At 71.3% G+C, this 57,051-nt stretch carries 51 protein-coding genes (2 of these 51 only partly in view); 20 read left to right on the top strand and 31 right to left on the bottom strand.

Going from position 1 to position 57,051, the window contains the following annotated elements; translation table 11 throughout:
• The 5 genes in view from DA075_RS19320 to DA075_RS19300 are tightly spaced (at most 40 nt apart) and all read left to right on the top strand, a layout consistent with a single transcriptional unit that may run on beyond the window.
• On the top strand, positions 1-173 hold the final stretch of the coding sequence (locus DA075_RS19320; RefSeq protein WP_174800102.1) for a glycosyltransferase family 2 protein. The gene continues 706 nt to the left of window position 1, outside the view; 173 of the gene's 879 nt are visible here — the last part of the coding sequence; its start codon lies off the left edge, out of view; its stop codon occupies positions 171-173.
• Positions 174-181: 8 nt separating this feature from the next.
• On the top strand, positions 182-1,312 hold the full coding sequence (locus DA075_RS19315) for a glycosyltransferase (RefSeq protein WP_099954593.1): 1,131 nt from the start codon (positions 182-184) through the stop codon (positions 1,310-1,312).
• A 40-nt stretch (positions 1,313-1,352) separates the two neighbouring features.
• Positions 1,353-2,315, top strand: coding sequence for a galactosyltransferase-related protein (locus tag DA075_RS19310; protein WP_099954592.1), 963 nt, complete (start codon positions 1,353-1,355; stop codon positions 2,313-2,315).
• A complete protein-coding gene (locus tag DA075_RS19305; protein ID WP_099954591.1) occupies positions 2,312-3,388 on the top strand; it encodes a glycosyltransferase in 1,077 nt (358 codons plus the stop codon). Before DA075_RS19310 ends, DA075_RS19305 begins: the two co-directional genes overlap by 4 nt.
• Positions 3,385-4,062 (top strand): class I SAM-dependent methyltransferase, encoded by a 678-nt coding sequence (locus tag DA075_RS19300; protein WP_099954590.1) that lies wholly within the window; start codon positions 3,385-3,387, stop codon positions 4,060-4,062. Before DA075_RS19305 ends, DA075_RS19300 begins: the two co-directional genes overlap by 4 nt.
• Before the next feature lie 413 nt (positions 4,063-4,475).
• Here DA075_RS19300 and DA075_RS19295 read toward each other — a convergent pair whose 3' ends face one another.
• The 25 genes from DA075_RS19295 to DA075_RS19175 form a co-directional block, all read right to left on the bottom strand.
• Complete coding sequence (locus tag DA075_RS19295) at positions 4,476-5,204, bottom strand: hypothetical protein (RefSeq protein WP_099954589.1); 729 nt, start codon at positions 5,202-5,204, stop codon at positions 4,476-4,478.
• Positions 5,201-8,236: an eCIS core domain-containing protein gene (locus tag DA075_RS19290; protein ID WP_099954588.1), complete on the bottom strand. Its 3,036-nt coding sequence runs from the start codon at positions 8,234-8,236 to the stop codon at positions 5,201-5,203. Before DA075_RS19290 ends, DA075_RS19295 begins: the two co-directional genes overlap by 4 nt.
• Positions 8,237-8,248: 12 nt before the next feature.
• Positions 8,249-9,931, bottom strand: coding sequence for an eCIS core domain-containing protein (locus tag DA075_RS19285; RefSeq protein WP_210206991.1), 1,683 nt, complete (start codon positions 9,929-9,931; stop codon positions 8,249-8,251).
• Between the two features lie 264 nt (positions 9,932-10,195).
• Complete coding sequence (locus DA075_RS19280) at positions 10,196-10,936, bottom strand: hypothetical protein (protein ID WP_099954586.1); 741 nt, start codon at positions 10,934-10,936, stop codon at positions 10,196-10,198.
• An 11-nt stretch (positions 10,937-10,947) separates the two neighbouring features.
• Positions 10,948-11,733, bottom strand: a complete 786-nt coding sequence (locus DA075_RS19275) for a hypothetical protein (protein ID WP_099954585.1) — start codon at positions 11,731-11,733, stop codon at positions 10,948-10,950.
• Positions 11,734-11,752: 19 nt separating this feature from the next.
• Entirely contained in the window at positions 11,753-13,909 is a 2,157-nt protein-coding gene (locus tag DA075_RS19270; RefSeq protein WP_099954584.1) for a phage tail protein, read from the bottom strand.
• Positions 13,909-14,826, bottom strand: a complete 918-nt coding sequence (locus tag DA075_RS19265; RefSeq protein ID WP_099954583.1) for a hypothetical protein — start codon at positions 14,824-14,826, stop codon at positions 13,909-13,911. Before DA075_RS19265 ends, DA075_RS19270 begins: the two co-directional genes overlap by 1 nt.
• A gap of 2 nt (positions 14,827-14,828) precedes the next feature.
• Entirely contained in the window at positions 14,829-17,474 is a 2,646-nt protein-coding gene (locus DA075_RS19260) for a hypothetical protein (protein ID WP_099954582.1), read from the bottom strand.
• The gene (locus DA075_RS19255; RefSeq protein ID WP_099954581.1) at positions 17,471-19,636 is read right to left on the bottom strand and encodes a putative baseplate assembly protein; all 2,166 of its coding nucleotides are present in this window, start codon (positions 19,634-19,636) and stop codon (positions 17,471-17,473) included. The genes DA075_RS19260 and DA075_RS19255 overlap by 4 nt, the downstream gene beginning before the upstream one ends.
• Before the next feature lies 1 nt (position 19,637).
• Positions 19,638-23,084: a putative baseplate assembly protein gene (locus DA075_RS19250; protein WP_099954580.1), complete on the bottom strand. Its 3,447-nt coding sequence runs from the start codon at positions 23,082-23,084 to the stop codon at positions 19,638-19,640.
• A gap of 1 nt (position 23,085) precedes the next feature.
• Entirely contained in the window at positions 23,086-23,532 is a 447-nt protein-coding gene (locus tag DA075_RS19245; protein WP_099954579.1) for a GPW/gp25 family protein, read from the bottom strand.
• A gap of 1 nt (position 23,533) precedes the next feature.
• On the bottom strand, positions 23,534-23,815 hold the full coding sequence (locus tag DA075_RS19240; RefSeq protein WP_099954578.1) for a PAAR domain-containing protein: 282 nt from the start codon (positions 23,813-23,815) through the stop codon (positions 23,534-23,536).
• A gap of 10 nt (positions 23,816-23,825) precedes the next feature.
• Positions 23,826-24,488 (bottom strand): phage baseplate assembly protein V, encoded by a 663-nt coding sequence (locus DA075_RS19235; protein ID WP_099954577.1) that lies wholly within the window; start codon positions 24,486-24,488, stop codon positions 23,826-23,828.
• A 13-nt stretch (positions 24,489-24,501) separates the two neighbouring features.
• Positions 24,502-25,722 carry a phage late control D family protein gene (locus DA075_RS19230; protein WP_099954576.1) on the bottom strand — a complete coding sequence of 407 codons (1,221 nt, stop codon included), beginning with the start codon at positions 25,720-25,722 and terminating at the stop codon, positions 24,502-24,504.
• Positions 25,722-26,375, bottom strand: a complete 654-nt coding sequence (locus DA075_RS19225) for a CIS tube protein (RefSeq protein ID WP_099954575.1) — start codon at positions 26,373-26,375, stop codon at positions 25,722-25,724. Before DA075_RS19225 ends, DA075_RS19230 begins: the two co-directional genes overlap by 1 nt.
• Positions 26,376-26,377: 2 nt before the next feature.
• Positions 26,378-27,151 (bottom strand): hypothetical protein, encoded by a 774-nt coding sequence (locus tag DA075_RS19220; protein ID WP_099954574.1) that lies wholly within the window; start codon positions 27,149-27,151, stop codon positions 26,378-26,380.
• A complete protein-coding gene (locus tag DA075_RS38410; protein ID WP_331254773.1) occupies positions 27,148-27,378 on the bottom strand; it encodes a DUF6760 family protein in 231 nt (76 codons plus the stop codon). The genes DA075_RS19220 and DA075_RS38410 overlap by 4 nt, the downstream gene beginning before the upstream one ends.
• Complete coding sequence (locus DA075_RS19210) at positions 27,291-27,683, bottom strand: hypothetical protein (protein WP_099954573.1); 393 nt, start codon at positions 27,681-27,683, stop codon at positions 27,291-27,293. Before DA075_RS19210 ends, DA075_RS38410 begins: the two co-directional genes overlap by 88 nt.
• A gap of 10 nt (positions 27,684-27,693) precedes the next feature.
• On the bottom strand, positions 27,694-28,137 hold the full coding sequence (locus tag DA075_RS19205) for a phage tail protein (protein ID WP_099954572.1): 444 nt from the start codon (positions 28,135-28,137) through the stop codon (positions 27,694-27,696).
• Positions 28,138-28,165: 28 nt separating this feature from the next.
• On the bottom strand, positions 28,166-29,341 hold the full coding sequence (locus DA075_RS19200; protein WP_099954571.1) for a phage tail sheath family protein: 1,176 nt from the start codon (positions 29,339-29,341) through the stop codon (positions 28,166-28,168).
• Between the two features lie 10 nt (positions 29,342-29,351).
• On the bottom strand, positions 29,352-30,218 hold the full coding sequence (locus DA075_RS19195) for a Pvc16 family protein (RefSeq protein WP_099954570.1): 867 nt from the start codon (positions 30,216-30,218) through the stop codon (positions 29,352-29,354).
• Positions 30,218-32,317, bottom strand: coding sequence for an ATP-binding protein (locus DA075_RS19190; protein ID WP_099954569.1), 2,100 nt, complete (start codon positions 32,315-32,317; stop codon positions 30,218-30,220). The genes DA075_RS19195 and DA075_RS19190 overlap by 1 nt, the downstream gene beginning before the upstream one ends.
• The gene (locus DA075_RS19185) at positions 32,314-32,592 is read right to left on the bottom strand and encodes a hypothetical protein (RefSeq protein ID WP_099954568.1); all 279 of its coding nucleotides are present in this window, start codon (positions 32,590-32,592) and stop codon (positions 32,314-32,316) included. Before DA075_RS19185 ends, DA075_RS19190 begins: the two co-directional genes overlap by 4 nt.
• A 440-nt stretch (positions 32,593-33,032) precedes the next feature.
• Positions 33,033-33,809, bottom strand: a complete 777-nt coding sequence (locus DA075_RS19180) for an AfsR/SARP family transcriptional regulator (protein ID WP_099954567.1) — start codon at positions 33,807-33,809, stop codon at positions 33,033-33,035.
• 394 nt (positions 33,810-34,203) lie between these two features.
• Positions 34,204-34,893: an FAD-dependent oxidoreductase gene (locus DA075_RS19175; RefSeq protein ID WP_167456058.1), complete on the bottom strand. Its 690-nt coding sequence runs from the start codon at positions 34,891-34,893 to the stop codon at positions 34,204-34,206.
• A gap of 28 nt (positions 34,894-34,921) precedes the next feature.
• Here DA075_RS19175 and DA075_RS19170 point away from each other — a divergent pair, with 28 nt between their 5' ends.
• The 3 genes from DA075_RS19170 to DA075_RS19160 all read left to right on the top strand — a co-directional run bounded on the left by DA075_RS19170 (position 34,922) and on the right by DA075_RS19160 (position 36,801).
• Positions 34,922-35,209, top strand: coding sequence for a response regulator (locus DA075_RS19170; protein WP_099954565.1), 288 nt, complete (start codon positions 34,922-34,924; stop codon positions 35,207-35,209).
• Between the two features lie 395 nt (positions 35,210-35,604).
• Entirely contained in the window at positions 35,605-36,429 is an 825-nt protein-coding gene (locus DA075_RS19165; RefSeq protein WP_232387784.1) for a sensor histidine kinase, read from the top strand.
• 108 nt (positions 36,430-36,537) lie between these two features.
• On the top strand, positions 36,538-36,801 hold the full coding sequence (locus DA075_RS19160; protein WP_099954563.1) for a hypothetical protein: 264 nt from the start codon (positions 36,538-36,540) through the stop codon (positions 36,799-36,801).
• 699 nt (positions 36,802-37,500) lie between these two features.
• Here the strand turns inward: DA075_RS19160 and DA075_RS19150 are convergent.
• Genes DA075_RS19150 through DA075_RS19130 form a run of 5 tightly spaced genes read right to left on the bottom strand, consistent with a single transcriptional unit; the run spans position 37,501 to position 43,465 of the window.
• Positions 37,501-38,970, bottom strand: coding sequence for an aldehyde dehydrogenase family protein (locus DA075_RS19150; protein ID WP_099954561.1), 1,470 nt, complete (start codon positions 38,968-38,970; stop codon positions 37,501-37,503).
• Positions 38,967-39,827 carry an alpha/beta fold hydrolase gene (locus DA075_RS19145; protein WP_099954560.1) on the bottom strand — a complete coding sequence of 287 codons (861 nt, stop codon included), beginning with the start codon at positions 39,825-39,827 and terminating at the stop codon, positions 38,967-38,969. The genes DA075_RS19150 and DA075_RS19145 overlap by 4 nt, the downstream gene beginning before the upstream one ends.
• Positions 39,824-40,183 (bottom strand): hypothetical protein, encoded by a 360-nt coding sequence (locus tag DA075_RS19140; protein ID WP_099954559.1) that lies wholly within the window; start codon positions 40,181-40,183, stop codon positions 39,824-39,826. The genes DA075_RS19145 and DA075_RS19140 overlap by 4 nt, the downstream gene beginning before the upstream one ends.
• Positions 40,180-42,276 (bottom strand): acetate--CoA ligase family protein, encoded by a 2,097-nt coding sequence (locus DA075_RS19135; RefSeq protein ID WP_099954558.1) that lies wholly within the window; start codon positions 42,274-42,276, stop codon positions 40,180-40,182. The genes DA075_RS19140 and DA075_RS19135 overlap by 4 nt, the downstream gene beginning before the upstream one ends.
• Positions 42,277-42,286: 10 nt before the next feature.
• On the bottom strand, positions 42,287-43,465 hold the full coding sequence (locus tag DA075_RS19130; RefSeq protein WP_099954557.1) for an acyl-CoA dehydrogenase family protein: 1,179 nt from the start codon (positions 43,463-43,465) through the stop codon (positions 42,287-42,289).
• Positions 43,466-43,648: 183 nt separating this feature from the next.
• On the opposite strand from DA075_RS19130, the gene DA075_RS19125 reads away from it, so the two are divergent.
• On the top strand, positions 43,649-44,554 hold the full coding sequence (locus DA075_RS19125; RefSeq protein ID WP_164712399.1) for a LysR substrate-binding domain-containing protein: 906 nt from the start codon (positions 43,649-43,651) through the stop codon (positions 44,552-44,554).
• A 33-nt stretch (positions 44,555-44,587) separates the two neighbouring features.
• Here DA075_RS19125 and DA075_RS19120 read toward each other — a convergent pair whose 3' ends face one another.
• A complete protein-coding gene (locus tag DA075_RS19120; protein WP_099956672.1) occupies positions 44,588-45,796 on the bottom strand; it encodes an ABC transporter substrate-binding protein in 1,209 nt (402 codons plus the stop codon).
• A 550-nt stretch (positions 45,797-46,346) separates the two neighbouring features.
• Here DA075_RS19120 and DA075_RS19115 point away from each other — a divergent pair.
• The 11 genes from DA075_RS19115 to DA075_RS19065 all read left to right on the top strand — a co-directional run.
• Positions 46,347-47,537, top strand: coding sequence for an acyl-CoA dehydrogenase family protein (locus DA075_RS19115; RefSeq protein ID WP_244936216.1), 1,191 nt, complete (start codon positions 46,347-46,349; stop codon positions 47,535-47,537).
• Positions 47,534-48,658, top strand: a complete 1,125-nt coding sequence (locus DA075_RS19110) for an acyl-CoA dehydrogenase family protein (RefSeq protein WP_099954554.1) — start codon at positions 47,534-47,536, stop codon at positions 48,656-48,658. Before DA075_RS19115 ends, DA075_RS19110 begins: the two co-directional genes overlap by 4 nt.
• A 156-nt stretch (positions 48,659-48,814) precedes the next feature.
• Positions 48,815-49,612: an enoyl-CoA hydratase/isomerase family protein gene (locus DA075_RS19105; RefSeq protein ID WP_099954553.1), complete on the top strand. Its 798-nt coding sequence runs from the start codon at positions 48,815-48,817 to the stop codon at positions 49,610-49,612.
• A gap of 76 nt (positions 49,613-49,688) precedes the next feature.
• Complete coding sequence (locus DA075_RS19100) at positions 49,689-50,939, top strand: ABC transporter substrate-binding protein (protein ID WP_099954552.1); 1,251 nt, start codon at positions 49,689-49,691, stop codon at positions 50,937-50,939.
• A 54-nt stretch (positions 50,940-50,993) separates the two neighbouring features.
• A complete protein-coding gene (locus DA075_RS19095) occupies positions 50,994-51,878 on the top strand; it encodes a branched-chain amino acid ABC transporter permease (protein ID WP_099954551.1) in 885 nt (294 codons plus the stop codon).
• Entirely contained in the window at positions 51,875-52,924 is a 1,050-nt protein-coding gene (locus DA075_RS19090; RefSeq protein WP_099954550.1) for a branched-chain amino acid ABC transporter permease, read from the top strand. Before DA075_RS19095 ends, DA075_RS19090 begins: the two co-directional genes overlap by 4 nt.
• A complete protein-coding gene (locus tag DA075_RS19085) occupies positions 52,921-53,688 on the top strand; it encodes an ABC transporter ATP-binding protein (protein WP_099954549.1) in 768 nt (255 codons plus the stop codon). The genes DA075_RS19090 and DA075_RS19085 overlap by 4 nt, the downstream gene beginning before the upstream one ends.
• The gene (locus DA075_RS19080; RefSeq protein WP_244936215.1) at positions 53,681-54,421 is read left to right on the top strand and encodes an ABC transporter ATP-binding protein; all 741 of its coding nucleotides are present in this window, start codon (positions 53,681-53,683) and stop codon (positions 54,419-54,421) included. Before DA075_RS19085 ends, DA075_RS19080 begins: the two co-directional genes overlap by 8 nt.
• Before the next feature lie 28 nt (positions 54,422-54,449).
• Positions 54,450-56,096, top strand: coding sequence for an AMP-binding protein (locus DA075_RS19075; protein WP_099954547.1), 1,647 nt, complete (start codon positions 54,450-54,452; stop codon positions 56,094-56,096).
• On the top strand, positions 56,093-56,812 hold the full coding sequence (locus DA075_RS19070) for a TetR/AcrR family transcriptional regulator (RefSeq protein WP_099954546.1): 720 nt from the start codon (positions 56,093-56,095) through the stop codon (positions 56,810-56,812). The genes DA075_RS19075 and DA075_RS19070 overlap by 4 nt, the downstream gene beginning before the upstream one ends.
• Before the next feature lie 18 nt (positions 56,813-56,830).
• Positions 56,831-57,051, top strand: the 5' end (the start) of a protein-coding gene (locus tag DA075_RS19065; protein WP_164712397.1) for a lipocalin-like domain-containing protein. 289 nt of this gene lie beyond the right edge of the window; only the first 221 of its 510 coding nucleotides appear in the window; the start codon lies at positions 56,831-56,833; the stop codon falls past the right edge of the window.

Genomic DNA, 57,051 nt, shown 5'->3' with positions numbered 1-57,051 from the left:
CGGCGCGCTTCCGGGCCCGGCACGGGCGCTGGTGCATGACCTACTGGCTCGGCCAGTTCCGCGACGCCGGCCTGATCGCCTGGGACGAGGGGTCGGACGCGATCCGCCTCCTGCGCCGCCCGACCGGGCCCGAGATCGCCGCCTCCTTACGGCCCGACGCCCTGTTCTCCTGAGAGATTTCATGAAGAAGCCGATCGCGTTCTTCGTCCACCACCAGGGCCGGGGCCACGCCAACCGCACGATGGCGGTGGCGGCCGAGTTCGCCCGCGACCGCCCGGTCTCGGTGCTGACCGCCGGGCCGCAGCTGTTCGACGGCTTCTCCCGCGATGTCGAGATCGTGACGCTGCCCAACATGATCGGCGCCGCCGTGCCGACCCCGCGCCTCCACGCCGAGCCGACGCCGCAGGTGATGCATTGCGTGCCCCTCGGGCTTCCCGAGATGCGCCGGACGATGCGCCAGATCCTCGACCACCTCGACGAGCGCGGGATCGGCCTCTTCGTCGTCGACGTCTCGGCGGAGATCGCGATGCTGTCGCGCATCGCCAGCGTGCCGGCGGTGCAGATCCGCATGCATGGCGACCGCCAGGATATCGGCCATATCGGGTCCTACGAGGCCTGCGTCGGCATGCTGGCGCCGTTCGATCCCCGGCTCGAGCAGGACGACTATCCCGCGCGTCTGCGCGCCAGGACCTTCTACAGCGGCGGGCTGTGCACCAGCATCGACCGGGTGCCGGACCGGGCCGAGGTGCGGGCGCGGCTCGGCCTCGACCCGGACCGCGAGATCGTCGTCGCTGTCACCGGCGGCGGGGGCAGCGGCACGCCCTACGCGCCGCTCACCGTCGCGGCCCGCGCCGCACCCGACGCCCTGTGGCTGACCCTCGGGCCGACCCACCGCGAGGGCCACGAGACCGACTTTTCCAACCTGCGCGAGCTCGGCTGGGTGCCCTCGGTCACCGATTACCTGGCGGCGGCCGACATCGTGGTGGCCTCGGCCGGCGACAACACGGTGCACGAGGTCGCCCGGGTCGGCGGCCGCCTGATCGTGATGCCGGAATGGCGCTACTTCGGCGAGCAGACCCGCAAGGCCGAGGCGCTGGTGCGCCTCGGCGCCGCCGTCCAGGCGCCGGTCTGGCCGGGCGACCTGCAGGGCTGGCGCGACCTCCTCGCCCGCGCCCGCGCCCTCGACGGCGAGACCTTGCGCGGCCTCTACGCGCCGGATGCCGCCGCCCGCGCCGCCGGCTGGCTCGAAGGGCTGACCGACGAGCTCTGGCACGGCGCCGCCGCCCCGCTGCGCGTCGCCGCCGCGGGCTGAACCCTCCCTGACCCCCCACTTGCCGGAGCCGAGAGCCCGCATGCCCACCGTTTCCGTCGTGACCCTGGCCAAGGGCCGGCCGGCCCATCTGGCGAATGTCCTGCGCGGCCTGGAGCACCAGACGAAACCGCCCGTCGAGTTCATCGTGGCGGTGATGCAGGACGACCTCTACGACCTGCCCGAGGCGTCGTTCCCGGTGCGTCAGATCCGGGTGACGGGCGAGGCGCTGCCGCTCGCCGCCGCGCGCAACCGCGGCGTCGCCGCCGCGTGCGGGGACGCGGTCGTGTTCCTCGACGTCGACTGCATCCCGGCGCCCGACCTCGTCGCCGACTACGCGCAGGGGCTCGCCGCCCTCGACGGCCTGCTGATGGGCGAGGTCCTGCACCTGCCCGAGAACGCCACGCTCGGGAACTGGACCTACGAGGGCTTGGGCCGGCTCGCGGAAAGGCATTCCGACCGCCGCGGCCCCCCGGTTTCCGGCCTCGAGATCTGCCACGATTACCGCTGCTTCTGGTCGCTCAACTTCGCGATCCGGCGCGCCACCTTCCTGGCCGCGGGCGGCTTCGACGAGCGCTACACCGGCTATGGCGGCGAGGACACCGACTTCGGCAAGCTCCTCGACCGGCGCGGCCTGCCGATCGCCTGGATGAAGGGCGGGCTCGCCTACCACCAGTACCACCCCCACCACATGCCGCCGGTCCACCACCTCGACAGCGTGGTGCGCAATTCCGAATTGTTCGAGGCCAAGTGGGGCTACCGCACCATGGGGCACTGGCTCCACGCGTTCCGGGTGATGGGGCTGATCGACGACACGCCGGGCCGGCCGATCCGCATCCTGCGCCGCCCCGATGCCGGCGACCTCGCGCTGACCGGGCAGCAGGGCCACCAGCCCTATACCAACTCGGCCTCCGTCATCCGCGCCATCGAAGCCCGCGAGACCGAAGCCCGGGCTCCGGAGATCCAGGAGACTCTGGTCCAGGAACCGGCTGCGGTGCCGGCGTGAGGATCGCGCTCCTCGCCCATCTGCGCCACCCGATCGCGCCGCCCTTCGCGGGCGGCCTCGAAGCGTATTGCTGGCATCTGGCGGATGGGCTGACCGCCCGAGGCCACGAGGTGGTTCTGTTCGCCTCCGGCGACAGCGACCCGCGCTTCACCCTCGACGCGATGATCCCGGTCCACCACGAGCGGAGCTTTCCCGGCCTCGAGCACCGGGGCGATCCCGGCCTCAAGGCCCATGTCGATGCCGGTTACGCTGCGGCTTGCGACCGGATCGCGGCCGGGGGCTTCGACATCGTCCACAACAACAGCCTCAGCCGCCTGCCGCTGGAGCGGCGGCGCACGGAGATCGTCCCCACCGTCACCTCGCTGCACGCGCCGCCCTACGACGCGCTGCGCTGGTTCGTGCACGACAGCCCGTCGCCCGGGCACCGCATCACCGCGACCTCGGCGGCGCATCTGCGGGCGTGGTGGCCCGACGGCGCCCCGCCGGAGGCGTGCGTCCTGCACAACGGCATCGACCCCGAGGCCTGGCCCTGCCGGGAGGACGGCAACGGCAGCGGCGTGTGGAGCGGGCGCATCGCCCGCGTGAAGGGTGCGCACCACGCGATCGCAGCAGCTCGCCGCGCCGGCCTGCCCCTGACCCTGTTCGGCCCGATCGAGGAGCCGGATCACTGGAGGGACGACATCGTTCCGCTTCTCGGCGGCACGATCCGCTACGGCGGCCACCTCGCCGGACCGGCGCTCGCCGCGGAGATGGCCCGCGCCTCCGTCTTCCTGTTCACCCCATGCTGGGACGAGCCGTTCGGGCTCGCGGCGATCGAGGCGATGGCCTGCGGCCTGCCCGTCGCGGGCTTTGACCGGGGCGCGGCGGCGGAGGTCGTCGGGGAGGCCGGATGCCTGGTCCCGTCCGGGGATGAGGCGGCCCTGGCCGGCGCCATCCCCGAGGCGCTCGCGATCCCGCGCGGAATCCCGCGCGAGCGGGTTCTGCGACTGTTCACCCGCGACCGCTGGCTCGATCGCTGCGAGGCGCTCTACGCGCAGCTCTCCCCGTCCCCCGCTCCCCGAGCCGAACCATGACCCGCCAGACGATCATCGATGCGCTGTGGCACGGCCGCGACCCTTTCGCGGATCCACCCGAGACCCTGCGCCCCCTCGACCTCCAGGGCTGGCGCAGCGTGCATCCCTACCTCGAGGAGGCGGTGCGCGAGTGGCGGCCGGGCGTCGTCGTCGAGGTCGGCACCTGGAAGGGCGCGAGCGCCCTGTACCTCGCGAGGACGATGGCCGAGTGCCGGGTTCCCGGTACGGTGATCGCCGTCGATACCTGGCTCGGCGCCGTCGACCACTGGGCCGACCCGGCCCTCTTCGCGGAGCTGGACCCCGAGAACGGCTATCCGAGCCTCTACCGCACCTTCCTCGCCAACGTCCTGCGCGAGGGCATGGCCGACCGGATCGTGCCGCTGCCCCTCGACTCGGTGAATGCCGCCGAGCTGATGCGCCTGCGCGGCGTCGTCGCCGACGTGATCCACCTCGATGCCGGCCACGAGGAGGCCTCGGTGGCGGCCGACCTGCGGGCGTGGTGGCCGGTGCTGCGCCCCGGGGGGCTGTTCATCGCCGACGATTACGACCGTCTGGGAGGCAAGTTTCCCGGCGTCGGCCGGGCCGTCGACGCGTTCTGCGCGGAGCGCGGCCTGCAAGGGCCCTGGTCCTCCAGGGGCAAGTGCAAGTTCATCAAGCCGCCCGCCGACGGATGAACACGATCGCGCCGAGAGGGACGGCTTCGTGGGCGGGATCGTCGCCGCTCGTTATCGTACGGCGCGACGGATGAATACGACGCCCGCGCGCGGCGGGTCCCCTCTCGCCGCGGGAGCGGACGAACGATCGCATTGTATTCAAAGTCGGCTCTTATACCGCCGCGCCTTCGAACGGACCCGTTCGAAGGCGCTGGCTAAGCCCGAACGGGCGTCGGCGCTGATGCGCCGGACGCCTTGGCATCGACGTGTCGATGCCAAGGCGCGAGGGTATCAGACCCTGATAGCGCGGCGCGACATGCGGGTGGAGAGATGCGGCGCCAGCGAAGTCCCTTTGCCTCCGTATCGCAAGCTGCGGTGCGGCGCAGAGCGTTCCATATCGAGGGCCTCGTCTAACCGAGGCGCCGCGCTCTCGGTCAATCCGATGTTGCCGCTGCGCGAAGTTGGTCGGTCAATGCGATAACTCGCTCCTCGCCCTTCGACGTGTAGGCCGAAGCGATATCCTCTGTTACGATGATCGCTACGCCCCGGTCGCCGAACCAGCGCCGCCGCGCGACCTTGAGGCCGTCGATGGCCTTGGCATCGAACTCCTCGATAGTTCCAGGCCCTAGAAAGTTCGCCCAGAACAGGCCGGCGAACATCGGCGCGATCGTGAGCGGCGGCGTGTAGGCGCGCATGCGAAGCTCCTCGGCTTGCAGGCGCGGGTGGATCGAGGCGTATTCGCAACGGTCCGGACGGCAGAGTTCCTCGAACACCTTCAGCAGCGCGGCGGGGTTCCTTTCGCACTCGCCGCGAGGCAGGTTGAGGTTGACGATGGAATAACCCTGGGTACGGCCGCCTTGCGTATCGAAGGCGGCGAGGATGAAGGAGAGGCCCCACCGCTTCGGCTGATCGCCGCGCATGCGGCCGCTGACGCCACCGGCCTTGTTCTTCGGAACGCGCAAGACCGCTTCGGCGAGCGTTTCCCCGTCCTCGACGGTCCACGGCTCGTCGTCGTCGCCGACCTCGAATTCGTCGGGACGCCCGATCAGGCCGTATTTCTCCCAGCCTTCGAGCAGCGCCCGCAACGCGTCTCCGCCGAGCCAGTCGTGGACATGCGTGGCGACGCGCCACTGCACCGCGTCGGGGAGGTCGATGTCGATCATAGCGCAGCCATGCCCTTGCCGAGAAGGTAGCGGACGCCGAAGCCTGCGTCCTTGAGGTGCTTGTTGGCCTCGGCGGCAGCCTTGTCCGGGAACAGATAGTTCACGCCCCTCACTTTGGTTCCGTCCGGCGCCACTTGGCCTATGATCTTCTGATAGTCGCGCATCTGGTCCGCCGGAACCTTGTCCCAGGTATGCTTGATTTCCCAGATCTCGCCCGTCGCGGCAACGAAGTTGTCGGCGGTGCGCTGGGTCTTCTCAAGCGCAAGCGTCGCGGTCTGCTTGAAGGTGACCCGCGCGAAGTCCTTGCCGCCGAGTTCCGGAATGTTGAGCTTGGCGAATCCCTCGAACATCGAGCCCTTTATGGCCGAACCCTGGCGAATGATCGCGGTCTTGACCTTCTCCGACATCTTCGCATCGGTCTTCATCATGGCGGCGATGATCTTGTTGAGCTTGGTGATGTCCCCATCGGCCTTCGCCGGCACGACGGCCGTGAGGTACCTCACGAAGGTGCGGTACGACTGCGCCTCGCTGGCGAGATCGCCCGCCGTCGTGAAATGCGCGATCTTTCCGAAATCGTCGGCAGTGAGCTCGGCGGATTCAATCAGTTTCGCAAGCGCTGGTCTGGACTTCAATTTCTTTCGGATCATCTTGAGATTGAGCTTGTCGGCCGGCAGCGCTGCGATGATCTTCTCGATGTCACCGCCGAGCTTGGCGCCGACCTTGACGCCCTTGGCAGCGAGGTTCTTCAGAAACTCCTCGATCTCGTGGATGTTGACCTTGCAGGGCGAGGCACAGCCGAGCGCGAGCTTCATCGCGAAGGGGTTCAGGAAGCGGAACTTCTCCTTGGCCCAGGCGGACAGGCCCTTGAGGCGTTCCAGGACCGCGGCGGACGTGTCCTTGATGATCTCCAGCGGGATGCGCAGCGCCGTCTGCGCCCAGTGATGTACCTTCGACAGCGCCTTGGAGCCGAGCCGCAGGGCGTCGGCGGCGGCGCCGGTCACCTTTTCGGCCTTCTTGATCATCTTGGCGATGGTCGGCAGCTTCTCGAGCAGCTTGGCGAACTTGGCGGTCTTCCCGACCCATTTGACCGCCGTCGCGATACCGTCGCTGAAGATCAGCAGCAGGATCTCGACGATGATGTAGCCGATCATCCAGCCGCGATTGTACCAGCGCGACCACGTGCCGTCGGCGAACCACTTCGACTTGAACCATTCGAGGCCGGCATTGACGATGTCGTCCAGCGTCAGCTTGGAGAGGTCGTCCCAGAGCTTCTTGATGTCCGAGATGATCTCGCCGGTGACGATGCTCTTGATGACGTCCCAGGCGATCTTGATCATGTCCCAGATGCCGACGAAGACGTCGACGACGGACTCGAGCGCCCCCACCAGCAGGCCGGATATGAAACCCGCGGTGCCGACGAAGATGTTCTTGATGGTCTGCCAGGTCTCGTAGGTGAACGAGCCGGAGGGCACGATCCCCTTCAGGCCGAGCGCGTAGTCGACCCCCGGAATCCAGATCTTGTGGTCGGCCTTGACGACCGTCGCGTCCCAGTCGTCCTCCTTGCCGGGCGGGCGGGTGATACCTTGGTCCTTCTGGGCGGAGAACAGGCTGTTGACGTGGAACAGCACGTTGACGAAGTAGCGCTCGTCCTGGCCCCATTCGGTGGAGTGCTTGCCGTAGAAGCGGCGTGCGATGGTCTGCGCCGTGTCGCCCGCCTTGACGGTGTAGAGCCGTGCATCCGGGTCGGGAAGCTTGGTTTCGACGCGGCTCGAGCTGATCCAGCCTTTGCGGCCGTCCTCCAGCGTCACCTGGCTCCATCCGTTGCGTGCGGTGACGACGACCAGCCGGGTGTTGATCGGGATGTCCTCGAACGGGCCCGTCTCGCTCGGAGCGGGCCTCAGTCGCGCCGGATCCACGCGTGTGATGCCCGGAACGGGCTCCGGCGCGGCCCAGTCCTCGGCGTCGACGTCGAACTCCTTCTCCTCGAACGGGACGTCGGTCTCTTCGGGCGGCTGCGGCTTCAGGTCGTCGGGTATCCTCGTCGAGTTGTCCCGGACGAAGCGTTCGGCGTGCAGGATCTCGAGATTGGCCTGGATCACGAGCGTGTACGCGTTGCTCTCGATTTCGGCGTCGAGGGCCTGCTGGGCCGTGAGGGTCGCGGCCTCGAGCTCCATGTCGGTCAGGGATCGCGCGTAAGTCACGTCGATCGGCCTTTTGACCGGGAGGCTGGTATCCGCGTAGCGCTGGACGGCGCCTTCCGCCGCCGGCGAGGCCGCAGCGCCCTCCATCCCCAGCGCCGGCGCGTGGCCTTGCTGCGCCACGTGGGTCAGTTCGTGCGCGAGCAGCCAGCCGCCGGTCTCCGACGCCGGCGAGTATTCGCCGGAGCGGAACACGACGTGGGAGCCCTTCGTGTAGGCGAGCGCGCCGAGCGAGCGTGCCGAGGCGTCGGCCTGGGAGCCGGTATGGACGCGCACGGCGCCGAGGTCGCGGCCGAAGCGCGGTTCGAGGAAGGCGCGCTGCTGCGCCGGCAGCGGATGGCCGCCCCCGCCGCCGACCACGAACGGCGCGGGGCCGCCGCCCTCCTCGGCGCCCTTGGCCTGGATGCCGAACTCGGCGTCGACCGCCTGGCCCTCGGCCTCCTCGGCCTGCTCGTCCTCGGTCGCCCTCTGGATCGCCGCGACGGCCGACGGGCCGACGGGCTGGATCGACGGGGCCGCGACGGGCGGAGCCGGGCGCATGACGAGGTCGGCGGTGCGGTCCGCCTCGATCTCGAACCGGTCCGAGGTCTGCCGCCGGATCGCCCGCCGCTGCACCGCCGCGGCGAGCTGCAGGCACCCCGGATGACGGCACATGGCCTGCACCAGCGGCGCGTCCTCGCCGGACGACGTCATGGCAAACAGCGCGCGGTTGCCGACGCGCGGCGCCCTGTCGGCGACACCGGAACCCGCCGGGCGGTCCGGCGTCCGGCTCGCCGGCGCCCTGGCGGGAGTGCGGGCCGCGGGTTGCGCCCCCTGAGGGGTGACGGAGGCCATGGCCCAGCTCCCTCACTTTCCCGGAATGCGCACGACGTCCGTGTCTTTCAGGCCGAGCTGAAAGCGGAAGTCGTTCTGGATGAGCGCGGCCATCGACTCCGCTTCGGCGGGGGAGAACGCTCCGGATTGGCGCGCGGCGCGCATGAGCACCTTCTCGGCCTCGGCGACGGTCGTGTGCGTTCCGGACATCGCCTTGAATTCCCGTTGCCAGAACTGGTCGAACAGCGTGTGGGAATGCCCTTTTCCGGTCGGCAGCAGCCGCGTGACCATCTTGCTCGGGTCGTAGCCGTGCAGCAGCTTCCCGTTGCGGGTGATGAAGAGCGATTGCGGCGCCAGATGCGCCGACTGGTAGCCGGGGCTCGGGTTGACGGCCTCACCCTTCGGCGTCTTGCCGGGCAGCCCTTTGAGCGTCGGATCTCCCTTGAGCCGGCGCAGCTCGCTGAGCGCCTCGGCCTGCTGCTCGTGCACGAGGAGATCGCTGATATGCTCGCCGGCCGGCTTCAATTCGGCCCAGGCCTTCTCGAACTCTGCGTCCGTCATCCCGGCCAGCGGTCCGGTTTCCCGAGGCGCGCCTCCGCCGCCGGACGATCCGCCGCCACTGGACCCCGTCGGGCCGTGAGCCGTCATGGCCAAAGCCTGACTGCCGATGACCGCTCCCTCGGCGGCGAGGCGGGGAGCGATCGTCGGAACCGCCGCCGTCGCCACGCCCAGCTGAACCGATCCGTCGGCGAGCGCGGCGAGTCTGGGAACCGGGACCGTCAGCTTCAGGCCGCCGGCCTTCGCGCCCGAGACGGAGAAGGTCGCGATGAAGGCCGCGATCTGGCCGACGAGTTCGCCCCCCATGACCACCTGCTCATCGGGCGTCGCCTTTCGCCATTTCTCCAGCCACGCGTCGATCGCGGCCTTCAAGGCCCCCGGCAGGGCTCGCAACGCCCTGACGAGGCCGTCGACGTCCTTCCGGAAGGCGTCGGGCCTGCCGGCGAGCGCCAGCATGAAGTCCGCGGCCATCGCGAGCGCCTTGTAGGCAAGCGTGATGAGGCCGGCGATCATGCCGGCGATGCCCTCGACGAAGCCGACGACCATGCCGATCACCGCGAGCAGGAGCGCGATGACCATGTCGAGAACGAAATCGAGCACGTCGACGAGGGTCCCGGCGACAGGCCGCATCTCCGCGGAGACGTCGGCGAGGAGAGCCCGGACCTGGCCGATCCCGGTCCCCTTCGCGCCCCTGAGCGCAGCGATCATGGCGCGGTAGACGTCCCATTTCTCGCGGTCGTACCACTCGGAGGCCTGGGCCTTTTTCTCGGCGGCCCATTCCTCCGCTGCATCGCGCCAGGACGAGGCGAGGGCGGGCGCGGGCGCTCCCGCGGGCAGCCGCCGCGCCTGCACGACGTGCGCCGCCTCGTGGGCGATCAGGGCGAGACCCTGCGGTGCGTCCGGCATGTACTGCCCCTCCGCGAAATAGATGTCCGAGCCGACCGTCACAGCCCGGGCCTCGTGAGCGCGCGCGACGGCGTCCGCCCGAGGGCCCGTGTGAAGGCGCGCGGCGGCGAGGGACGATCCGAGCGCCGGTTCCAGCCGGGCCCGGAGCGTCGCGCTCATCGGCTCTCCGGCGCGCGGCGCGCCGTCGGCCAAGGTCGCGGCCGGTCCGGGCGCGATCGCCCCGAGGGTGACCGGCCGCGCGCCGTCCAGCACCGCGCGCGAGGCCCGGCGCGCCTCCGCTTCCAGCAGGTGCGACGCACCGGACGGACGCGGAGCCGCGACCTCGTGAGATTGGCCGCCCGACGGCGCCCGCACCGGAGGGGCGGAGCGGAGCGCGTGGTAGAGCGCGCGGTTCCCTGGCCGGCCAGCAGGTCCGTCTGGCTTCGGGCCCTCCGCGCCGACGCCGTACGTCCGTGCGCGGTCGGCCGGCGCGCGACCCGGCTTGACCGTCCGGATGGGCGCGGGCGTCCGCATGGCTCAGCCGTCCTGCGCCTCCTGGCAGGCCCACCATTCGCCGGCATGGCTGACGACGTGCCTGCGGCAGGCGCATGTCTCGACCGTCAGGCTTCCGTCCCGGCCCGCGGTGACGCGCGCGAGCACGACCCACGGGTCGGTCGGGCATTCGCAGACCGGAGGCTTGTTCGACCGGGAGCCGCCTTCGCCCTGGCCGTCGTCGCGGATGTGCGAGGGCGGGCACTCGTCCAGCACGCAGATCTCGTAGCCGTCGCGCCAGCGGCTGTACTCGCACTCGTCCCCGCCGCAGCCGCAGCCGGAGGACCGCACCGGCCGGGCCGGGAACTCGGCGTAGCGGACGGCGACGAACAGCGTCTGGCCTTCGGTCGGCGCGGGGTCCGCCACCTCGTTGCACCATGGATCGGCGGAGGGCGGGCATCCGCCGCTCTCCGGGACCGGCTTGCAGCGCAGCCGGACGTCGAAGGTGACCGGCTGGTCGATGCTGATCTCGTCGCCGTAGGGGCCGAGCACGAAGCCCGGCGCAATGACCACGGTCCAGGGATCCTTGCCTGGCTGGACGATCGCACCGCAGACGACGCCCCAGCCGTGCAGCAATCGGTTGTGCCGGCGCATCCGGTTGCGGACGTAGTCCTGCGCGAGGTTCATGTCGTCCGGCGTGATCAGCTGGCGCGGAAAGTAGCGCGGGCGCTCGAACGCGCGGCTCGTCCCCTTCAGCGACGTGGCGGAATGGGTCATGTCGGTCATCGTCCGCCTCCTCAGCGCTTGCCGCCGCGCGGCCGGCTCTGCTCGTCGTTCGTGTTGACCAGCCCGCAGATCAGCTCGAACAGCAGGTCGGCGCCGTAGACGATCGGGCGGACGTTGATGTCGATCGAGCCGTTGTCGATGCTCCCGCCCGCCGGGGGCCTCAGGACGTTCGCGAGCGGGATGCAAACGTCGGCCGGAATCTCGAGCCCGCGGGTCGTCACCCAGTTGACGAGCTCCTCGTAGCGGATGCGCGAGCCGATCACGGCGTCGCGGATCGAGCATTCGAGGTCCGGCCCCCTGGCGCGGCCCTCCTCGATGCGGATCTCGAAGCGCTCGCGGACGGCCGCGTGCTCGCACTCGGTCTCGCAGTCGCAGGCGCCGATGAAACTCCTTTCCGGCGCGGACAGGCATTCATGGAAGCACAGCACCACGTGCACCCAGTCCTCGTCGTTCTGGCAATGCTCCTCGGGTCTCGGCAGGCCATCCTCGCCGTTCGGGCGCGGCGCGATCTCCTCGGACGGCGTCGCGCGCGGCACGACGATCTCGCGTCCGGCCTTGTCCAGCGCGAAGCCGGGCGAGACCACGACCTTGACGCCGGACGGGTCGACCGCGACGTTCAGCCCGGCGACGACCCCGTGGCCGTTGACGAGCCGGTTGATCAGCCGCCGCTTGCCGTTGAGGTAGAACTGCTCGTCCTCGAGGTGGTGCGCCTCCAGAAGCTGTCCGTGGAAGAAGCGGGTGCGGGTGAAGGACACGAGCGCGCCTCCTCCGCCGTTGTCCTTGAGCCGCATGGTCATCGCGCCCTCCTGCTCCTGTTCACAAGGTCGCCGCCCGTCCGACCTCGAGGCCCTGGCCGACGCGGCCGCGCGGCGCGCCGCCCAGCGCCGCGGGCGGCGGCGGTCCGCCGAGGACCGTCTCGACGCCGAGCATCGCGAGGCCGAGGCGGCCTCCGGCTGCGGCGGAACGGATCTCGAAGCTCACATGCGCCGGGCCCTCCCGCGCCAGCACGGCCCGGATCGCCGCCTCGTGCTCCTCGGTCAGCGCGCCGGGCGGCAGCCGGATCGACACGCGGCTCGCGGTCTCCGCGAATAGCGGCTCGAACACCGCGTCCTCGTCGATGAGATGCGTGTGGTCGAGCGTCGCGGAGACGTCGAGCACGGCGCCGTAGGGCTCGACCGCCGCGAGGTAGGTCGTGAAGCCGAGCCGCGCGTCGTCGCTGTCGATCCATGTCCGCTCACCGTCGCCGGCGCCGTCACAGGCCCCGCCACACCCGCAGCTACCGCCGCAGGAGCCACCGGCGTCGTCCGAAGAGGCCGCGCCCGGCGCGATCCAGATCCCGGCGCCGGCGCCGTCCTCGATGACGGGCGCGACGCCGCCGATGGCCTCGATGAGGGAGCTTCCCAGCCCTGCCGCCGTGCCGCGCAGGGCGTCGGCGGCGCTCGCTCCGGCGACGGCGCGCCTCAGCTTCGCGACGCTCCAGTCCTCGGCAGGCGCGAGCCCGAGCAGTTCGGCGAGCCAGGGCAGAGCCTCGGGCGGGGCGCCATCCGCCGCGAACAGCCGGTCGAGCGACGCGATCGCCCCGCTCGCGTCGTCCACAAAGCTCTCGACCAGCGACAGGAAGCGCAGCAGGAAGTCGTCGCGGTCCGTTTCCCGCAGCGACGGCTCCCGGTAGATCCGGGGCAGCAGCGGCAGGTAGCTGAGCTGGTTGTACTCGACGCGCAGCTGCGAGAGCTGCGGCGAGCCGCGCCCGTCGCCGGACAGCACGATCCCGACCCACAGGTTCGGCGCCGGCTCGGCGCCGATATAGCCGGCCGCAACATTGGGGGCGAACGCACGCCAGGGAGGGCCGAAGGGTTCGGGCGCGGCCGGATCGACCGGAGGCGCGTCCGCGCCGCGGCTCGTCGCGACGTAGATCCGGAAGGCGGAATGCTCCCCGAGCGGGTCGATCGTCGACCTCAGCCGGCTCCAGACCAGCTGTGGCTCGCGGGCGCTCACCGGCCCGGTCCACATCGCGCCGCGGGTCCCGAAGCCGCCGGAGGCTGCGAGGCGGACCGGCTGACCGCCCGCGCCGAGAGCCCAGACGTCACCGTCCGCACCGGCCGAAAGCGCCGATACCGGTCCGGCATAGCCGGGGACGGTTCCGGCGAAGGCCGGTTCGCCGCCATCGAGCCGGAAGGCGAGGATGGCATTGCGCGCGGCGTCGCCGACGTAGAGCAGCCGGCCCGACGCGCAGATCGCGGTCGGAGCACCCGCCGCGCCGAGGTCGAGCGGCCGGCCGTCGCCGCCGACCGGGACGCCGGCTTCGTCGAAGGCAAAGACCGCGCGCGCAGCGCCGTCCAGCACCAGCAGCTCGAAGCCGTCCGGTCCGTCGCGGGAAGCGATCGCCCGCGGGTCGCGAACCAGTCCGTCGTCGCGCATCCGGCGCCAGAAGGCGCTCCGGACCTGACCCGTCGGCGAGAACTTTTGGATCCGCGCGTTCGGCGGATCGAGGACGTAGACCGCGCCGCGCGCGTCGGTCTCGACGTCGGATGGACCCGACAGCGTCCCTGGCGGCGCGCCGGGGCCTCCGGGCGCGCCGGGCGCGCCGACCGTCTGCACCAGCGAGCCGTCGGAGCGAAGCAGCAGCACCCGGGACAGGCCCGGATCGGCGAGCCAGACGAGCCCTCTCTCCCGCGCCGCCGCGAGGCCTCGCGGCTCGACCAGCTCCGGGCCGGCGCGGGACGCGTCGTCGTCCCCGCAGGGGCCGATCCGGCACAGCGTTCCTGTCGCCGGCGAACTCCACCACAGCGCGCCGTTCCCGCTCTTGAGAACGCCCGCCGGCGCCGGCACTTCCCCGGCGGGTGCCGTCACGCCCGGCCCCGCCGCGAGGGGCGTCAGCGTTGCCCGGCCGTCGCCGTCGACCGTCACGTTGCTCAAGCGCCAGCCGAGCCATCGGCCCTCGCGGTTGAGGTGGCGGAAGTCAGCCTGGCCCATCAGTTCTCGACCCCCACCCATTCGATGCGCCATGGCAGCCTGCCGCGGATGCGCCCGAGGATCTCCGCCGCCCCGGCGCCGGAGGCCGCGATCAGCATCGTCGGCAGCAGCACCGAGAGCGTGAAGCCCGTCGCCTTCGCCTTGGAGACGCTTGCAAAGCCGTCGAGCAGGAAGGACGCGCCGTCGATGTCGATCCTGCGGTCCCCGACCACGCTGACGAGATAGTGGGGCGCCCCGTGGAAGCCGGCGGCACCGGCATCCACCTCGGCGGTCAGTTCGATGCCGAAGGCCGTCGGCGCGGCCGGATACGTCCACGCCTCCACGCCGGTCGAGCCCGCCGCGATGAAGGGATAGGCCGAGGGCTTCGCCTCCCTCCGGCGCTCGAGGGAGACCCGGGAGGCGAGCTTGCAGTTCAGCACCTCGACGCGGCCGAGCGCGATCCTCTGCGCGGACAGGAGCTCGCGCAGCAGGTCGCTCGGACGCAGCACGTCGACCCATTGAAAGCTCGGGACCTCGCGCTGCCGGACCGCCTCGGGGCCGCCGCAGAAGCTGCGCCGCGTCTCGGTGGTGTCGAGGTCGTCGCCCGGATAGGTGGCGGCGAGGTCGAAGGCGACCGCCTTGCCGTCGGCGCCCGCCGCCACCGGCGGCACGGCGATCGTCCGCGTCTCCGTCAGGACGATCTCGCGGCCGAAGGCGTCGATCGCGTAGCCGGGGCCGACGGTGACCTCCCGTGCGCCCTTCTCGCCCGTAATGGCGAAGCCGCTCGCCACCCCGGGCTGATGGAGCGAGCGGTTGTGCAGCCAGCGCAGCTCGCGGCCGCTGGCTTCAAGGCTTTCCAGATCCGAGGCGAGCAGTCGCTGGCTGGAGAAGAAGCGGAGACGCTCGCCCGCGATCGACAGGCCGATGGGGTCCTGCATGCTCAGCCCTCCGGAGCGGTTGCGAGGTCGACGTCGCCGCGCTCGACGCCGAGCCACGACACGAACAGGCCGTCGCGCCGCGCGTCGGCGGGGAAGGTGTCGGCGACGCGGGCATTGTAGTCGAAGCCGAGCCGCACGCTCTCCGGGCGCAACCGGTCGCCCTCGGCGAGGCCGTCGAGTCGGAGCGCGACGAGCCCCAGGTCATGCGCGACCGAGGAGACGAAGGCGGGGGCGAGCCTGGTCTCGCCGGTCCGGGCATCGACGCCGCTCAGCGTGAGCGCGTCCCCCTCGGCGACGCCCTCGACGTCGGCCAGGCGCAGCACCGGCCGCTGGAGCGACAGGTCCGCAAGCCCGAGCATGTCGCCCGCGACGAGACCGTCGAGCGGATCCTGGAGCGACAGCATCCCGTCACGGGCGCTTGCGACCGGCCGGTCCTCGGCGCGGGAGACCCAGCGCTCGACGACGCCGACCACGTCGCTCGGCCTCAGGTCGCCGGGATCGTCGACCACGAGTTCGTCGCCGGAGTCGGACGGGGACGCCTCGAACGGCGCCAGCACCTCGAGCTCGCAGACCGCGTCGCCGACGCCGACTCCGAGCTCCCGGTCGAGCCTGATCGTCCCGTCCGTGACGGACCGGACGGTCGCGCACGCCGTGCTGCCGGCTTCCGCCGCGCAGAGCAGCGCCGTCGGACCGACCACCCCTCCTTCGAGCATGACGTCGCGGCCGTCCGCCGAGACGAAGGTGGCCCGGCCCGCGGCCGGCGGCCTCAGCGAGACGACGACCGCGCCGGGCGCGATCGGGAGGCGCTGGTTCAGCCTCACCCGGTCGCCGACGATCAGCTCGACGGCGCCGAGGTCCTGGCGGACGTCGTCGACGAGCGCCGCCACCGGCTGTCCGACCGCGAGGCCGAGCGTGGAGCCAACCCGCATGGTGACGCCGTCGGCCGCGATCTCGACGACCGAGGTGCGGCCCGAGACCATCATCCGGGCGACCGCGTCGCCCGCGTCGACCCCGTCCAGCGGGCGGGAGAGCGAGAGCACGGTCCCGTTGACGGCCGTGACCAGCGCCCATGCGCCCTTCGCCGTCGCGATCCCGTCGGCGGCGCGGAACGGCGAGGCGTCGTCCACCTCGAGCGTCACCGCGGCCGGGACGACACGGCGGATCCTGAACTCTCCCTCGGGCAAGCGGAGCCGGGCGCCGACCTTCGGCGTCGCGCTCCCCGCGGCGAGGGTCAGTGTCGCCCCCTCGACCGAGGCCAGCCGCGCGGCCTGCTCGGCCTCTCCGTCCGGGGCGAAGTAGACGACGTCGCCCGCCGCGACGGAGGCGCGCTGGTCGAGGGTCACCGTACCGCCCTCCACGGAGACGACGAGCGCGGCGTCGGCGAGGCGAAAGAGCACCATGTTCCGCCGCCAGGCCGTCGCGGCCGTCGCGAGCGTGACGGTCGAGCCGAAGACCGAGGCGATCTCGACCGGCACCGCGAATGGCGGCGGGTCGCCCGGCCGCACGAGGACGTCGCCGGCCGAGAGGTCGGCGCCGTTCGTCAGATCCAGGCTGACGCGGGCGGCGCTGATCCCCATCGCCCTGGCGAAGCCCGGACGGCGGAAGGCGCCCAGCGTCGTCTTCGCCTCGAGCTTCAGCGCCGCCGCGAGCGTGACGCTCGATCCCGAGACCTCCTCCACCCGGATCGCCCTGGCCGCGACGGGAAGCAGCCGCGTCACGGCGTCCGCCCTCGCCAGGAAGCCCGCCCCCCCTCTCGTCCCGACCTCGCGCCGGTCCTCGCCGATCGAGCGGACGCGCGCGAAGGCCGTCGCGACGCGGACGTCGCGGCGGGCGATGCCCCACAGCAGCAGGCGGTAGGTGAAGCCGTCGGCGGTCGCGTCGGCGACGTGTCCGAAGACGGCGAGCGGGCTTTTCTGCGCCTCCGCCGGCCAGTTCGCGCTCGCGAGGTAGACGGGCGCGGCCCCGGCCTCCGGATCACCCGAAAAGCCCGCCGCGCGCGTGTCGATCCTGGTCTGGACCCCGGCGACGACGAGTCGGAGCACGCCATCGGCGTCGGTGATCGCGACGGTCCAGCGCTCCCAGTTGGTCGAGAGCTGCGAGGTTTCGCCCCGCGCGATGCGCGGCCGCCGCATCCCGCGGCTGCGGAACGGCCGGAAATCCTCGTCGAGCCGGACGGTCTCGCCGCTCCGCGTGAGCCGGGCGAGGACAGGATCGATCCGCCGGCCGGCGCGTCCGCGCATCCAGACGAGACCGGCGCTCGGCGCCGGCGCGCCTGCCTCGCAGGGCCACGGCGTCTCCGGCCGGCCGCCGGCGTCGCGTGCCTCCGGGGCGGTCAGCGCGAGCTCGACGATCTCCGCCTCCGCGAGGTCGTCCGGAGCGGCGATCGTCGCAGGCGCGGCGAGGATGAGTTCGCGGCCGTAGGCGTCGTAGGCGAGGCCCTTCTGCGCGGTGACGCCGACGCGTCCGTCGGCGGTGGTCCCGAGGCTCGCCTCGAGCCCGAACGCGATCCCGTAGGGCCTGTGGCAGGCGCGATTGTGCCACCAGCGCAACTCGTCCCGGCTCGCGGCCGCGGCGTCGAGGCCGCCGGCCCGCAGCAGGTCGCCCTCGAGATAGCGGACGGATTCGAGGTGTTCGGGACGTCTCGTCATCGCACCGCCTCGATCCGGTGAGCGCCCGGCGCGATGAGCGCGAGCGGGCCGATGCAGGCGTCGCCGCAGGACGGCGTGCCGTCGATGTCGAGTTCGAGCGCCAGCACGTGGTCCACGCCGTCGATCGCGTCGAGCAGCGCCATGATCTCGGCCCGGTAGACGTCGCGGCCGAGCGGCCAGCCGCCGCCGTCCGCACCACCGGTCAGCGGATCGAGGAAGCGGTCCAGCGCGGCCGCGGCGCGGGCCCTCAGCGGCTCGATCGCGGCCTGCGGCCGAGCGCGCAGGCGCGCGCGGCAAGCGACCTCGCGGTAATCCGGTCCGACGACGCGCAGGCCGGTCCCGAGCAGCCGGCGCTCGTCGAGGCGCCGGCGCACCGCGCTGAGCAGGCCGGCGCTCGGTCGCGGGCGCGGTCCCGGGCGGTTCGGCACGACGACCACCGTCACCAGGCCGGGCGCCTTGGCGGAGACGAGCGAGGGGTGCAGGTCGGCCCGCGGGATCGCCCGGGCGACGTCGCGGCCGGGCGCGTCCAGCGCCAGCCGTGCGAAGTCCGGCGCGGTGATCGCGCGCCCGGTCGTCTCGCGCCCGGACGCCTCCCGCAGGATCGCGTCGGCGAGCGGCTCGCGGTCGCGCCCGGCTTCCAGCGTGGCCGCGACGGCGCTCGGACCGAGCCTCGCCGCGACCGCCGCGACGTCGCCGAGCAGCGCGGCGTTGCGCGGGGTCGCGGCGAGCGACAGCGCCGCCCCCTCCGCGATCGCGCCGCCCCCGGCCAGCGTCGCGCGCAGGCGCGCGAGGGCCCAGGCGCCGTCCGGCAGGACGCGGCCCTCGGCGCCGTCGCCGAAGCGGGCCCGGCCGTCGGGGTCTTCCGTCCAGTCGGCGTCTCCGGGACCCGAACCGAAGAAGTCGGGGCGCGGGCGCCAGCTCCGCCAGCCGCCGTCCTCGAGGGACCAGACGGACGCCCCGAGCGCGACGGCGGGGTCGGGGACGAGGCGGAATTCCTGCCAGGGGGCGCCGTCGCCCATGCGCAGCGGCGCGATGTCGAGCGTGACGCGCCCCGGTTCCCGGCCGGGCGCGACATACTCGAGGACGGCGATCGCGATGGGCCCCTCGGCGTCGAAGTCGAGCCGTGCGATCGCGCCGGACGGGTCGAGCGCCAGCGCGAGACGCCGCCTTTCGCCGCTCGCGGGCGGCACGCCGGCCACCTCCGCACCCGGCGCGATCCGGAACGTGTGCCAGATCGATCGCGACTGCTCCGCCTCGACCGCGTCGGGCACGAGCGCGATCGCCATCCGAGGACTGTCCCACTCCCCGCCGGTGGCCGTGATGCGCAGCGTGATGCGTCCGGAATCCGTCTCCCCGGTTGCGCGCAGCAGGATGGCTCCGTCCTGCGACAGGCCGCGGGTGCCGTCGACGATGTCGACCATCCGCCAGTCGCCGTCTTTGCCGAGCGCCTCGCAGCGAAGGGACGGGGCGTCGTCGCAGCCGCAAACCCGTCCGCCGCGCGGCCGGCGCGGGCGCGCGCCGCAGGGGTCGGGCGGCGGCGCGCAGGCGGCGCGGCGCCGGAGGCGGTCCTCGATCGCCCGGCGGCGCTCGTCGCGGGAGGACTTGCGAGACAGGAGCCGGAGGTAGAGCGCGATCCGGTCGCCCGGCCGGGCCCGGCTCTCCAGCGCGATCGTGACGGCGTCGCCGGCGGCCGGGACGGCCTCGAACAGCGGCAGCCGCTCGCCGCGCCCGAGCGCGCCGGCCAGATCGGTCAGGATGCCGCCGGCCGAGCGCCTCAGCGAGACGATCCGGGTCCCGGCGACGGTCAGGCCCTGCATCAGCCGGACGGGAACGCCGCCGGCCGACCCCTCGGTCGTCGGCGGCAGGGCGACGGGATCGGCCCCCTCGGCCAGCGAGAACGCTGCGACGACGCGCGCGGAACGCGGCGGCAGGGGCGCGAGCCCGGCGAGGCCGAGCATGCGCCGTTTTCGCGCCTCGGGGACGCGGTTGACGCGGTAGATCTGGCGTTCCGTGACGAAGGCGAACAGCTCGATCAGCGTGACGCCGGGATCGTGCGCGTTGTGGTCGGTCCAGTCCGGCGCGTGGACCGGCACGAGGGCGACGGCGTCCTGGACGAGGTCGTCCCAGCGCCGGTCGTCGAGATTGGGGAGCGCATTCGGCATCTCAAACCTCCCGCGCTTCGAGCCTGAAGGAGATCTCGCCCGCAGCGACGATCCGGCCCGCCGCGACGGCGGCGGACCCGCCCTGCGGGATGCCGGCCGCCGTCAGCGCGACGTCGCGGGCGTGGTCGAGCCCCGGCACGCGCTCCAGGACGGCGGCGATGTCGGAGAGATGGACGCCGCGGCCGAGGTCCCAGCCCTGTCCGTCCGGGCCGCCGGTGAGTGGATGGAGGAAGGCGGCGAGCGCGGCGCGCGCCGCCCTCTCGACGTCGCCGGCCTCGGAGAACAGCCGCGGGACCAGCGTCGCGGCGACGCTGATCGGCGCATAGTCGGGACCGGTCACGGTCAGCGCCTCCGGATCGCCGAGCGTCGCGGAGGCGCGGCTCGCCACGTAGTCGCGCACGCGCTGGCGCAGGTCCCGGGTCGGGAACGGCCGGGCCTCCGCGCTCGCGGGGACGATCACGACGGTCAAGCGGCCGGCCTGGCTGCGCCCGTTGGCGCCGCGCAGCGGCAGCACGCGGGCGAGGGCGACGGCGGCGGAGGCCTCCAGCGCCAGCGCCTCGATGTCGCGCGCCGTCACCGCCCGGCCGCGATGGGCGAGCGCCATCGGACCACGCCGGCGGAAGGCTGATGGGGATTCGCCGTCCGAGCCGCCTTCGGACGGCTTCACGTTGTAGACCTCCTCGGCGCCGGCGACCGCGCCGATCAGCTGGGAGATCGCCCTGGCCGGCAGGTTGCCCCGCGAGCCGCCGCCGGTCTGGAGCCGCCGCGCCAGGATCGCCGCGCCCACGGGTGGCGTGCGGCCGCGATGGCCATCGCCGAAGAACAGCCGGCCCCGGAGCCGATCGAGCGCGTAGACGCGGTCCGAGGGGCCGGCCGCGAGCAGGCTCGCGACGCCGGTCCACCGGACCCAGACCTCGACCGGTTGCCGCTGGGCGTCGCGCCGGAGCCGGAGCGGACCGTAGACCACATCCGGGTCGGGCGAGGCGCGGTTCAGCGCGTCGCCGATCGCCGCGACCGCGACGTCGTCGATGCCCACGAGCTGGCGCGCGATCAGGCGCCAGTCGGTGCGCGCCCGCGGTCCGAGGCTCTCGCGCACCTCGATCCATTCGTCGGCGAGCACCGGGACCTGCGCGATCGTGAAGCGCTGGCCCGGCGTGCCGTCGCTCGATCCGATCGCGACGTCGCGCAGGGTGCGGCGCTCGCTCGCCCAGACCGCGTTCGGGGCGATCGCCGCGAGGCTCGGCGCACCCGGCGCCTCGCTGCGCCGCAGGCGAGCCCGGACCCAGTGCAGCGGCGCGCCGAAGCGCGGCGTCGCGACGGAGCGCTCGGCGCCCAGCAGCGAGACGATGCCGGGCGCACGCAGGCTCCCGGTCTCGTCCCGCGCCGACAGGCGGAGCCACCCGCCGCCGTCGAAGCACTCCCATTCGAGCGAGGGGCCGACCGGGTCGCGCCGATCCTCCTCGAGGTCGAGGAACAGCGCGAGCACGTCGGCAGGCGGCCTCGCGTCGAGGCCGACATAGAGCGTGGGCGCCGCGTCCCCGCTCGGCGTGAAGGGCTCGAAGCTCCGGCCCGGCCAGGTCGTCTCCTCCGTCCGGTCGGCGAAGGCGAAGTCGTTCTCGGTCAGCACCCGCTCGGGACGGAACGGACCGTGCTGCCAGACATAGCCCATGGCGACAGCCGCCAGCGCCGGCGGCTGCGTCACGGTCACCGTCATCTCGTTGCTCTGCTCGTGGACGCCGAGCCACACGATCGTCTGCCTGTAGCCGTAGCCGCCGCTGACGATCCGCACGCGCATCCAGCGCGCCACGACGTCGTTCAGGCTGACCGGCTCCATGTCGTCGGGCACGACGACGTCGACGATCTCGGAGCGGGCGAAGTCGAGCGTCTGGCCGACCTGCGCGCCGGCGACGCCGAGCGGCGCCCATGCCCGGCCGTTCCAGTATTCCCAGGCGAGCCGATGCGGCATGGCGCTCGCGCCGGAGGGCGGAGCGACGTCCTGGGGGCCCTTGGTGCGGGGCAGATAGATGCGCATCTCGGCGCCGGGCTTCGAGAAGATCTCGGCGCTCGCGAAGGCGAAGGTCGAGCCGGGCTGCGGCTGCGCGCCGAACGGCAGGAACGGCTTCGAGAGATCGATCGCGGTCCCGTCGGCGAAGGCCTTGTCGGGCGTCGCGCCCTTCAGCGAAACCGTCAGCACGGAGCGTGCATAGGCGTCGGGCAGCGGGCTCGGCAACGGGATCTCGGCGACCACGTCCGAGAAGGTGACGCGCAGATAGCCGCCCGCCTGCACGGCGTCCGGCAGGCCGAGCTGGAAGAAGCCGTCGTCGCCGGTCGGCTGGGAGATCGAGACGGCGGCGTCCGCGTCGGCGCGGCGAAGGGAAACGATCGCCCCGCGCAGAGCCTCCTCGGCCTCGTTGACGACGCGACCGCTCATGCCGGAGATCGAGCCCGTCGCGGCGAGCAGGACGCCCGCCCCGCCGATCCGGCCGGCCATCGGCCTTACGTCGAGCTGCGCGTCGAACCGGCGTACGGAGACCGCGCTGATGCGGACGGTCTCGATCGCCGGCAGCGCGGTCGAGCGGTCGGTCGAGGCCGTGAGGTCCGGATCGGGCAGCAGGGGCTCGGCGAGGCTGCCGCGGATCCAGAACCCGGAGACGCCGTCGACCGCCGTCTCGACCGACTGGGCGCAGGCCGCCCTCAGCCGGACGACCCCGGTCCGGCGCAGCCCGTCGGTGCCGTCGACGCTGTGGTGATCGGATCGGGCGTCCGCCTCGGCGTTCCCCGTCCCGTCCGGGAGGTCGAGGAAGCCGCGCCACACCTCGCCGTCCCAGTAGCGCCAGTCGATCTCGAGGTTCTCCGGGCTCGGCCGGGCCAGGCGGATCTCGACCGCGAGGTCGACGGCGCCGGAGAGCGCGAGAAGGGTCCGGTGCGCGATGTAGATCCGGTGGGGGATCGGCTGGAGCAGATCGCGCGCGAACAGCCGCGCCGGCCGTCCCGCCGCGAGCTCGCCGGTGTGGTCGATATACTGGTCGCGCTCCGGCCACAGGCTCGCGACCTGCGCCACTCGCGCGGCCGTGAGGCCGACCGCCTGCTCGGTCTCGAACACGATCGGGCTCGACTGGCCGGGCGGCGGGGGCGCGGAGACCGGCGTGCCCGCCGGCGCCGTCCCGGAGACCGCGTCCTTCGACAGGCGGAAGATCATCGGCGCGCGCGCCGATTGCGGCGGCGCGGGGCCGAGGCCGGCGAGGTCCAGCAGGGCGAACGCATTCTTCTCCGGCGCCTGCTCCAGTCGCGCGGCGACGGCGCGCATGTAATGCGCGAGGATCGCCGTCATGGCGCGGCCCGGTCCCAGCTCGCCGGGAGTCCAGCCTGGAACGTAGCCGGCCGCGCGCGCGGCGAGCTCCTGCTCGAAGGCGTGCTCGTCCGGGACGGGGGCGGGCCAGGCGGTCATGCTAGCGGCCCTCCTCCAGGTAGAAGGGGAAGACGAGGTTGCGGACCGCGTTGGTTGCCCGCACGCGATACTCGATCGAGACGACCAGCGCCGCGCCGTTCGGGTCCGGCCGGACATCGCCGGGCACGGCCGCTTCCGGCGTCTGCCCGGTCATCGGCGCGACCGAGACCTGCTCGACGATGATGCGCGCCTCCCAATCGACCAGCGCCTCGAGCACCCGCATGCGCAGCCGCTCGGCGAGTCCGATGCCGATCGGCTCGAACAGGAAGGAGGAGAGGCCGGCGCCGAAGTCGGGCCGCATCACGCGCTCCTCCCGATCGGTGCCGAGGATGATCAGCACCGCCTGGCGGATGTCCTCCTCGTACGCCGCCATGGCGACGTCGCGCCCGGCGACGGCCGGAGGGAAGGCCCATCCGCGTCCGAGGAAGGCGCGCGCCGGATCGGGCATCTCAGCCTCCGATCTCGACGAGCGGCATGCCGGCGAGGATCGGCGAGCCGCAGCCGGACACGTCGCCGACGCGCGCAGCGCCTCGCCCGCCGATCAGCACCGTCAGGCTGCCCTTGGCGATCGGGCTCGGCGGATGCGGTCCCGCCGGCGGCGGCATGGTGCAGCCATGCATGTCGCCCTGGACGGCGGCCGGCATGCCGCCGATCAGAACCGTCAGGACGCCGGGCCCGACGATGACGCCGGGATGGCCGGTCGGATCCCCGATGCGCGCAGCGAAGGGCATGCCGGCCTCCTCAATTCAACTTGATGGGAAGGCCGGTGACCGTGCACGGCCCGGCCGACGTGACGGAGACACTGCCCGCCTTGATCGCGACCGACGCACCGGTCAGCGAGATCTCGGTCGCCTTGAGGTCGATGCTGTTGACGGCCTGGATCGAGATCGACTGGGTCGTGTTGTCGAGCGAGATCTTGAGCGTCCCGGCGAGGTTGCTCAACGTGATGGCGAGGGGGTCGAGCGTGACCTTCTGCATCGTCGAGGTGGTGATCGAGATCGACTGCAGGGCGTCGTCGAACTCGATCTCGTGGCCGATGCCGGCGGCGACGCCGGTCTTGATCACGCGCTTGGTCGGCGCCTCGACCGGCACGAGCGAGGGCGGCCGGCACAGCGTGCTCCAGAGCCCGCCGAGCACGTAGGCCGAGTTCGGATCGTTCTGCGCGAAGGCGACGAGCACCTCGTCGTGCAGCTGCGGCACCCAGTAGAAGCCGCGGCCGGAGCCCCCGCCGACGCTCGACAGCCGCGCCCACGGATCGATGCCCGGCGCAGACGCGATATGCACCTGCACGCGGCCCTCGGCGATCATGTCGACGTTGTTCGTGACGACGCCCGGCGCGATCGCGAACTCATCCGGAAGCGGTCCGTCCGCGACGCCCGCGAGTTGCCTGACCGACTGGCTCATGACGCGACCTCCTTCAACGTGCGAACTGGCCGGTGAGCGGCCGGTAGTTTGGAGCGGAGAAAGGCAGGGGCACCGAGCCGAACCAGACCTCCTTGCGGGCCTCGAAGGAGGTGCGGTAGCCGCTGGAATCGAAGGTGTGGCTCGCCGAGGTGATGCGATAGAGCCCGCCGAACTGGCCGCCGAGATTGCCGAGCCGGCACACCTTGGTGGACTTGATCCGCGGGTTGCCGATCGCGCTGCCGCGGCCGGTCTGCCGGCCGTTGAGGCGTGGCAGCAGCTCGCCGAGTATCTTGCGCGGTGCGGTGGCGTAGCCGGTCGGCTTGACGGTGAGCGTCTTCTTGGCGTTCGCCGGCCCGATCAGGTCGTCGATCTGGCCGACCAGGTTCGGGTAGATCTGGACGTCGAGCGAGGCGCGGTCGTAGTCCCAGGAGACGATGATCACGAACTCGACACCGATGCTGTCGACCCAGACGCGCGCGCTGACCCCGAAGATGTCGCCGACGGTCGTCAGCCGCGGCGTGAACTCGATCAGCGAGGATCCCCAGGCGAGCTCGACGCTCGCCGAATAATCCTGCAGCAGGAACTGGAAGCGCAGCACGCGGCCCTTGGGCTCGGCCGAATGATCGATGAAGATCTCCCAACCGTTCTCCCTCGATACGCGCTTCAGAAAGTCGAAGTCGCTCTCCGATGTCTGCAGCCTGACCGATTTCTGGGCGAATTGCGGGAAGCTGAGGAACGTCGCGAGCGACACCAGCGTCGAGAGCGCCCCGCCGATCGGGTCGATGTCAGGGATCAGCGCGTTGGTCCCGCTGACGATGGCGGCGACCAGCGGATCCGGCAGGGGGAAGTTGCCGATGCTCGGAATGCTGACCCTGAAGCCGCGGTCCTTGGTCCCGTGCGTCAGCCGCTGCAGGAAGTCGTGCGCGGTGACGGTGATCATCGGCATGCCGCCGGAAGGGAAGCTCGGGGCGACGCCGGTGATCTCGCCGGCGAAGACCTCCTCCAGCGTTTCGCCCGCATAGCCGATGGCGAGCGACAAGGGCTGATCGACGGCGAGCAGCGGATGGTCGAGCCAGACGAGGGAGGGATTGGCGATCGTGATCTCGACCCTGTCGGCGCCGTCGATGCCATCCTCGTAGGTGAGGCTGGAGATGCAGCCGCGCAGGGCCGCCGGGATCGGCGCGTCGTCGATCCTGAGCGCGTATTCCGGGGCGTATCGGGGATAGGCGCCCATCAGGTGACGAGCTCCCCGGTCTCGGCGTCGACGTAGGGGATGGCGGGGACGACGAGGGCGCGGCCGGCCCGGAGGTCGAAGGGATCGTCCATGCCGTTGGCCACGGCCAGCACCCGCCACAGGCGCGGATCGCCGTATGTCCGGCCGGCGATCGCGCTCAGCGTCTCGCCCTGCGCCACCGTGTGGAGCTTGGTGTAGTCGGCGGTCTGGCGGCTGACCTCCTTGGCTTCGCGCTCGGGGTCGATGAATTCCTGGAAGCTCGTCGTGACGCGCGCCCGGACCGGCCGCCCGTCGGCGAGGAACAGGATGAAGCGCTGGTTGGCGCGGGTCAGCACGCAGCGGAACTGCAGCGATGCCCACTCGACCCTCAGGATCGGCGGGGCGTGCAGCTCCGGGTCGATCCGCATCAGCTTGATCAGCCTTTCGGTTTCCTGCCGCACGTCCCTCTGCTGCTCGTAGGTGTCGAACAGCAATTCCAGGTCGAGCGTGCGTGACCCTCCATGCGCGAACTGGATGACCGGACCGCTGAGGCCAGGAATGCTCTGCGATGCGAAGGTGTTGTCCTGATTGACCGCGTATTCCTCCGGATTGAACATCACGGAAAACACGGCGCCCGAATGCTCGGTGGTGATGGTGGCCTTGACGAGCGCCATTGCTACCTCCGCCCCATCCGCTCGCGCATCGCGACGACGCGATGGTCGAGGGTCCGCAGGACCTCGTCGGCGATCCGCCGCGGATCGATCGGCGGCATCGGCGCGACGCTCTCGGCGGAGGATCGCAGCACCTCCTGCCGGGCCCCGCCCGCGAGCTTGTCGACCGCCGCCTCGAGCCGGCCGATCGCCGCCGCGAGCGGTCGGGCGTCCGGCCGCGCCATCGCGCGCGGCAGCGCTGCGACGGCGAATTCGCGGCGCCTGCTGGCGGCGGGTGCGTAACGGCGCACGGCGCGGGCGTCGGGCGGGCCCGCAGGATGGCCTCCCGGCTCGGGAGCGCCGATCGCTCGCGTCCGGAACACGGTCTCACGGACGGTGCTGAGGCGCATCTCGCGCGCGACGGGCGGAGTCCGGGGGGCGTTGGACCGCGGGAGCAGCGGGCGGCGCGGCGCTTCCGATGCACGCGGCGGCGTAGCGCGCTCACGGATCGCCGCAACCGGCGCTGCGATGCGGGCGGGCGGCCTCGTCTCCGCGGCCGGGCGTGCCACCTCCCGCAGAACGGCCGCGACGGTCAGCGACAGGTTGAAGCGCGGCGCGGCGCTGAGCGTCGACCGGAGGTGCAGGATCAGCGACGAGGGCCCCGCGGCGTGAAGCGTCATGGCGGCGGCCGAGGCCGACGCGCGGGAGAAGGCGTAGCGTCCGGCCAGGCGGGCGGCGAAGCCGCCATGCCGGCCCGCGATCTGTCCGCCGATGTCGTCGCGCAATTCCAGCCGCGTCATGTCAGCTCCAGGCTCGCTTTCGCCTCGGCGATGGATCGTTCGTTCATGCGGGAGACTTCGCTCACCCATTTCCGCCGCTCGGCGTGTTCCAGCGCCACGAGCTGATCGAGCGGCCAGTGGAAATGGTAGGCCAGGAAGGCTACCTCCTCGTAGAGCTGGTCGAGAGGGTAGCCGAGGATCCCCCCGCGGCGTATTCCGCCGCGAAGACGTGGCTGCAGTTCGGGCACATCTGCTCGCTCTGTGCATCGACGTCGTTGAGCTTGTTGTAGAGGGCCTGCAGGTAGGCCATGTCAGCCGCGTAGAGGCCTTCGATCACCTTCGGGGTGATCTGCGGCACCGAACCAAGCCGCGAGACGACGCGCGAGAGGACGATGACCGAGAGATAGGCCGGATTGCCCTGCACGCGGGAATCCTTCAGCGGCAGGATCTCGTCCGCCGCGGTCGCGAGGCGCATCACCCCGTCCCGGTGCAGCGACCCCTCCCCGTCCTGGTAGCCGATCGGGAGCGTGAAGTCGTATTCGGTCTGCAGCATCGCGGCCTCCTCACGCCTTCTCGATCCGCTCGTAGGCGATCTCGAGAGACTCGATCGAAAGCTCATTGCCCTTGGCGTTGTAGGACGCCGCCGTGTACTTGATCGGGAAGGCGCTGAAGAGATTCCAGCGAAGCGTCTCCTTTCCCGCCATGTCGAGCTGGACGATCGAAATATTCTTGCGGATCTTCTCGGTTCGTCCGGTCATGACGTCCTCGAACCAGTTGAACAACTGCTTGTCGTCGGTGAATCCGCGCTTGAGCGACAGGTTCGAATGCTTGGTCATTCCCGGGAACTTGCGGGGGCCGAGGATGTCTCCGCCCTCGCGGTACTCGATCATGTCGATGGTGGCATCGATGCCGCCCACCTCCTGGAAGCGGGCGTTGTCGATCCCGTCGATCTCGACCATGAACTGGAAGGCCCTGAAATAGATCGGCTGCTGGCCGGGCTGTGGCATGGCGGCGGCTCCTTGTTCGGGATCAGGATCAGGCAGCGGCTGCGTTCTGCATGATCAGGCCGATCCTCACGATGATGAACTCGGCCGGATAGACGGCCCTGAGGCCGATCTCGATCGTGAGCTTGCCGAGCGCACGGTCCTCGTCCCGGTTGAAGAGATCCGGGAAGCGCACGTAGTAGGCCTCGTCCGGCGTCGCGCCGAAGAGCGCCCCGTCGCGCCAGACCCCGTCGAGAAACCCGCGCACCGAGCGCGTGATCGTCTGGCGCAGGGCGAGGTTGTTCGGCTCAAACACCGCGAAGCGCAGGCCGTCCTCGAGCGACTCCTCGACGTAGTTCACCAGCCTGCGGACGTTGATGTAGCGGAAGGTCTTGTCCGCCGCGTCGGCGGCCTGCAGCGTGCGCGCGCCCCAGAGCGTGGCCTGCCCGGCGAACATGCGGATGAGGTTCACGCCGTCGGCGTTCAGCGTGTTCTGTTCCGCATTGCCGAGCGGGTGCTCGACCCCGAGCGCGCCGAGGATGCGTTCGTTCGCCGGGGCCTTGTGGACGCCGCGCGCCGCGTCGACGCGCGCATAGACGCCCGCGATATGTCCGGTGGGCGAGGCGAAGATGGGATTGGCGACGCTGTCCTTCGGATCGTTGGCGAGCCTCGGCATCACCTGGATCCTCGGATAGTAGAATGCCGCGTAGTCGGAGGCCGGAGGACGGTTGGAGCCGCCCGCCTTGAGCTTGGCGAGGTCGTCGACCTTGGCGGGCGGGTCGAGAAGGGCGAAGCGGTCGCCGGTCCGGAAGGCTTGGTCCTCCAGGGCGGCATAGACGTCCGGATGGACGTGGCCGGGAGCGGCGATGATCGCGACCTCGTCGATCGGCTCCAGCAGCTTGATCCCGGCGACGACGTCTCCCTGGGCCTCGGAATCGACGTTGACGACGTAGCAGGTCGTCCCGCCGTTCTCGAAGAAGCCGAACACCGCCCGGGAGAGCGAGGTGCTGTCGGCAGCCGGCGGGTCGGCGGCGTTTTTGCCGGTGATGTAGTCGGCCTCGAACTGGTCGGCGCTCGTGACGAGCCGCGCGACCTTCAGGAAGCGGCCGGTCATCGGCGACTTGCCGACGAAGCCCGCGGTGCTGGTGCCGACGCCGGCGATGGGCGGCGCGCCGAGCCGAACCTCGAGGATCTGGACGCCGGGCGTGTTGGGATAGCTGGTCGCCATGATCGCTTCCTCACGACAGCTCGAAGATGTGGTCCGCCGGCGGGCCGTCCGGCACGCTGACGTCGCGCTCGAGGGGGGTCAGCCCGGCCGCCGACGCCCGGATCCGGTGCAGGCCGGGGTGGAGCCCGGCGAAGCTGTAGCGGCCGCGGGAATCGGTCGTGATCTCCCGTCCGGACGCCATCAGGCGGACGCTTGCGCCCTGGACCGGCGCGCCGCCGGCGGCGCGGACGACGCGCCCGCCGATCTGGATGCGCTGCTCGGCCGTCGCCGATCCGGCCGGCAGGAAGCGCTGGATGAAGGTGATCACGAGCGGTTCGGCCGGGCCGTCGAGCAGGAGGTCGAGCGGCGCCGTCACCGTGAGCTGGACGGCCAGCCGCCAGCCCTGCTTCATCGTGGTCCAGAAGTCGTTGAGCGGCTGGCCGCCTTCGGGATAGGCGGCCGAGAGATAGACGTGCGCGGCGTTGAACACGGCCCCCCCGCTCGGAAGGCCGATCGCCTGCGGCACGACGTCCGGGTTGCGCAGGAGGATGCGCAGCGCCTCGCCGAGGAAGCGGTGCTCGACGCCGACCGGGTCGGCCGCCTGCTGGTCGCTTGCAGGGCTCCAGGCCGATACGACGTAGACGATGTCGAGATAGACCGGAGGATGCGAGGAGGACGCTCCGGCGCCGAGTTCGATCTTGTCCCATTCGGGCCGCCGCAGGTGACGGTTCTCGCGCACGTCCGTCATGAAGATGTTCAGCACCGGCCCGCCGGCATTGACGACGAAGGCCGGAAAGGTGTCGTCGGGCGCGGCGAAGGAGAAGGCGGGCTTGGCCAGCGTCACCGGCCAGCCGGCGTCCAGGATCTCCTCGACCACCTTGTCCACCAGATCGAGCATCACGCGACTCCCGCAGTGAGGCTGTCGCGGAGCTCCTGCTCTGCGGCGGGCTTGCCGAGCTTCTGGAATTCACGCCGGAGCGCCGTGACGACGTCGCCCGTCGCGACGTCCTGTTCACGCTCCGCCGCGAGGAAGGAGGCGGCGACCGCGATATTCGAGATGCTGCCGCCGCTGAGCTTGAACTGGGACGCCAGACGATCGAGGTCGACGTCGCGTGGCCGCCGGTCCGGATCGGGCCAGGCGCCTTCCCAGATCCGCCGGCGGTGGGCGGCGTCGGGGAAGGGGAAGTGGATCACGAAGGCGAGGCGCCGCGTGAAGGCGTCGTCGATGTTCGCTCTCAGATTGCTCGCGAGGATCGACACGCCGTCGAACTCCTCCATCCGCTGCAGCAGGTAGCTGATCTCGAGATTGGCGTAGCGGTCGTGGGAGTCCCTGACCTCGGAGCGCTTGCCGAGGATGGCGTCGGCCTCGTCGAAGAACAGGATGGCGTTGCTATCCTCGGCGGCGTCGAAGATGCGGTCGAGGTTCTTCTCGGTCTCGCCGATGTACTTGCTGACGGTGTTCGGGAGGCTGATCCGGAACAGATCCAGCCCGAGTTCGCCGGCGACGATTTCCGCCGCCATGGTCTTGCCCGTGCCGGAGGAGCCGGCGAAGAGCGCGTGGACGCCGCGCGCGGAGCCGGCGCGGTGACGCTCGCCCCATCGCGACAGCACGCTGTCGCGCAGCTCGACGCGCCGGCAGAGCTCGCGCAGCTGCCTCAGCGCATCCTCGGGAAGGATCAGGTCCTCCCACCGCGCCCGAGGCGGCCTCCGGGCGGCGAGTGCGCCGATCCTCTGTCCGGTCTGGGCGCGCGTCGCGGCGACGACCCGCCGATATGCCGCGTTCGGCGATGCCGCATCGGGCCGGGCATCCGGCTCCGCCGCGGCCGCGACCGCCGCGGCGGTCTCGATCTGGCGGCCGGTCAGGCGGTAACGCCGCGCCAGGACATGGATCTGATCCGCCGTGAGGCCGAGGTCGTGCGCGGCGAGGCTCGTGGTCCAGATCGCCTGCCGGGCGGACGCGTCCGGTCGCGGGACGGCGACCCGGGCAAGGCCGCGCGCGGCCCAGCCGTCCCTCAGCCAGGCCTGCTTGCCCGCGAGGAATGCGATCGCCCCCTTCCGCTCGGCCTCCGCCAGAAAGGCCGTGCAGAACGGGCAGGGCTCGCGGCTGTCCTCGTCCTCGAGCCCGTCGAGGAACAGCGCCGCGTCGCGCAGCGCCGCCTCCCGGACGAGCAGGGCGGCGATCTGCGCCGGCGGGCGGTCGGCGGGAATGGCGGTCTCGTCGATCTCGATCAACGGCATCCCGGCGAGCCGCGCGGCCTCGGCCGCGGCCCGCCGCTTCGCGAAGGGGTCGGGTCCGTCGAACCACACGCGCCGGGCGCGGACGAGCGCCGCGGACGCCCCGGCGGCGGCGGCGCTGTCATCATCCGTCCCGGCGCGCGCGGTCCCTGGCGCGAGGCGCACGAAGCCGGCGAGCCGCTCGTCGATCCCGCTGTCCCCGGTGAGGAGGCGCAGAATCTGCGCATCGAGCGTGATCTGCGTCGTCAGCCAGTGTCCGCCGGGCTCGCCCCATGTCTGGATCATCCGCTCGGCGATCAGCGGCGCGTCGGGCGCGAATCTGCGCCGGAGTGCCAGCCGCTCGGCGGGGTCGCGCGCGATGAGATTGAGGACGAGGTCGAACGTCGGGCGCGTTCTCGCCAGATCGTCCTGCAGGAAGGCGTAGATCCGGCCGAAGCGGCTCGAAACCTCCGGCGCGAGCGCCAGCAGCAACACGCAGGCGTCGAAAGCGTCGGCGCCGCACAGCGTCGCCAGGCGCGTCTGCTCCGGAAGGTCTTTCGCCGCAGCGGCCCGGTCGACCGGGATGCGGGAGCGGCGCTCGTCCGAGAGTGCGCGCCGCGCTTCGTCCGGACCCATGACCAACCCGTGAAACGCGCCCGCCTGGCCGCCCTCGAAGCCCCGCGCGACGCGCTCGACCTCGGGGGCGAGCCAGGTCTCGACATGAGCGAGCGCCTTCTCGAGCTCGGCCCAGCGCCGCTCCGATTTCTGCGGCTCGGCGTTCATCGCGGTTCGCCCTCGCCCGACCGGACGGCCGTCTCGGCGGCATCGTCCTCACGGACGGCCTGCCCGAGCAGGGTCCGTATCGCCCGGAACAGCCGGTCCATGCCGACGAAGCGGCGCTTGATGTCGACGCCGCTCAGATAGACGTGCCCGCGCCAATCCTCGTCCCGCGGCGGCGTGCGGTTCGGCTCGCGCCAGATCCGCACGATCAGAACGCGATCGCCGGAGACCGACGGACCCGCGCCGTCGGAAGAGGGGGAATGGCACGCGTCAATCACCGGAGCTCACCTCCTTGACCGAGGCCAGCAGAGCCCATGCGGATCTGCGGGGCCTGGCGCGCGGCTCGTCGAGGCGGCGCGGCGCGCAGGTCGCGCGCTCGTCCGGTCGTCGCTCGCCGCTTCCGGATCGGATGCGCCCGGCTCTCCGCCGCTGGCGCCGGGGATGTCGGTCGTCTCTCCGCCATCTCTCTCGCGCCTGGTCTCGATGTCGCGCCGCCGGGCCGATCACGGTCCGGCGGCCGGGAGCCGACCGCGCGGAGAGTGATGCTGGGCGTTCGGGGATAGGGTTCGCTCGCCGCCTTCGCGCTCGACGGCACCGGAAGTCCACCAATTTCCGGGCACGCCGAGAGCGACGCCCAGGTCGTGGCTGCCCTGGCGAACGCGCAAGCGTGACGGGGTGGTTCGACCCGGAACGAGCGTATGCCGGGTTTCGCCGCGGCTCAGCCGCCGGTTCCGAACGTCTCGTTGAGGAGTGTCGGGATCCGCTCGAAGACCGCGCCGCTGCGGATCATCAGGTCGAGCGAGCGGGTCTCCGGCATCGGGTCGACGCCGCATTCCTCGCGTAAGGTCGCCCGGCACCGTTCGAACTGCCTGATGGCCTGGCCGCGCTGTCCATTCAGCGTGTAGAGCAGCATGGTCGCGCGTTGCGCGCTCTCGCGCATCGGGTCCGTCGCGAGGATCCGGCGCGCGCAGCATAGCGCGTCCTCGTAGCGGGACTGGTTCGCGGCCTGCCGCATCATCAGCGTCAGCGCGCGGACATAGAGGACTTCGAGGCGCTCGCGCTCCTCCAGCACCCAGTCCCCGTCGAATTCCTCGAGAAATGCGCCGCTATAGAGCTCGATCGCCGGTCGGATCGAGTCTGCGCAGCTCGCCGAGAGCGCGACCTCGATATCGGAGGCGAAGCGGTGCGCGTCCACGATCGCCGGCTTGGCGATCTCCAGCACCACGTTCTGCCCGACCGCGTGCAGCGCCATCTGCCGGCCGGAGGCGCCGATGGTGCGCTTGATCTTCCAGAGCGCCGTGCTGAAGGCGGTACGCCCCTGGTCCGGCGCGCTTTCGGTCCAGAACAGGTCGATCAGCTTGTCGCGCCGATGGCTGCGGTTGGGATAGGCGAACAGGTAGGCTGCGAGCCGCCGCCCGTTTCGGCCGAGCACCGCCGACTGGTCCCGTTGGGACTGCTCGAGGGCAAAGCACCCTAATAGACGGACCTGCAGCATGGCCGGATGCTCGATCGCGGACGAAGCTAACAAGTCACGATAGTCCAGAGCCGCACCTGCCGCAATCTGGATACCTTCAAATACCCCTTGGAGCCCGTGGCAGGAACCAGGAGAACGTGGGGCTGAGGTGCTGACGATTGGATGCGGGCCGTCTACCGCCGACACCGACACAATACATCCGCTTTAAAACGTGAGATTTTTGGAGGATTTTATCTGCTCTGCGGTCAATGCAGGGGAGATACGGCGATGGAAGAATTCGATGATACAACCTTGTTGGCGATGTCGCGTGGCAGTTCTTTCGAAGCCGCGGAAACGTTGTCCCTCGATCCGCAGCGGCACGCGAAGCGCCTGGATTTTCCGCGCCGAGTCCAGCCGCCGGCCGCACGGATTGCCGTCAAGTCCAATTCGGCCGTGCCGGTCGTGCTGGCGTTCCTCGGCGCGAGGCCGAGCCGGGGCATTTGGACCGTTGCGCCTGAGCTTTTGACGCATCCGATGGATGGGACGTTCGCCAGGGAGCGGATGCGGTCCGGGTCTGGCGTGAGTGCCGTTCGGGCAGTGCAGCAGGCGTCGAGGATTGCTTCGCCGTCGTGGAGCCGCGCGGGAAGAGGAAGCGCTCGCGCCGCTGTCGCAAGATGCGCGGCTCGGTCGACGCCTTGGACGGGGCGATCCCCTCGGCCGCGAGGAGCCGCGCCAGTTCGTCCGCCACGTCCGCGTCCTCGCGGCTGGCGATCCGCTCCCCGCGCTCGATCACCGTGACGGCGCTGCCGAACCGGCGATAGGCCTGCGCCAGTTCGAGGCCGACATAGCCGCCGCCCAGCACGATCAGGTGGTCGGGCAGGGCGTCGAGTTCGAGCGCCTCGATGTTGGTCAGCGGCTCCGCCTCGCGCAGGCCGGGAACGTCCGGAATCGCCGGACGCGTGCCGAGGTTCAGCACGATGGTGTCGGCGGTGAGCACCGGCTCCCCGCCCGCGTTCAGGTCGACCGCGATCGTCTTCGGGCCCGTGAACCGCGCGCTGCCCATAACCAGCTCGGCGCCGCTGTCGCGGTACGTGTCGAGGTGCATCGCGACGAGGCCGGCCACCATCGCCCGCTTGCGCTCGACCACGTGGCGCATGTCGACCCGGACCTCCGACACGTTCCTGGCCTGTGAGGCGCCGGGGCAAGCGCCGGCAAAGCCGGCCTGCCTCCTGACGGACGTGGACATGCCGGGCATCAACGGCCTGGAACCGCAGGAGCCCGTGAGGCGCATCCGGCCGCACCTGCCAATCATCATGATGACGGGGTTCTACGACGATGCGATCCGCCGGCGCGCCCTCGCGGGCGGGGCGCGGGACCTCCTGCGCAAGCCCCTCGCGTCCGATGCGCTGATCCGCTGCCTCGAGGACACGGTCGGGTCCTGACCGCGGGCCCGTCAGCGGGACGCGCCGCAAGGCCGCGCAAATGCGCCGGCCGGCGGCGTCGAGCCCGCGCGTCCCGGATCCGGTCCGGGGCATCGGGCCTCCCGACGCCCCTCGGACGGGGGCGCCGGACCGATGCCCGGCGGACCCGTCACCTGGCCTCACTCCGGAATCAGGGCGTCGGCCTCTCCGCCGGCATCGCGACGACAGATGACGACCTCATACCGCAGTATAGGTCCGCGGGCGGGCCTCCGCGATCAGGGGTGGCATCGCGGGTCGTCCGGGGCAAACCTCCGTATGATTTCACGCTTCACGGCCAAGATGCATGGTCCGGCCCATGGATGCGCCGTCCCGGCTTGGGACCGATCGAGGAGGCAGCAATGGGAATGATGGTGGCGATGCCGGCCGGCGGCGATGCTCTGACCCGTGCCGAAGCCGCCCGCAATGCCATGTCCCGGCTGCTTGCCGTCGCCGGTCATGATCTCAAGCAGCCGCTCCAGGTCGCCCTCATGGCCATCGAGCGTGCGGTCTCCGAGGGCGTCGGGCCGCGTGCCGCCGCACGGCTCGGCCTCGCCAGCGACGCCCTGGTGCGCCTCGGCCGCGAACTCGACGACATCGCCCGCACGTCACAGGTCGGCGGGGCGCCGCCGCGCCTAGGCCCGGTGCCGCTCGGCCGCCTCCTCGCCGTGGTCGCGGCCGAATGGCAGCCCTATGCCGAGGCGGCCGGGGTCCGGCTGCACGTGCGCGGCTCGGATGTATGCGTTGAGAGCGAAGCCGCGATGCTCGCGACGATCCTGCGCAACCTCGTCGGCAACGCCGTCAAGTATGCGGGCCGGGGCGGACGGGTTGTCATCGGGTGCCGGCGGCAGGGCGGTCGGATCGCGATCGAGGTCCACGACGACGGGCCTGGCATTCCGCCGGAGCGCCTGACCGGCATCTTCGAGGCCTTCGATCGGGCCGGCCGCCGCGACGGAGCCGGGCTCGGCCTCGGTCTCCACATCGTGCGCCAGACCGCCCAGGCCCTCGGCCATCCGGTCAGCGTGCAATCCCGCTACGGTCGAGGATCGGCTTTCGGCGTGATCGTGGAGCGGTCCGCCACCATGGCACCGAAGGACGGCGCGTCCCACGGATGTCGCCGTCCCGATAGTTCGGGACGGCCATCCTGCCATGCAATCAGCATCGAATCCACCGAACTCATATCTTCGTATGACTCTTCCAAATGAATGAATACCATCGTATATACCTTGAAGCGATAGTATGGATCACTTCATGACTTATATTTAAATGCAGGCGTCACGCTTCAAGGATGGCGCGATTTAGGAGATACGCAGATGTTGTACCGCCTGATTTTCGCCGTGACTATCCTTGCCGCAACCGACGGCAGTGCCTTCGCGCAACGGACGCACATGATCGACGTGTGGGGTGCGCGGATCGAGGTGCCGAACGAGGGTCCGGGCGGCCTGTTCGCCGCCGCTGCGGTGTCTCCGGGCGACACCGAGACCTTGACCGGCGCGGCGACGCCCGGGATTTCGACCGTACGGCCTCTGGCGAACACCGCTCCTGCCAGCCTGAAGACGAGCCGGCCGCGGCCTTGAGCCTCAGCAGGGATCGCGGGCGACGATTCAGACTCCGGCTGTCAACACCCCTCTCGAAACTCAATAAATTCGAGCGATTGCGCTCGTCCCGACCCGATCATTCTGAATTGTCGATCGAACCAATCGAAAGGATCTGTCAGATCGAATGCTCCGGGACGGTGACGGTTGGTCCTGACCCACCAAACTAACTCATACGATCGCGCTTTCGCATCGACACGTCGATGCGAAAGCGTCCGGCGCATCAGCGCCGGCGCCCGTTCGGGCTTGGCCAGCGCCTTCGAACGAGTCCGTTCGAAGGCGCGGCGGTATCACGGGCGAGATGTGTGGAATCGCGTCCAGCGCGGACCAGTCCGACGATCTGACGACGGGTCTCAGCCGGATAGGGCGGTCGTGTGTCGGGCATCGAACGCACCTCGATCCTGGTCGGGAACCCGGCCCGCTTCTACGGGCTGCCGCCTGACCATCGGTCCATGCCAGCTGCTACGCCGGGACGCCCGGAGACCTGAAGGCCGCCGCCAAGCCTCTCGCCCGAGACGGGAAGCCTCTCGCCCGAGACGGGAAGCCTCTCGCCCGAGACGGGAAGCCTCTCGCCCGAGACGGGTGCGTGCTCGTCGAGACCGGATGCCGGTCGCCGCAGCGACCGGGTTGAGCGCTTGACCAAGCCGCGGAGGCGACCTCCTCCCAAATTCCCGCTCCGCCTCACGACGCGACTGAGACGAAGCGCTGCTGGCGGAACGCCATCACGCCCTCCGGGCCGCCCTCCAGACCGAAGCCGCTGTCCTTCACGCCGCCGAACGGCGTCTCCGGGAACGACGCCGACCAGTGGTTGACCGCCAGGGTTCCCGCCTGGACCTCGCGGCCCAGGCGCTCGGCCGCCGCGAGGCTGCCGGTGAACGCGTAGGCGGCAAGTCCCAGGCTCAGACGGTTCGCCTCGGCGATCGCCGCGTCGAGACTGGCGCAGGGCGCGAGGACCGCCAGGGGGCCGAAGGGCTCCTCGTGCCAGGCTCGCGCGTCCGATCCGAGATCCGTCAGCACGGCGGGCGCCTGCCAGAAGCCCGGCCCCTCCGGCGCGCATCCCTCGATCACGGTCGCTCGCGGCCGGGCCTCTCGCAGGATGGCCCGGATCGCGGCGGCGCGGCGGGCATTCTGGAGCGGGCCCATCTGCGTGCCCGCCGCGAACGGGTCGCCGACCCTCAGCGCCTGCGCCGCGGCCGTGAAGGCGTCGGCGAAGCGACGATAGGCGGGCGCCTCGACGAGGAAGCGGGTCGGGGAGGTGCAGACCTGGCCGGCATTGCGGTACTTCGCCGCCGCGCCGGCCCGGGCGACCGCCTCGACGTCGCAATCGGCCAACACGATCACGGGTGCGTGGCCGCCGAGCTCCATCACCATCCGCTTCATCGTCGCGACGCAACAGGCGGCGAGCTCCTTGCCGACCGAAGTGCCCCCGGTGAAGGTGAGCATCCGCAGGCGGGGATCGGTGGCGAGCGTCCGCCCGATGGCGGGCGGGTCCCCGAACACCAGGTTGAGGACGCCCGGCGGCAGGCCGGCCTCCGCGAAGGCGCGGGCGAGCATGAGGCCCGAGGCGGGAGTTGCCTCCGACGGCTTGATGACGATCGAGCAACCCGCGCCGAGCGCACCGGCGATCTTGCGCGCCGGGGTGATCGCCGGCGCGTTCCAGCCCGCGATGGCGCCGACCGGTCCGACCGGCTCGGAGAACGCGGTCAGGCGCAGGCCGGACGTTCTCGGCGGGATGTCGCGGCCATAGAGGCGGCGGCCCTCCTCGGCAGCCCACTCGATCATCTCGCAGGCCGTCTCGGCCTCCGCTTCCGCCTGGGCGAGCGGCTTGCCGAGTTCAAGTGCGATCAGCACGGCCCAGTCCCGCCTGTGCGCCCGCAGCCAGGCGGCGGCGGCGCGCAGGATGCGGCCACGCGCGAGGGCCGGCGTGTCGCGCCAGCCCGGGAAGGCGTCGTGCGCGGCCTGGATGGCACGGTCGAGGTCGGCTTCGTCCGCCAGGGGCAGGTGTCCGAGTCCGCGCTCTGTGCTCGGATCGACGACCGGGACGGTCGGGCGCTCCTCCGCCCCGATCCAGCGGTCCCCGACGACGAGGGCGAGGGCCGGATAGGCCGCCTCGGCGTCGCGGCGTGCGCCCGGACCCGGCGCCCCGGTCACGGCCGGCGCTCCGACAGGATGCGCTCGAGCACCGGACGCAGGTGCCGGAGGAAGCCCTCCGGATCCTCGCTCATCGGGAAATGGCCGATCCCCGGCATGATCACCGCTTCCGAGCCCCGGATGCTGGCGGCGGCGGCCCGGGTGTCGTCGGGGGTGCAGCTGTAATCGTACTCCCCGGTCAGGAGGTGGACCGGGCACCGGGCGGTGTCGATCTCCGACAGGCGTCCCCGGATGTCGCCGTCGACCTTGTAGAAGTAGAGGTCGCCCTTGAAGACCCCCGGGCCCCCCTGCATGTAGTGCCAGAGCGTCTCCCAGCGGTCCTCGTCGCTCGCGGCCGGCCCGATCAGACCCGAGACCACGGCGGCCGAGACCTCGCCGTGGACGTCGGGACGGTGGAGCCACTGCGTGTCGTAGTAGGGCGCGACGTGGCCGCCGGATTGCAGGCCGATCACCGCCCCGAACCGCTCGGGGTGATCGAGGGCGAGGTGGAGCACGATGCGGCCGCCGATCGAGCAGCCCATCGCCACCGGCCGGTCGAGACCGAGGGCGTCGGCGACGCCCAGGATGACGTCGGCATAGTCGCGCGAGGTGAGGCGGTACTCCGTGTCCTCGTGCCAGCCCGCCGGCGGCGAGGACTTGCCGTGCCAGGGCAGGTCGAAGGCGATGACCCGGAACCGCGACAGGATGCCGGGATCGTTCATGACGCCGCGCCATTGCCGGCTGTCGCTCCCGGCCGTGTGGAGGCAGAGGAGCGGCACGCCCTCGCCGGCCTCCTCGACATAGACCCGGTGCGGCTTGCCGAGGAGGTCGACGCGCAGGTAGCGGCCGGTGATCGGCTCGTAGGCGGGCGCGCTCATGCGGGGCTCCTCGGCGCGGCGAGCACGCCCTTGAAGTAGAACAGGTTGGCCATGAAGGGGTGCATGTCGCCCTCGACGGAGAGGCGGCCGAACCGGATCATCGCGAAGAGGTCGTGGAAGCCGGGCGGCGGCGCCGGCGACCAGAAGGTCCGCCAGCTCTCGGCCGAGGCGCGCAGGGCGAAGGTCCAGCGCGCCATGACGAAGGGGCCCTTGCGGACCTCGTCGACGCGCCCGTCGCGGATGCGCACGAGCCAGCTCTCCTCCCCGATCCCGATCAGGAAGGTCGTGTCGACGAAGCGGCCACGATGCACGAGGAGCGCATCCGCGTTCACCCGCTCGGCGAGGTGGTCGATCATGGTGTCTCCCCGGTCATCGCTTCTCCAATCATGAAGTTCTCGCGAACCCGAACGACGGCGTCGACCGCGACGACGCCCTCTCCCGCCCGTCGGACGACGAGCGGGTTGATCTCGGCCTCGACGATGTCGGCGCCGCAGGCCGACAGGGCCACGATGGCGTCCGCGAGGGCATCGAGGTCGCCCCGCTCCCGGCCGCGATAGCCGGCCAGCGCCCGCAATGCCTTGACCTCGTCCATCATCGCCCGGGCCTCGCTTCGGTCGACGGGACCGAGGCGCAGGCTGCGGTCGCGATGGATTTCCGCCAGGATTCCGCCGGCCGCCAGCATCACGACGAGGCCCGCATCCGCGTCGCGGTGGATGCTCAGCAGCACTTCGCCGAGCCCGGAAGCCATCGCCTGGACCAGCAGCCGCTCGACCGCGAGGCCGGGTTGCGCCCGGGGCACCCGCTCGGCGATGCCCGCGGCCGCCACCCGGAAGGCCGCATCGTCGCCGATGCCGAGGGCGACGCCGCCGAGCTCGGTCTTGTGCAGCACCTGGGCCGAGAGCAGCTTGACCGCCACCGGGTAGCCGATCGGCGAGGCCGTCGCCCCGGCCTCCACCACCGCATGGGAGGCGACCGGGAGGCCGAGGCGGGCGAGCACCGCGTAGCCCTCGGCCTCGTCGAGGAGGCGCGAGGTCCCGCCTGCCCGCGTCGTGACCTGCGGCGGCAGGGCCTTCGCGGGTCGCCGCCCGAACACTGCCGCGATCGCGTCGCCGCAGGCCTCGGGCGTGCGAAAGCACGGGATCCCGGCCTCGGCGAGGTGCGCCAGCGCCTGCGGCGCCTCCGGTGCCGCGAAGGCGACGAGCGGGCGGCCGGCGTTCCTCGCCGCGCTCGTGATCGCCGGCACCAGCAAGTCGGGCTGGAACCGGGCGGAGGAGCCCGCAACCGCAACCACGAGATCGAATTCCGGTGCCTCCAGTAGGGTCTCCAGCGCCGCCGACATCACGGCCGGGCGGGTGCCGGCGAGGGTGAGGTCGAGGATCCGGCCGCGCGGCGCCACGACGCCGCGGTCAGTCAGGCGCGCCATGGTGGCCTCGCTCGGGACGGCGGCCTCGATGTCGCGCAGGCCGAGCTGGTCGACCACCATGGCGGCGCCGCCGCCCGTGGTCGTGACCACCGCCACCCTCGGCCGGAGCGGCCGGCTCGGGATACCCACCCGGCGGATCAGTGGGACTCCCTCGATCAGGCCCTCGAGCGTCTCGACCCGGGCGATGCCGCAATCGCGCAGGAAGGCGTCGGCGATCCCGTCCTCCCCCGCGATGGCGCCGGTATGGGATTGCGACAGCTCGGCGCCCTGCGCCGAGCGGCCGAGCTTGTAGGCGATGACCGGCTTACCCTGCGAAGCCGCCGCGGCCGCGAAACGCCGAAGGTCGGAGCCGTGGGCGATCGATTCGAGAAACAGCGCGTAGACGTCGATCGCCGGATCGTCGAGCGTCGCCGCACAGATCTCGCCGAGACTGAGATCGACCTCCGAGCCCGTCGATACGAACCCCGCGAAGCCGAGGCCCTTGGCGAGGCCCCGCGACAGGATCGCGCCGATCATGCTGCCCGAATGCGAGGCGACGAACACGCCGCCGCGCCGGATCTCGGGCTCGGCGAAGGCGCCGTTGGCCGTCAGGCTCAGTCCCGTCGCGACGTTGACGATGCCGATGCTGTTGGGGCCGAGGAGGCGTGTCGACCCGCCGGCCAGGATGCGGCGCAACTCCGTCTCGCGGGCCCGACCCGCCTCGCCCTCCTCGGCAAAGCCCCCGGCCAGCACGGTGGCGAGCGGCACGCCGCGCGCCACGCAGGCCGCCACCGCCTCCAGCGCGCCCTCTGTCGGCGTCAGGATGAAGGCGTGGTCGGGTACCTCCGGCAGGGCGTCGAGGGAGGGATAGGCGCGCAATCCCTGCACGGTCTCGCGGCGGGGATTGACCGGATAGACCGCGCCGGAGAACCCCGCCCGGCGCAGGTAGGCGAGCGGACGCCCGCCGGTCTTCGTGGCATCGTCCGAGGCGCCGATGAGCGCCACGCTGCGCGGATGCAGCAGGGACCGGCCGAGACTTGGGCTCATGCGTCGCCCCCTACTCGGCCGCCTGCGCGGCGGGTCCCGGGCGGGGCGCGCGCTGGTCGAAGCGGCGGTCGAAGACGTGCTCGGCGATGCGGTTCTTCAGCATCTCGATCGAGCCGCCGGCGATCATCCAGCCGCGGGTGCGCCGCATGCAGTACTCGGCCAGCGCCTCGGTCGAGTAGCCGAGGCCGCCCATCACCTGCACGGCCTCGTTCGCCGCCTCGAAGCCGGCCTGGTTGCAGGCGAGCTTCGCCATGGCGGTGTCGGCAGCCGAGGGTAGCTCGCCCTCGCGGTTCGAGGCGGCCCGGTAGAGCAGGAGCTGCGCCGCCTCGAGCTTCACCGCGAGTTCGGCGAATTTCCACTGAAGGCCCTGGAACTCGCAGAGCGGCCGGCCGAACTGGCGCCGCTCCAGGGCGTGGTCGCGCGCCAGCGTGAAGGCGTAGCGGCCGAGCGCCAGCGCCCGGGACGAGTTGCCGAGCCGCTCGACGTTGAAGCCGGCAATTTGGCGCTTGAAGCCGCCGGGCCCGAGCAGCACGTTCGCGGCCGGGATGCGGCAGTTCTCGAAGTAGAGCTGCGACCATTCCTCTCCGCTCATGAAGGCGGAAGGCTTGCCGATGGTGAAGCCCGGCGTGCCGCGCTCGACCAGGACCGAGCCGATCCCGCCGATCCCCGGCCCGAACCGGACGTAGACCAGGAAGACCGCCGCGTCCGGGCTGTGGGTCGAGAAGACCTTGGCGCCGTCGATCACGTAGTCGTCGCCGTCCTGGCGGGCGCGGGTCTCGAGGTCGGTCGCCGCCGAGCCGGCGCCCGGCTCCGACATGCCGAGGCTGATCACGCTGCGCCCGGCCAGCAGGTCGGGCAGGAAGCGCGCCTTCTGCTCCGGCGTGGCGTACTCGACGAAGGTGCGGATCGGCCCGAAATTGCCGGCCTGGATCACGTCGGCACTGCGCGGGCACACCGCGGCGACCTGCTCGATCGCGATCACCGCATCCATGAGCGTTCCGCCCTGGCCGCCATCCTCCGGGTCCATCGTGATCCCGAGGAGCCCCTGGCCGGCGAGGAGTTGCGCGACTTCGAACGGGAAGCGCGGGTCGTGGGCACGGGCGAGCGCCCCGTCCCGCAAATGCTGCTCGGCGAAGCGCCGGACGGAGTCGGCGAAGAGCGACTGCTCTTCGGTCAGGGCGAAATCCATGGAATCCTCGCGTCGGCCCGGCAGGCGGGCGGCCGATGGCTCGGCGCAGTGGCGAATGGCAGGCCGCATCATCGCCGGACCGGTTTGCTCCGCAATTGAGCAGGCGTTAACCTGGCATGAGTTTTACGCAGGCATCCCCGCCGCCCCGAGGCCTGAGGCTCAAAAGCCGCGATGTCGCGCCGCATGCCGCCCCTCAACCCGCTGCACGTCTTCGAGGTCGCGGCTCGCCTCGGCGGCTTCGGCCGCGCAGCGGGCGAGCTGAACGTCACGCAGTCGGCGGTCAGTCGCCAGATCGCGGTGCTGGAGGGATTCCTCGGCGTGCGGCTGTTCCACCGCGAGCGGCACGGCGCAACCCTGACCGAGGCCGGCCGGCTCTACGCCGCTGAGATCAACGAGCCTTTCGCCCGGATCGCCGCCGCGACCGCGCGCCTGAGCGACGAGAAGGTGGCCGAGACGCTGCACGTGCGCGCCTACGCCACCTTCGCGACCCGGTGGCTGATCCCGCGGCTGCCCTCGTTCAAGGCCCGCTACCCGCGCCTCGACATCCGGCTGAGCAACATTGTGCGGCCGGTCGACTTCACCCGCGAGACGGTGGACGTCGCGATCCAGCTCGGCAACGGGCAATGGCCGGGGACGCGCTCGGCACTGCTCCTGCCCGACGTGATCCAGCCGGTCTGCAGCCCGGCCCTCGCGGCCGGCCTCGCCGGGGGCGACCCGGCGCTCCTGCGAACGCGCCAGCTCCTCCACTCGTACTACCGGCGGCGGGACTGGCCGGACTGGCTCGCGGCCGTCGACGTGCGCGACGTCGATGTCGGGCGCGGCATGGTGTTCGAGAGTTCGGTCCTCACCTACCAGGCGGCGGCCGAGGGGCTCGGCATCGCCATCGGGCAGGTCCTGCTCCTGAAGGACGAGATCGCGTCCGGTCGGCTGGTGACGCTGTTCGACCGCCCGGTGCGGCGCGACCTCGGCCTCTACGCGGTCTGGCCGCTCGACCGGCCGCCCTCGCGCAAGCTCGACCTCTTCCTCGCCTGGCTCGAGGCGGAGGCCGGCCACGCCGCCTCCGCCGAGCCCGCAGGCGCGGCCGGCTGAGCCGGCGCGCACCCATCGGGAGAGCCCGGGCGGCTACTGCGTCGTGACGAGGGGGCAGCCGCCCTCGGCCAGGGGCCGGAAGGCCTGCTCGCCCGGAACGGTCTCGAGCAGCGTGTAGTAGTCCCACGGGTACTTCGATTCGGCCGGCGTCTTGACCTGGAACAGGTACATGTCGCGCACGACGCGGCCGTCGGCGCGCAGGTGGGCGTTCTTGGTGTAGAAGTCGTCGATCGGGATCTCGCGCATCTTCGCCATCACCGCCTTGGCGTCGTCGGTTCCGGCCGCCTGGATCGCCTTGAGGTAGTGGGTCACCGCGCCGTAGACGCCGGCCTGGAGACTGCCGGGGGCGCGGCCGTCGAACCGCGCCATGAATCGCTTCGACCAGGCCCGGGTTGCGTCGGTCATGTCCCAGTAGAAGCTGTCGGCGAGAAGCAGCCCCTTGGCGCTGTCGAGACCGAGGGCGCGGATGTCGGGCAGGTTGACGAGCAGGGCCGCCAGGCTCTGCCGGCCGCTCGTCAGCCCGAACTCGGCCGCCTGCTTCTGCGCGTTGATCATGTCGGTGCCCGCATTGGCAAGCCCGATCACGTCGGCTCCCGAGGCCTGCGCCTGGAGCAGGAAGGAGGAGAAATCGGACGAGCCGAGGGGATGGCGGGCCGATCCGATCACCGTGCCGCCATTGGCCTTCACCACCCGGGCGGCCTGCGACTCGAGGGCGTGGCCGAAGCTGTAATCGGCGGTGAGGAAGAACCACTTCTTCAGGCCGCGCCGCACCACAGCGCCGGCCACCACATTGCCGAGGGCGTAATTGTCGTAGGCCCAGTGCAGGCCGACGGGCGAACAGGCCTTGCCGGTCAGGTCCGGCGTGCCCGGGCCGGTCGCCAGGAAGATGCGATCCTTGTCGCGGGAAATCTGCTGGACCGACAGGGCGACCGCCGAGGACACGACCTCGGTGATCGCGTCGACCTTGTCGACGTCGTACCACCGGCGGGCGATGGCCGAGCCGATGTCGGTCTTGTTCTGGTGATCGGCCGAGACGACCTCGACCGGCACGCCGGCGACGGTGCCGCCGAAATCCTCGACCGCCATCCGGGCCGCCAGGACGGCCCCGGCCCCGACATTGTCCGAGTAGGGACCTCCCATGTCGGTGAGGACCCCGATCCGCACGACGCCGTCGGACATGGCGGCGCGGGCCGGTCCGGCCAGTGCCAGGGCGACGAGGGCCGCCAGCGCGCAGCTCCGCATGATGATCACATCTCCCGAAAGGAACGGCCCGCGTCGTCCGCGTGCCGGGGAGCTCGCATCTCGCGAGTGAGGGCAGCGCGGTCCGGGCTTGGCGCGATGGGGGGCGTTTCGGCAGCGCGAGACAAGTTCGGATTTGGAATGACCGCGTGACCTGCGTGCACGCAGCGATCCGCTGGTCTCGCGCGACCGATCACAGGCGTGCGAGTGCGGTCGACGTCTCCGCGACCGGCACCCCATAGGCGACCGGATCGCGGAGCCCGTCACGGCATCGCACCGCCCCGCCGGCGGGGAGAGCCACGCCTCATCTCTTCGTCTGTTCGTCGGGGTGCCGGGCGGCCCGACCCCGAGCCCCACCGCTCCAATGTCCTGGGCCAGCGCTCCTTTCGCGCATGCTTTCAGAAGCTTGGCCCAGATCTCACCGTTTCCCGGCCTCATCGGCGGTCCACTGTCACGGTCTTTCCCCCTTGGTGTCCCTCCTCGTGCAAACGGGCTTGACACGGCGAGCCGATCGGCATTTTCTGACTGGCAAGTCAAAAATTATGGGATGGAAATGCTGCTGCCCTCGGAATTGCGGGCGTTTCGTGCGGAGGTGCGGGCGTTCTGCCGCGGCATGTTGCCAGCCGACATCCGTCACAAGGTCGACCGCAATCTCTCGCTCACGCGGGACGACCACGCGCGGTGGCAGAAGATCCTGCACGAACGGGGATGGATGGGGGGGCACTGGCCCGTCGAATGGGGCGGCCGGGGCTGGGGCCCGGCGCAGCGCTGGCTGTTCGAGCAGACCCTCGCCGAGGAGGGGGCGCCCTGGCTCATCCCGCTCGGCGTCGCCTATGTCGGGCCCGTCCTCTACACGTTCGGCAACGAGGCTCAGAAGAGGCGCTTCCTGCCCCGCATCCTGTCCGCCGACGACTTCTGGGCTCAAGGCTACTCGGAGCCGAATGCGGGATCGGACCTCGCCGGGCTCAGGACGCGCGCCGTTCGCGACGGGGATGCCTACATCCTCAACGGCCAGAAGACCTGGACGACCTACGCCCATTGGGCGGACTGGATGTTCTGCCTCGCCCGGACGCAAACCGGGGATCGGCCGCAGGACGGGGTGTCCTTCCTCCTCGTGGACATGAAGGCGCCGGGCGTGACGGTCCGGGCCATCCCGACGATGGACGGCAAGCACCACGTCAACGAGGTCTTCTTCGACGAGGTCCGCGTTCCGGCTGAGAACCTCGTCGGCGAGGAGGGCAAGGCCTGGGCTTACGCCAAGTTCCTCCTCGTCCAGGAGCGGCTGATCGCGGCCGAGACCGGCAAGGCGCGCCATCTCCTCGAGCGCCTGCGTAGGTCCGCCGACGAGACCTGCGAGGGCGGACGGCCCCTGTCCGAGGACAGCACCTTGCGACGGCAGATGGCCGAGGCCGAGATCGACATCCGCGCCCTGGAGGCCGTCTGCCTGCGCCTGCTCGGCCGCGCGGACGGGAGCGCTCCGACCGGCGTGGAGGCGAACCTCCTGAAGATCCGCGGCACAGAGATCGAGCAGGACGTGACGGAACTCATGATCCGGGTGACCTCCCGCAGGGGGCTTCCCTTCGACCCGGCAGCGTTCCGCCCGGACTGGAACGGCGCGGAGATCGGCCCGGCCGGCGCGATCGGCCTCGCGGGCGAATTCCTCCACCTGCGCGCGGCCACGATCTACGGCGGCTCGAACGAGATCCAGCGCGGCATCATCGCCAAGCAGGGGCTCGGCCTGTGAGCGCGGCGGCCGACGACGACCTGCGGCAGGCCCTCGTGGACTCCGCGACCGGCTGGCTGGCGGAGGCCTACGGGCTCGAACGCCGCCGCCGGACCCTCGCGGGGTCCGGCTTCGACCGCGACGCCTGGCGGGAGATGGCGGCCTTCGGCTGGTTCAGCATCGCCGTGCCGGAGGAGCTGGGTGGCTCAGGGCTCGGGCTCGGCGACTTGGCGGCTCTCATGCGGACGATCGGGGCCGCGAACCTGCCGGAACCCGTCGCCGCCGTGGCGGGCGTCGCGGCGCCGCTCCTCGTGCGGGCCGCCAGAGAACCCGGCACGTCCACCCTCGTCGGCGACCTGAACGGACTTCTCGCCGGCGAGCGGATCGTCGTCCTGGCCCATGCGGAACCCGCGAGCGGCTTCGACCGCAGCGTCGTGACGACCCGCGCGGTCCGGGACGGTGCGTCCTGGCGGCTCGACGGGGAGAAGAGCGCCGTCGAGGGCGGGGCGCAGGCGGACCTGCTGCTGGTGAGCGCCCGAATCGAGGCCGGGATCGCTCTCTTTCGCGTCGAGCCAGGGGCCCCGGGCGTGACGGTGACGCCGTTCCGCTCCCTCGACGGACGCGCCCTGGCCGATCTGCGCTTCGAGGGCGCGAGGCTTCCCGCCGACGCGCTCCTGCCGGTCGCCGAGCCCGAGGCCACGATCGACGCGGCGCTGGAGCGCGGCGCCCTGCTCACGATGGCGGAGGCTGTCGGCGCGATGGAGGTCCTGGTCACCGACACCGTCGCCTACCTCAAGACGCGCCGGCAATTCGGGCAGCCGATCGGCAAGTTCCAGGTGCTGCAGCACCGCGCCGTCGACATGCAGATCGCCCTCGAGGAAGCGCGCGCGGTCGTGGACCTCGCGGCCGAGGCCGATGCGGGCGATCCCGCGGAGCGTCGCCGGGCCGTCGCGACCGCCAAGGTCGTGGGCGCACGTGCGGCCCGCCGGATCAGCCGGGAGGCCGTGCAGCTGCATGGCGGCATCGGCATCACCGAAGAGCTGCGCGTCAGCCATCTCTTCCGGCGGCTCGTCGTCGCGGAGAGCCTCTACGGCGATCGCGACTACTACCTGCGCCGGTTCCAGGACGCCGCAGCGGCGTAATACCAAAGGTCGTTGAAAACGACCCTTGGTTCCATTCGCGACTTTCCGATGCAAGACTCTGGCCTGGCATCGGAAATTCGAGATGAATCTTCGGCCTGACGCGCAAGCATCTTAGGCCGTTGGTATAACGACAAGAACAAGGCGGGAGGATCGACCGTGGGACTCTATGACGGCTACGAGACCATCGTGGCGGAGCGGCGCGGCCGCATCCTCACGCTGACGCTGAACCGCCCCGAGCAGCTGAACGCCGTCAACGCGAAGCTGCACACCGAGCTGTCGCGCGTCTTCGTCGATGCGCGGCGCGATCCCGAGGCCGACGTCATCGTGCTCACCGGGGCGGGGCGGGCCTTCTGCGCCGGCGGGGACATCGACTGGATGCAGAGCTCGATCGACCGCCCCGCCGATTTCGAGGAGACGGCGCGCGAGGCCAAGGAGATCGTGTTCGGCCAGCTCGATCTCGACAAGCCGGTCATCGCCCGCGTCAACGGGCACGCCACCGGCCTGGGCGCCTCGCTCGCACTCCTGTGCGATGTCGTCATCATGGCGGAGAAGGCGAAGATCGGCGATCCGCACGTCTCGGTCGGGCTCGTGGCCGGCGACGGCGGCGCGCTGATCTGGCCCCAGCTCGTCGGCTATGCCAAGGCCAAGCACTATCTGTTCACCGGCGACCTGATGACGGCCCACGAGGCCGAGCGGATCGGCCTCGTGACGGGGGTCGCGGCCGAGGGCGAGCTCGACGCCAAGGTCTACGGCCTCGCCGAGCGGCTCGCCTCGGGCCCGCTCAAGGCGATCAAGTGGACGAAGGTGACGGCCAACCTTCCCCTCAAGGCTCTCTTCCACTCGCATTTCGACGCCGGCGTCGCCTGGGAATGCGCCTCGAACCTGACCGCCGACCACCAGGAGGCGGTGAACGCCTTCCGGGAGAAGCGCAAGCCCGTCTTCACCGGGCGCTGACGCCGGTCAACGACCCGGGCAGCCGTCCCGGGGTCTCAAGACGAACGGCAACGAAGACGAACGAAAGGGGGAAACGATGATCTCACGTCGCGCCTTGCTCGCCGGGGGCGCCGGCTCGGCGCTCGCGCTCTCGGTCAACCCACGCATCGTGGTCGGCCAGACGAACGAGCCGATCAAGATCGGCGTGGTCACGCCGCTCTCCGGCCCGCAGGAATTCATCGGCTCCTTCGTGAAATCCGGAGCCGAGGTGGCGGCGGAGATGATCAACAAGGCGGGCGGCGTGAAGGGCCGGCCGCTCCAGCTCGAGTTCCGCGACGAGAAGGCGAACCCGGCAGCCGCCACGACGGTCGCCCGCGAGCTGCTCGGGCTCGGCTACAACCTCCAGCTCGGGACGATCTCCTCGACCGTGGCGCTCGCCTACGGGCCTCTGATGCAGCAGGAGAACGGCATCAATCTCACCTGCGGGGCCGGGACCGAGAAGCTCAACCACGAGAACTACACCTCCAACGTCTTCCGCGTCGGAGACGGCACCTACCGCATGCGGGCTCAGGCCCGTTTCATGGCCGAGAAGTATCCCGAGGTCACGAGCTGGACGGGCATCATCCCGGACCACGAATACGGCCGGACCGTCTGGGCCGTGTTCGTCGACGGGCTGCTCGAGTTCTACCCGGCCCTCACCGGCAAGACGCCCACCATCGTTCCTCCCGTCCTCGTCCCCTACGGCAGCGGCGACTACCGCAACTTCATCACCCAGATGATGAAGTCGCCGGCCAAGGGCGTCGTGAACGCCACCTACGGCGGCGATGCCGCGACGTTCTTTCAGCAGGCGCGCCCTTACGGCCTATTCCGCGACCGCATCCTCATGGACGCCGCCAACGAGTTCATCGTGGCGAACGCCCTGAAGGATCAGGTGCCCAAGCACTGGACCGGCAGCCACTGGTACTACGCCAACAACAAGTCCCAGCTCTCACAGGACTTCTATCAGGCCTACGTCGCCAAGACCGGAAACAGGATGCCGATGGGCTGGGCCGGCGAGGCCCAGGCCGCCGTCTCGGCCTACGCCGCCGCGATCGCCAAGGCCGGCTCCACCGACACGAAGGCCGTGATCGCGGCCCTCAAGGGCCTGACCTGGGACACGGTGACCGGACCGCGGACGATCCGGGCGGAGGACAACCAGGCCATCAAGAACCTCGAGGTCATCCAGATCGAACCCGCCCCGGGCACGGATATCGGCTTCAAGGTCTCGGACTCCGTCCAGATCCCGGGCGCGCCCGTGATCGAGCCTGCCACGCCCGGGCAGAAGATGGCGCTGCGCACGGCATCCTGACCCGCCGAACCGGGCCGCGTGCGGCCCCTCCCCCACTCGACCGACGAGGCGCGCATGCTCGCCGATTGGCCCTCTCTCCTCTTCAACGCCCTCGGCTGGGGGATGGCGACGTTCCTGGTCGCGGCCGGGCTGACGCTCGTCTTCGGGATCCTGCACGTCCTGAATTTCTCGCATGGCGGCTTCTTCATGATCGGCGCCTACCTGGCGTTCACGATCAGCGCGGCCGTCGGATCGACGAGCCTCATCGCCTTCCTGGGGGCGAGCCTCGCCGCCGCCCTCGTGGTCGGTCTCCTGGGTCTCGTGGTCGACCGCGCCGTGTTCCGGCGCCTGGCGCAGGTCGACGGGGCCTACGTGCTCGTCGCGACCTACGCGCTCCTGCTCGTCTGCAACGGCGCGGTGAAGCTGATCTGGGGACTCAACGTGCAGAGCGCCCAGCCGCCGGCGGCTTTGTTCGAGGTCACGGTCCTCGGCGACCTCGTGATGCCGCACTACGCGATGTTCGTGATTGCGGCCGGGATCGTGGTCTATCTCGCGCTCGAATGGCTGCTGAACCTGACGGCGGCCGGCAAGCTGATCCGCGCCATCGCGGCGGATCCCTGGATGGCGCAGCTGCTCGGCGTCAATGTCGGGCTCGTCTATTCCGCCACCGTCGCGCTCGGCTTCGCCCTCGCGGGGCTCGCGGGCGGGTTCCTGGTCGCCAACCAGAGCCTGTCGCCGGACCTCGCGGGCATCTTCATCATCCAGGCCTTCGGCGTCGTCATCATCGGGGGGATGGGCTCGATCCGTGGCGCCTTCCTGGCCTCGCTGCTCCTCGGCCTCGTCGACAGCTTCGGGACGGCCCTCCTCCCCGACATGCCAGGAATCCTGTTCTTCGTCGCCCTCGCCGTCCTCCTCCTCGTCAGGCCGCAGGGCCTCCTCGGATCCGGGCGGCTGGCATGACGCGCGACCGCTCCCCCGCCCCCGCCTTCCTGCTGACGCTCGCTCTCCTCGTCGGCTGCGCGCTGGCGCTCCCGGCCTTCGTGAACCGCGGCGTCGTCTTCATGGCGGGCATCGTGGCGATCAACGTCGTCCTCGGGCTCTCCTACAACTTCCTGTTCTCGACGGCGGGGCTCCTGTCCTTCGGGCAGGCCGCCTTCTCGGCGGCGGGCGCCTACGCGACGGCGCTCCTGCTCCTGAACGCGCCGACCGTGCCCTTCCTGCTCGTCCTCCTGATCTCCGCGCTCGTCGGGGCAGTCCTGGCCGTCCTGATCGGTGTCATCGCTTTGCGCCGCACCGAGGGCGTCTACTTCGCGATCCTCACCCTCGCCTTCAGCGAGCTCGTCCACGCCGTCATCGCCAAGACGCGCTTCTTCGGCCGCAACGACGGGCTGACCGGGATCCCGCGCCCCACGCTCTCCTACGGCTTCGGGGCGATCGATCTCGGCCCGGGCGACCGCTACTACGCGTTCGTGGTCGTGGCGGCAGCGCTCGTGACGGCCGTCCTGTGGTGGATCACGCAGTCTCGCCTCGGGCGCTCGCTGCGGGCCGTGCGGCTCGACCCGATGCGCGCGGCCTTCCTCGGCATCGACGTCCGGCGGCGGCGCCTGCAGGCCTTCGCGATCGCCGGCGCCGCGACGGGAATCGCCGGGGGCCTCGGAGCGCCGCTCACCTCGCTCGTGAGCCCCGACCTCGCCCATTGGGCGGAATCGACGAAGCCGATCCTGTTCACGCTCCTGGGCGGGGCCGGGACGTTCTGGGGACCGGCCGTCGGGGCGCTCGTCTACGCCGCCGTCGAGTACGGCACGCGCAGCCTCGCCGGCGCGTCCGACCTGATCACCGGCGGGCTGCTCCTGGGCGTCGTGCTGGCGGTGCCCGGCGGTATCCTCGGCGTCGCGGTGAGGCTGCTGCGCCGCCGGGACCCGGCACGGTCGCGCGCGGCAGAGCGGGGAGAGCCGGCCGCGCCCGCCGTCGCCACGAGAGCGGCGCCGGCCGGAGGTGCGTCATGACGAGCAGCCTGTCTGTCCAGGGGCTGTTTGCCGGATACGGCCGGACCACGATCCTCAAGGACGTGTCGATGGAGGTCGCGACCGGCGAGCGCCACGTGGTGATCGGCCCCAACGGAGCGGGCAAGACCACGTTCTTCCGCTCGCTTTGCGGCGAGGTGCCGGCCATGGCGGGCCGCATCCTGTTCGAGGGGCGGGACGTCACGGCGCTCGCGGGCTTCCGGCGCGTGCGGGCCGGGATCGGACGGTCATTCCAGGTGGCGCGGATCTTCGGCGAGATGACGCCGGTCGAGAACGTCGTGGTGGCGATCGAGGCGCGCGCGCCTGAGAACAGCCACGGTCGCCCAAGCTTGCGGGTCCGCCCGCGGCTCGAGACCGTCGACGAGGCGGCCGCCATGCTGGCCGATCTCGGCCTCGACCCGCGCGAGGCATCCCCGGCCACCATCCTCAGCCACGGCGACAAGAAGCGCCTGGAGCTCGCCATGATGCTGGCATTGCGGCCGCGCCTGCTCCTCCTCGACGAGCCGACCGCCGGGATGGCATCGGGCGACCGCAGGGCGTCTGTCCGGCTCGTCGAGCGGATCGTCCGGGAGACCGGCGCCACCCTCGTCCTGACCGAGCACGACATGGACGTGGTCTTCCAGATCGGCACGCGGATCAGCGTGCTGCATTACGGCGAGATCGTCGCCTCGGGCACGCCCGACGAGGTGCGGGCGAACGCCTTCGTGCGCGACATCTATCTCGGCCGGGGCGGGCGTCATGGCTGAACGCGAATGGGATGATCGCGCGCAGCCGATGCTGGAGGTCGGTCCGCTGGACGCCTTCTACGGCGACAGCCACGTCCTACACGGCGTCTCCCTCGCGGTCGGGGCCGGCGAGGGCGTGGCCCTGCTCGGACGCAACGGAGCCGGCAAGTCGACGCTCCTCAAGGCGCTGCTCGATGCCGGACCCCGCACGGTCGGGCCGGTCCGGTTCGAGGGCCGACCGCTGGACGGCCTGCCGACGCACCGCCGCGCACGGCTCGGCCTTTCGCTGGTGCCGGAGGACCGGCGCATCTTCGGCCACATCTCGGTGGCCGAGAACCTCGAACTCGCCGCCCATGCCTGCGGGCCCGGCGTCGTACCGCGCAAAGTCGCCGAGGTCGCTGCCTTGTTCCCGCTGCTCCAGCCGATCCTGGACCGGGGCGGCGCGCGGCTCTCGGGCGGGCAGCAGCAGATGGTGGCGGTCGGGCGCGGCCTCGTGCCCAGGCCGAAGCTGCTGCTGCTCGACGAGCCGGCCGAAGGGCTGGCGCCGCTGATCGTCGAGGACTTGGCGCGGGAGATCGCGCGGGTGCGCCGGGCCGAGAACCTCGCTCTGCTCGTGACCGAGCAGAACGTCGACTTTGCCCGCGCCTGCACCGACCGTCTCTACCTGATCGACTCGGGCACCATCGTGTTCTCCGGGGATTGGGCCGCCTTCGACGCACGGCCGGAGCTCGAGAGCGAGTATCTCGCGCTGTAAGGACCAGGACCATAAAGGATCTCGGACCATGAAGGATCTCGGGGGCTGGGAGACGCGGATCGATGAGGGCGAGATCGTGCGCTGGCGCGAGAGCGGCGCGTGGCGCGCCCGCACGATCGCCGAGGACGCCCGCGACTGGGCGGTCCGCGAGCCGGACCGGATCTGCGCCCGGACGGCCGACGACGCTCTCACCTACGGCGAGGCCCTCGTGCGGGCCGAGCGGCTCGCGGCCGGCCTGTGGGGCCTCGGTCTGCGCCCCGGCGACGTGCTCGGCTTCCAGCTGCCGAACTGGCTCGAGGCCGTCGCGGTCGATCTCGCCTGCGCGCTGATCGGGGTGGTGGTGGTCCCGATCGTGCCGATCTACCGCGGCGCGGAGGTCGCGCAGGCGCTCGCCGATTGCCGGGCCAAGGCGATGATCGTGCCCGAGCGCTTCCGAAACTTCGACTACGCGGCGATGCTGCGCGGCCTCGCCCCGTCGCTGCCCGACCTGAAGCACCGGATCGTCGCGCGCGGCGAGGCCAGGGCGGGCGAGATCGCGCTCGACGACCTGATGCGGGAGGGGGGCGCCGCCGTCCCGTGGCCGGCGCAGCGGGCCGAGGCCGTCAAGATGATCCTGTACACGTCGGGCACGACCGGCCGGGCGAAGGGCGTGCTCCACACCCACGAGACGATGCCGCGCTCGCTGGAGCGCTGCCTCGACCATTGGGGCCTGCGGCCCGGCGATGTCTCGCTGATGCCCTCGCCCGTGACCCACATCACGGGGTTCAGCTGGGGTCTGGAGATGCCGTTCTACCACGGCGTGGGCACGGTCCTGATGGAGCGCTGGCAGGGCGACGAGGCCGTCGCCCTCATCGATCGCCACGGCGCGGCGGTCACGGTCGGGGCGACGCCGTTCCTCGCCGAACTCGTGGAGGCGGCGGAGCGTGCGGGCTCCCGCCTGCCCTCGCTCAAGGTCTTCGCCTGCGGCGGCGCTGCGGTCCCGCCGGGCCTCGTGCGGCGCGCTAATGCGTGCTTCGCGAACGGGCGTGCCTGCCGCGTCTACGGCTCGACCGAGGCCCCGATGGTGACGCTCGGCTGGGTCGGGGACGGGACGGCGGACCTCGCGGCCGAGTCCGACGGCAAAATCGTGGATTACGACACGCGGGTCGTCGACGAGGCGGGCGCAGCCGTCGCGCCCGGGCGGGAGGGCGAGTTCCAGGTCCGCGGCCCGGCGCTGTTCGCCGGCTACGCCGATGCGCGGGAGACCGAGGCCGCCTTCACGGCGGACGGCTGGTTCCGGATGGGCGACATCGGCTTCGTCTCGCCGGAGGGGGCCGTCGTCGTCACCGGGCGCAAGAAGGACCTGATCATCCGCGGCGGCGAGAACATCTCGGCCAAGGAGATCGAGGATGCCCTGCATCGGCACCCCGGCGTGCGGGAGGTCGCCATCGTGGCGATGCCGCATCCACGGCTCGTCGAGACGGTCTGCGCCTTCGTCGTCCCGGCGCAATCCGGCGCACCGGACCTGGCCGAGCTGGCGCGGCACCTGGAGCGGGCCGGCCTCGCCCGGCAGAAGATCCCCGAACACCTCGAGATCGTCGAGGCGTTGCCGCGGACGGCCTCGGGCAAGATCAAGAAGGACACCCTGCGCGGCATGATCGCGGACGTCGTCTCCAAGCGGGCCGTGCCCGCGTGAGCGAGGACCATGGTGCCGGGAAGGGTGTCGCCGAGGACGGTCCGGCGGAGGTTCCGGACGGCAAGGCTTCCGGCGCGCGCAAGCGGCCGAGCACGCGCCGCCAGCTCGCCAAGAACGAGGCGACGCGGGCGGCCCTCATCGAGGCGGCCGGCCGGGTCGTCGGCCAGCATGGCTATGCGGGGGCCTCCATCGCCCGGATCACCGCCGAAGCGGGGATTGCGCACGGCGCCTTCTACCTTCACTTCGCGAGCCGGCAGGCCCTGTTCGACGTCCTGCTGCTCGAGATCGGCAACGACATGCTCGACGCGATCAGCGCCGCCATCCGCGACAGCCTCTCGCTCGAGGAGATCGAGCGCCGGGGCATCACGGCCAACTTCGCCTACCTGGCGCAGCGCCCGGAGATCGACCGGGTGATGAACGAAGCGGAGGTGGTCGCGCCCGAGGCGTTCACCCGCTTCATGCAGCAGATCCAGGAGCGCTACCGGCGCTCCCTGATCCGGAGCCGCAAGGCGGGCGAGCTGCGAGGCTTCTCGGACGAGGAGATCGAGGTCGTCGCCGCGCTGCTCACCGGCGCGCGCTCCTACCTGCTCAGGCTCTTCGCCCGCAGCGGCGGCACCGACATCCACCCGCTCGCCGAGAAGCACATCGACGTCTATCTCGATGTCTTCCTCAATGGGCTCAGCGCGCGATCCCCGAAAAACAAGAACAGAGACTGAGTGATGGGAGGACGAACGATGAACAATGTTCGGAACGGTCTGGTCGCGATCACGGCGGCGGGCAGCATGATCGTTGCGGTCGAGGCGCGGGCGGCCGAGCCGGCCGACTTTCACGGGACCTGGAAGCTGCGCTCGGTCTCCGCCTGGGTCGACGGCCGCGAGGTCAATCCGGCCGCCTACGGTCAGCACCCGACAGGCTTCATCCACTACCTCCCGGGCGGCCGCATGGCAGCGGTAAT

The sequence above is a fragment of the Methylobacterium currus genome, from assembly GCF_003058325.1.
GTDB classification, from domain to species: Bacteria; Pseudomonadota; Alphaproteobacteria; order Rhizobiales; family Beijerinckiaceae; genus Methylobacterium; species Methylobacterium currus.
Note: the sequence above shows the minus strand (reverse complement) of the source record. Positions and strands in the feature narration are given on the sequence as shown.

Bases quoted from the DNA above. Each gene is read 5' to 3' on its own strand.
- DA075_RS19255 (WP_099954581.1), bottom strand. From the start codon at position 19,636: ATGCCGAATGCGCTCCCCAATCTCGACGACCGGCGCTGGGACGACCTC.
- DA075_RS19310 (WP_099954592.1), top strand. From the start codon at position 1,353: ATGCCCACCGTTTCCGTCGTGACCCTGGCCAAGGGCCGGCCGGCCCAT.
- DA075_RS19315 (WP_099954593.1), top strand. From the start codon at position 182: ATGAAGAAGCCGATCGCGTTCTTCGTCCACCACCAGGGCCGGGGCCAC.
- DA075_RS19145 (WP_099954560.1), bottom strand. From the start codon at position 39,827: ATGAGCGCGCCCGCCTACGAGCCGATCACCGGCCGCTACCTGCGCGTC.
- DA075_RS19195 (WP_099954570.1), bottom strand. From the start codon at position 30,218: ATGCTCGATCTGGTGGACAAGGTGGTCGAGGAGATCCTGGACGCCGGC.
- DA075_RS19295 (WP_099954589.1), bottom strand. From the start codon at position 5,204: ATGATCGACATCGACCTCCCCGACGCGGTGCAGTGGCGCGTCGCCACG.
- DA075_RS19280 (WP_099954586.1), bottom strand. From the start codon at position 10,936: ATGACCGACATGACCCATTCCGCCACGTCGCTGAAGGGGACGAGCCGC.
- DA075_RS19075 (WP_099954547.1), top strand. From the start codon at position 54,450: ATGAAGGATCTCGGGGGCTGGGAGACGCGGATCGATGAGGGCGAGATC.
- DA075_RS19130 (WP_099954557.1), bottom strand. From the start codon at position 43,465: ATGGATTTCGCCCTGACCGAAGAGCAGTCGCTCTTCGCCGACTCCGTC.
- DA075_RS19095 (WP_099954551.1), top strand. From the start codon at position 50,994: ATGCTCGCCGATTGGCCCTCTCTCCTCTTCAACGCCCTCGGCTGGGGG.
- DA075_RS19135 (WP_099954558.1), bottom strand. From the start codon at position 42,276: ATGAGCCCAAGTCTCGGCCGGTCCCTGCTGCATCCGCGCAGCGTGGCG.
- DA075_RS19235 (WP_099954577.1), bottom strand. From the start codon at position 24,488: ATGAGCCAGTCGGTCAGGCAACTCGCGGGCGTCGCGGACGGACCGCTT.
- DA075_RS19190 (WP_099954569.1), bottom strand. From the start codon at position 32,317: ATGAACGCCGAGCCGCAGAAATCGGAGCGGCGCTGGGCCGAGCTCGAG.
- DA075_RS19265 (WP_099954583.1), bottom strand. From the start codon at position 14,826: ATGCAGGACCCCATCGGCCTGTCGATCGCGGGCGAGCGTCTCCGCTTC.
- DA075_RS19300 (WP_099954590.1), top strand. From the start codon at position 3,385: ATGACCCGCCAGACGATCATCGATGCGCTGTGGCACGGCCGCGACCCT.
- DA075_RS19200 (WP_099954571.1), bottom strand. From the start codon at position 29,341: ATGGCGACCAGCTATCCCAACACGCCCGGCGTCCAGATCCTCGAGGTT.
- DA075_RS19220 (WP_099954574.1), bottom strand. From the start codon at position 27,151: ATGACGCGGCTGGAATTGCGCGACGACATCGGCGGACAGATCGCGGGC.
- DA075_RS19275 (WP_099954585.1), bottom strand. From the start codon at position 11,733: ATGACCATGCGGCTCAAGGACAACGGCGGAGGAGGCGCGCTCGTGTCC.
- DA075_RS19100 (WP_099954552.1), top strand. From the start codon at position 49,689: ATGATCTCACGTCGCGCCTTGCTCGCCGGGGGCGCCGGCTCGGCGCTC.
- DA075_RS19120 (WP_099956672.1), bottom strand. From the start codon at position 45,796: ATGCGGAGCTGCGCGCTGGCGGCCCTCGTCGCCCTGGCACTGGCCGGA.
- DA075_RS19250 (WP_099954580.1), bottom strand. From the start codon at position 23,084: ATGACCGCCTGGCCCGCCCCCGTCCCGGACGAGCACGCCTTCGAGCAG.
- DA075_RS19240 (WP_099954578.1), bottom strand. From the start codon at position 23,815: ATGCCCTTCGCTGCGCGCATCGGGGATCCGACCGGCCATCCCGGCGTC.
- DA075_RS19170 (WP_099954565.1), top strand. From the start codon at position 34,922: ATGTCGACCCGGACCTCCGACACGTTCCTGGCCTGTGAGGCGCCGGGG.
- DA075_RS19180 (WP_099954567.1), bottom strand. From the start codon at position 33,809: ATGCTGCAGGTCCGTCTATTAGGGTGCTTTGCCCTCGAGCAGTCCCAA.
- DA075_RS19210 (WP_099954573.1), bottom strand. From the start codon at position 27,683: ATGCTGCAGACCGAATACGACTTCACGCTCCCGATCGGCTACCAGGAC.
- DA075_RS19260 (WP_099954582.1), bottom strand. From the start codon at position 17,474: ATGACGAGACGTCCCGAACACCTCGAATCCGTCCGCTATCTCGAGGGC.
- DA075_RS19165 (WP_232387784.1), top strand. From the start codon at position 35,605: ATGCCGGCCGGCGGCGATGCTCTGACCCGTGCCGAAGCCGCCCGCAAT.
- DA075_RS19140 (WP_099954559.1), bottom strand. From the start codon at position 40,183: ATGATCGACCACCTCGCCGAGCGGGTGAACGCGGATGCGCTCCTCGTG.
- DA075_RS19230 (WP_099954576.1), bottom strand. From the start codon at position 25,722: ATGGGCGCCTATCCCCGATACGCCCCGGAATACGCGCTCAGGATCGAC.
- DA075_RS19205 (WP_099954572.1), bottom strand. From the start codon at position 28,137: ATGCCACAGCCCGGCCAGCAGCCGATCTATTTCAGGGCCTTCCAGTTC.
- DA075_RS19175 (WP_167456058.1), bottom strand. From the start codon at position 34,893: ATGGTGGCCGGCCTCGTCGCGATGCACCTCGACACGTACCGCGACAGC.
- DA075_RS19160 (WP_099954563.1), top strand. From the start codon at position 36,538: ATGTTGTACCGCCTGATTTTCGCCGTGACTATCCTTGCCGCAACCGAC.
- DA075_RS19115 (WP_244936216.1), top strand. From the start codon at position 46,347: ATGCTGCTGCCCTCGGAATTGCGGGCGTTTCGTGCGGAGGTGCGGGCG.
- DA075_RS19125 (WP_164712399.1), top strand. From the start codon at position 43,649: ATGCCGCCCCTCAACCCGCTGCACGTCTTCGAGGTCGCGGCTCGCCTC.
- DA075_RS19270 (WP_099954584.1), bottom strand. From the start codon at position 13,909: ATGGGCCAGGCTGACTTCCGCCACCTCAACCGCGAGGGCCGATGGCTC.
- DA075_RS19225 (WP_099954575.1), bottom strand. From the start codon at position 26,375: ATGGCGCTCGTCAAGGCCACCATCACCACCGAGCATTCGGGCGCCGTG.
- DA075_RS19090 (WP_099954550.1), top strand. From the start codon at position 51,875: ATGACGCGCGACCGCTCCCCCGCCCCCGCCTTCCTGCTGACGCTCGCT.
- DA075_RS19080 (WP_244936215.1), top strand. From the start codon at position 53,681: ATGGCTGAACGCGAATGGGATGATCGCGCGCAGCCGATGCTGGAGGTC.
- DA075_RS19290 (WP_099954588.1), bottom strand. From the start codon at position 8,236: ATGGCCTCCGTCACCCCTCAGGGGGCGCAACCCGCGGCCCGCACTCCC.
- DA075_RS19245 (WP_099954579.1), bottom strand. From the start codon at position 23,532: ATGCCCGATCCGGCGCGCGCCTTCCTCGGACGCGGATGGGCCTTCCCT.
- DA075_RS19085 (WP_099954549.1), top strand. From the start codon at position 52,921: ATGACGAGCAGCCTGTCTGTCCAGGGGCTGTTTGCCGGATACGGCCGG.